The sequence below is a fragment of the Bradyrhizobium sp. 61 genome, from assembly GCF_023073075.1.
Lineage (GTDB): Bacteria > Pseudomonadota > Alphaproteobacteria > Rhizobiales > Xanthobacteraceae > Bradyrhizobium > Bradyrhizobium barranii.
The window spans coordinates 1-55844 of record NZ_JADPIU010000074.1 but is presented as its reverse complement, the minus strand read 5'-3'; the positions used below and the strand labels follow the sequence as shown (position 1 = coordinate 55844).

At 64.8% G+C, this 55844-nt stretch carries 54 protein-coding genes, 1 tRNA gene and 2 pseudogenes (1 of these 57 running past the window's edge); 32 read left to right on the top strand and 25 right to left on the bottom strand.

Features of this window, described 5'->3' with window-relative positions:
- The 4 genes and pseudogenes from IVB46_RS28095 to IVB46_RS28080 all read left to right on the top strand — a co-directional run.
- A protein-coding gene (locus IVB46_RS28095) for a helicase-related protein (RefSeq protein ID WP_247316433.1) crosses the window boundary here: on the top strand, positions 1-2328 show its 3' portion. It extends 1059 nt beyond the left edge of the window; 2328 of the gene's 3387 nt are visible here — the last part of the coding sequence; the start codon falls outside the window, past its left edge; its stop codon occupies positions 2326-2328.
- Positions 2329-2338: 10 nt separating this feature from the next.
- A pseudogene (locus IVB46_RS28090) lies at positions 2339-2608 on the top strand (RNA-binding S4 domain-containing protein); the annotation flags it as partial.
- 131 nt (positions 2609-2739) lie between these two features.
- Positions 2740-3078, top strand: a complete 339-nt coding sequence (gene fdxA / locus IVB46_RS28085; protein WP_063980643.1) for a ferredoxin FdxA — start codon at positions 2740-2742, stop codon at positions 3076-3078.
- Between the two features lie 344 nt (positions 3079-3422).
- Positions 3423-4220, top strand: coding sequence for a CarD family transcriptional regulator (locus IVB46_RS28080; RefSeq protein WP_208083467.1), 798 nt, complete (start codon positions 3423-3425; stop codon positions 4218-4220).
- A gap of 195 nt (positions 4221-4415) precedes the next feature.
- Here the strand turns inward: IVB46_RS28080 and IVB46_RS28075 are convergent, their stop codons facing one another.
- Genes IVB46_RS28075 through cyoA form a run of 7 tightly spaced genes read right to left on the bottom strand, consistent with a single transcriptional unit; the run spans position 4416 to position 11359 of the window.
- On the bottom strand, positions 4416-4949 hold the full coding sequence (locus tag IVB46_RS28075) for a response regulator transcription factor (protein WP_014490373.1): 534 nt from the start codon (positions 4947-4949) through the stop codon (positions 4416-4418).
- Positions 4939-6318 (bottom strand): ATP-binding protein, encoded by a 1380-nt coding sequence (locus IVB46_RS28070; RefSeq protein WP_247316432.1) that lies wholly within the window; start codon positions 6316-6318, stop codon positions 4939-4941. The genes IVB46_RS28075 and IVB46_RS28070 overlap by 11 nt, the downstream gene beginning before the upstream one ends.
- The gene (locus IVB46_RS28065) at positions 6290-7138 is read right to left on the bottom strand and encodes an SURF1 family protein (RefSeq protein ID WP_247316431.1); all 849 of its coding nucleotides are present in this window, start codon (positions 7136-7138) and stop codon (positions 6290-6292) included. The genes IVB46_RS28070 and IVB46_RS28065 overlap by 29 nt, the downstream gene beginning before the upstream one ends.
- Before the next feature lie 30 nt (positions 7139-7168).
- Positions 7169-7549, bottom strand: coding sequence for a cytochrome o ubiquinol oxidase subunit IV (gene cyoD, locus IVB46_RS28060; protein ID WP_247343899.1), 381 nt, complete (start codon positions 7547-7549; stop codon positions 7169-7171).
- Complete coding sequence (gene cyoC / locus IVB46_RS28055) at positions 7546-8175, bottom strand: cytochrome o ubiquinol oxidase subunit III (protein WP_247316429.1); 630 nt, start codon at positions 8173-8175, stop codon at positions 7546-7548. Before cyoC ends, cyoD begins: the two co-directional genes overlap by 4 nt.
- The gene (gene cyoB / locus IVB46_RS28050) at positions 8176-10173 is read right to left on the bottom strand and encodes a cytochrome o ubiquinol oxidase subunit I (protein ID WP_247316427.1); all 1998 of its coding nucleotides are present in this window, start codon (positions 10171-10173) and stop codon (positions 8176-8178) included.
- A 25-nt stretch (positions 10174-10198) separates the two neighbouring features.
- Entirely contained in the window at positions 10199-11359 is a 1161-nt protein-coding gene (gene cyoA, locus IVB46_RS28045; protein ID WP_071908450.1) for a ubiquinol oxidase subunit II, read from the bottom strand.
- Positions 11360-11541: 182 nt separating this feature from the next.
- On the opposite strand from cyoA, the gene IVB46_RS28040 reads away from it, so the two are divergent.
- Both IVB46_RS28040 and IVB46_RS28035 read left to right on the top strand, forming a co-directional pair.
- Positions 11542-12870 carry an MFS transporter gene (locus IVB46_RS28040; RefSeq protein WP_135216452.1) on the top strand — a complete coding sequence of 443 codons (1329 nt, stop codon included), beginning with the start codon at positions 11542-11544 and terminating at the stop codon, positions 12868-12870.
- 72 nt (positions 12871-12942) lie between these two features.
- On the top strand, positions 12943-13356 hold the full coding sequence (locus IVB46_RS28035) for a cytochrome c family protein (RefSeq protein ID WP_247316425.1): 414 nt from the start codon (positions 12943-12945) through the stop codon (positions 13354-13356).
- Positions 13357-13536: 180 nt separating this feature from the next.
- On the opposite strand, the gene IVB46_RS28030 is transcribed toward IVB46_RS28035, so the two are convergent.
- Positions 13537-14928, bottom strand: coding sequence for a M48 family metalloprotease (locus IVB46_RS28030; protein ID WP_247316509.1), 1392 nt, complete (start codon positions 14926-14928; stop codon positions 13537-13539).
- 134 nt (positions 14929-15062) lie between these two features.
- Entirely contained in the window at positions 15063-15833 is a 771-nt protein-coding gene (locus IVB46_RS28025) for a thermonuclease family protein (RefSeq protein WP_247343896.1), read from the bottom strand.
- A 414-nt stretch (positions 15834-16247) separates the two neighbouring features.
- Between IVB46_RS28025 and IVB46_RS28020 the strand changes: the two genes are divergently transcribed.
- The 3 genes from IVB46_RS28020 (at position 16248) to IVB46_RS28010 (ending at position 19136) form a co-directional block, all read left to right on the top strand.
- Positions 16248-17456, top strand: coding sequence for an ABC transporter substrate-binding protein (locus IVB46_RS28020; protein WP_247343892.1), 1209 nt, complete (start codon positions 16248-16250; stop codon positions 17454-17456).
- Between the two features lie 136 nt (positions 17457-17592).
- Positions 17593-18381 carry an enoyl-CoA hydratase gene (locus IVB46_RS28015; protein ID WP_247343889.1) on the top strand — a complete coding sequence of 263 codons (789 nt, stop codon included), beginning with the start codon at positions 17593-17595 and terminating at the stop codon, positions 18379-18381.
- A gap of 2 nt (positions 18382-18383) precedes the next feature.
- Complete coding sequence (locus IVB46_RS28010) at positions 18384-19136, top strand: hypothetical protein (protein WP_247316508.1); 753 nt, start codon at positions 18384-18386, stop codon at positions 19134-19136.
- A gap of 201 nt (positions 19137-19337) precedes the next feature.
- Here the strand turns inward: IVB46_RS28010 and IVB46_RS28005 are convergent, their stop codons facing one another.
- From IVB46_RS28005 to IVB46_RS27995, 3 genes are read right to left on the bottom strand one after another with little or no spacing between them, the layout of a single operon-like run.
- Positions 19338-20150, bottom strand: a complete 813-nt coding sequence (locus tag IVB46_RS28005; protein WP_247316419.1) for an enoyl-CoA hydratase/isomerase family protein — start codon at positions 20148-20150, stop codon at positions 19338-19340.
- A 41-nt stretch (positions 20151-20191) separates the two neighbouring features.
- Positions 20192-21352 carry an acyl-CoA dehydrogenase family protein gene (locus IVB46_RS28000; RefSeq protein ID WP_008133127.1) on the bottom strand — a complete coding sequence of 387 codons (1161 nt, stop codon included), beginning with the start codon at positions 21350-21352 and terminating at the stop codon, positions 20192-20194.
- Positions 21353-21370: 18 nt separating this feature from the next.
- Positions 21371-22432 carry an acyl-CoA dehydrogenase family protein gene (locus IVB46_RS27995; protein ID WP_247316418.1) on the bottom strand — a complete coding sequence of 354 codons (1062 nt, stop codon included), beginning with the start codon at positions 22430-22432 and terminating at the stop codon, positions 21371-21373.
- A 260-nt stretch (positions 22433-22692) separates the two neighbouring features.
- On the opposite strand from IVB46_RS27995, the gene IVB46_RS27990 reads away from it, so the two are divergent.
- Positions 22693-23478: an SDR family oxidoreductase gene (locus IVB46_RS27990; protein WP_038934418.1), complete on the top strand. Its 786-nt coding sequence runs from the start codon at positions 22693-22695 to the stop codon at positions 23476-23478.
- A 127-nt stretch (positions 23479-23605) separates the two neighbouring features.
- On the opposite strand, the gene IVB46_RS27985 is transcribed toward IVB46_RS27990, so the two are convergent.
- Together IVB46_RS27985 and IVB46_RS27980 are read right to left on the bottom strand one after the other, a co-directional pair.
- Positions 23606-23878, bottom strand: coding sequence for a GlsB/YeaQ/YmgE family stress response membrane protein (locus IVB46_RS27985; RefSeq protein WP_080586664.1), 273 nt, complete (start codon positions 23876-23878; stop codon positions 23606-23608).
- 42 nt (positions 23879-23920) lie between these two features.
- On the bottom strand, positions 23921-24529 hold the full coding sequence (locus IVB46_RS27980) for a YidB family protein (protein ID WP_247316417.1): 609 nt from the start codon (positions 24527-24529) through the stop codon (positions 23921-23923).
- 167 nt (positions 24530-24696) lie between these two features.
- On the opposite strand from IVB46_RS27980, the gene IVB46_RS27975 reads away from it, so the two are divergent.
- Together IVB46_RS27975 and IVB46_RS27970 are read left to right on the top strand one after the other, a co-directional pair.
- Positions 24697-25704 (top strand): 2-dehydropantoate 2-reductase, encoded by a 1008-nt coding sequence (locus IVB46_RS27975; RefSeq protein ID WP_247316416.1) that lies wholly within the window; start codon positions 24697-24699, stop codon positions 25702-25704.
- A gap of 29 nt (positions 25705-25733) precedes the next feature.
- Complete coding sequence (locus tag IVB46_RS27970; RefSeq protein ID WP_247316415.1) at positions 25734-25949, top strand: hypothetical protein; 216 nt, start codon at positions 25734-25736, stop codon at positions 25947-25949.
- 86 nt (positions 25950-26035) lie between these two features.
- Here IVB46_RS27970 and IVB46_RS27965 read toward each other — a convergent pair whose 3' ends face one another.
- The gene (locus IVB46_RS27965; RefSeq protein ID WP_247316414.1) at positions 26036-26671 is read right to left on the bottom strand and encodes a hypothetical protein; all 636 of its coding nucleotides are present in this window, start codon (positions 26669-26671) and stop codon (positions 26036-26038) included.
- A 208-nt stretch (positions 26672-26879) separates the two neighbouring features.
- On the opposite strand from IVB46_RS27965, the gene IVB46_RS27960 reads away from it, so the two are divergent.
- From IVB46_RS27960 to IVB46_RS27940, 5 genes are all read left to right on the top strand, one after another.
- Positions 26880-27908, top strand: a complete 1029-nt coding sequence (locus tag IVB46_RS27960) for an alpha/beta hydrolase (protein ID WP_247316413.1) — start codon at positions 26880-26882, stop codon at positions 27906-27908.
- Between the two features lie 170 nt (positions 27909-28078).
- Positions 28079-29596, top strand: a complete 1518-nt coding sequence (locus IVB46_RS27955; protein WP_247343886.1) for an AMP-binding protein — start codon at positions 28079-28081, stop codon at positions 29594-29596.
- 23 nt (positions 29597-29619) lie between these two features.
- Positions 29620-30258 (top strand): RraA family protein, encoded by a 639-nt coding sequence (locus IVB46_RS27950; RefSeq protein WP_247316411.1) that lies wholly within the window; start codon positions 29620-29622, stop codon positions 30256-30258.
- Positions 30259-30285: 27 nt separating this feature from the next.
- Positions 30286-30657, top strand: coding sequence for a cupin domain-containing protein (locus tag IVB46_RS27945; protein ID WP_247316410.1), 372 nt, complete (start codon positions 30286-30288; stop codon positions 30655-30657).
- Positions 30658-30703: 46 nt separating this feature from the next.
- Positions 30704-31660, top strand: a complete 957-nt coding sequence (locus tag IVB46_RS27940) for a tripartite tricarboxylate transporter substrate-binding protein (protein WP_247316409.1) — start codon at positions 30704-30706, stop codon at positions 31658-31660.
- A 57-nt stretch (positions 31661-31717) separates the two neighbouring features.
- On the opposite strand, the gene IVB46_RS27935 is transcribed toward IVB46_RS27940, so the two are convergent.
- On the bottom strand, positions 31718-32011 hold the full coding sequence (locus tag IVB46_RS27935; protein ID WP_063980665.1) for a GYD domain-containing protein: 294 nt from the start codon (positions 32009-32011) through the stop codon (positions 31718-31720).
- A 124-nt stretch (positions 32012-32135) separates the two neighbouring features.
- Positions 32136-32489, bottom strand: coding sequence for a VOC family protein (locus IVB46_RS27930; protein WP_208083452.1), 354 nt, complete (start codon positions 32487-32489; stop codon positions 32136-32138).
- 142 nt (positions 32490-32631) lie between these two features.
- Between IVB46_RS27930 and IVB46_RS27925 the strand changes: the two genes are divergently transcribed.
- Both IVB46_RS27925 and IVB46_RS27920 read left to right on the top strand, forming a co-directional pair.
- Positions 32632-32708: transfer RNA gene (locus tag IVB46_RS27925), tRNA-Arg, on the top strand.
- 108 nt (positions 32709-32816) lie between these two features.
- Positions 32817-33539, top strand: a complete 723-nt coding sequence (locus IVB46_RS27920; RefSeq protein ID WP_247316408.1) for a DUF2569 family protein — start codon at positions 32817-32819, stop codon at positions 33537-33539.
- Between the two features lie 178 nt (positions 33540-33717).
- Here IVB46_RS27920 and IVB46_RS27915 read toward each other — a convergent pair whose 3' ends face one another.
- The gene (locus tag IVB46_RS27915; RefSeq protein WP_247316407.1) at positions 33718-34254 is read right to left on the bottom strand and encodes a BA14K family protein; all 537 of its coding nucleotides are present in this window, start codon (positions 34252-34254) and stop codon (positions 33718-33720) included.
- 367 nt (positions 34255-34621) lie between these two features.
- Between IVB46_RS27915 and IVB46_RS27910 the strand changes: the two genes are divergently transcribed.
- Positions 34622-35761, top strand: a complete 1140-nt coding sequence (locus tag IVB46_RS27910; RefSeq protein ID WP_247343883.1) for an amidohydrolase/deacetylase family metallohydrolase — start codon at positions 34622-34624, stop codon at positions 35759-35761.
- Between the two features lie 165 nt (positions 35762-35926).
- On the opposite strand, the gene IVB46_RS27905 is transcribed toward IVB46_RS27910, so the two are convergent.
- Positions 35927-37537: an ABC transporter substrate-binding protein gene (locus tag IVB46_RS27905; protein WP_247316405.1), complete on the bottom strand. Its 1611-nt coding sequence runs from the start codon at positions 37535-37537 to the stop codon at positions 35927-35929.
- A gap of 198 nt (positions 37538-37735) precedes the next feature.
- Positions 37736-38461: an alpha/beta hydrolase gene (locus IVB46_RS27900; RefSeq protein WP_135215897.1), complete on the bottom strand. Its 726-nt coding sequence runs from the start codon at positions 38459-38461 to the stop codon at positions 37736-37738.
- Between the two features lie 158 nt (positions 38462-38619).
- Between IVB46_RS27900 and IVB46_RS27895 the strand changes: the two genes are divergently transcribed.
- Complete coding sequence (locus IVB46_RS27895; protein WP_247316404.1) at positions 38620-39594, top strand: helix-turn-helix domain-containing protein; 975 nt, start codon at positions 38620-38622, stop codon at positions 39592-39594.
- 6 nt (positions 39595-39600) lie between these two features.
- On the opposite strand, the pseudogene IVB46_RS27890 reads toward IVB46_RS27895, so the two are convergent.
- Positions 39601-40744: pseudogene (locus IVB46_RS27890) on the bottom strand (acyl-CoA dehydrogenase family protein).
- 127 nt (positions 40745-40871) lie between these two features.
- Here IVB46_RS27890 and IVB46_RS27885 point away from each other — a divergent pair.
- Entirely contained in the window at positions 40872-41549 is a 678-nt protein-coding gene (locus tag IVB46_RS27885; protein ID WP_247316403.1) for an alpha/beta family hydrolase, read from the top strand.
- Positions 41550-41552: 3 nt separating this feature from the next.
- Here IVB46_RS27885 and IVB46_RS27880 read toward each other — a convergent pair whose 3' ends face one another.
- Positions 41553-42527: a ketopantoate reductase family protein gene (locus IVB46_RS27880; RefSeq protein ID WP_346016145.1), complete on the bottom strand. Its 975-nt coding sequence runs from the start codon at positions 42525-42527 to the stop codon at positions 41553-41555.
- 159 nt (positions 42528-42686) lie between these two features.
- Here IVB46_RS27880 and IVB46_RS27875 point away from each other — a divergent pair, with 159 nt between their 5' ends.
- Both IVB46_RS27875 and IVB46_RS27870 read left to right on the top strand, forming a co-directional pair.
- Positions 42687-43487: an enoyl-CoA hydratase-related protein gene (locus IVB46_RS27875; protein WP_247343879.1), complete on the top strand. Its 801-nt coding sequence runs from the start codon at positions 42687-42689 to the stop codon at positions 43485-43487.
- 61 nt (positions 43488-43548) lie between these two features.
- Positions 43549-44469, top strand: coding sequence for a TonB family protein (locus IVB46_RS27870; protein ID WP_247343876.1), 921 nt, complete (start codon positions 43549-43551; stop codon positions 44467-44469).
- A gap of 23 nt (positions 44470-44492) precedes the next feature.
- On the opposite strand, the gene IVB46_RS27865 is transcribed toward IVB46_RS27870, so the two are convergent.
- Complete coding sequence (locus tag IVB46_RS27865; protein WP_247316399.1) at positions 44493-44732, bottom strand: hypothetical protein; 240 nt, start codon at positions 44730-44732, stop codon at positions 44493-44495.
- Between the two features lie 199 nt (positions 44733-44931).
- On the opposite strand from IVB46_RS27865, the gene IVB46_RS27860 reads away from it, so the two are divergent.
- Together IVB46_RS27860 and IVB46_RS27855 are read left to right on the top strand one after the other, a co-directional pair.
- A complete protein-coding gene (locus IVB46_RS27860) occupies positions 44932-45921 on the top strand; it encodes a TRAP transporter substrate-binding protein (protein ID WP_247316506.1) in 990 nt (329 codons plus the stop codon).
- Positions 45922-45938: 17 nt separating this feature from the next.
- Entirely contained in the window at positions 45939-47975 is a 2037-nt protein-coding gene (locus IVB46_RS27855) for a HAMP domain-containing methyl-accepting chemotaxis protein (protein WP_247316398.1), read from the top strand.
- 38 nt (positions 47976-48013) lie between these two features.
- On the opposite strand, the gene IVB46_RS27850 is transcribed toward IVB46_RS27855, so the two are convergent.
- Entirely contained in the window at positions 48014-48898 is an 885-nt protein-coding gene (locus IVB46_RS27850; protein WP_247316397.1) for a LysR family transcriptional regulator, read from the bottom strand.
- Positions 48899-49008: 110 nt separating this feature from the next.
- On the opposite strand from IVB46_RS27850, the gene IVB46_RS27845 reads away from it, so the two are divergent.
- The 4 genes from IVB46_RS27845 (at position 49009) to IVB46_RS27830 (ending at position 53186) form a co-directional block, all read left to right on the top strand.
- A complete protein-coding gene (locus IVB46_RS27845) occupies positions 49009-50376 on the top strand; it encodes an FAD-dependent oxidoreductase (RefSeq protein WP_247316396.1) in 1368 nt (455 codons plus the stop codon).
- A 45-nt stretch (positions 50377-50421) separates the two neighbouring features.
- Positions 50422-51426 (top strand): ABC transporter substrate-binding protein, encoded by a 1005-nt coding sequence (locus IVB46_RS27840; RefSeq protein ID WP_247316394.1) that lies wholly within the window; start codon positions 50422-50424, stop codon positions 51424-51426.
- Between the two features lie 175 nt (positions 51427-51601).
- On the top strand, positions 51602-52375 hold the full coding sequence (locus IVB46_RS27835; RefSeq protein ID WP_071908427.1) for an ABC transporter ATP-binding protein: 774 nt from the start codon (positions 51602-51604) through the stop codon (positions 52373-52375).
- Positions 52368-53186 (top strand): ABC transporter permease, encoded by an 819-nt coding sequence (locus tag IVB46_RS27830; protein ID WP_208089153.1) that lies wholly within the window; start codon positions 52368-52370, stop codon positions 53184-53186. The genes IVB46_RS27835 and IVB46_RS27830 overlap by 8 nt, the downstream gene beginning before the upstream one ends.
- A 122-nt stretch (positions 53187-53308) precedes the next feature.
- On the opposite strand, the gene gtdA is transcribed toward IVB46_RS27830, so the two are convergent.
- Complete coding sequence (gene gtdA, locus IVB46_RS27825) at positions 53309-54349, bottom strand: gentisate 1,2-dioxygenase (protein ID WP_247316392.1); 1041 nt, start codon at positions 54347-54349, stop codon at positions 53309-53311.
- Positions 54350-54495: 146 nt separating this feature from the next.
- Between gtdA and maiA the strand changes: the two genes are divergently transcribed.
- Both maiA and IVB46_RS27815 read left to right on the top strand, forming a co-directional pair.
- Complete coding sequence (gene maiA, locus IVB46_RS27820; RefSeq protein WP_247316391.1) at positions 54496-55128, top strand: maleylacetoacetate isomerase; 633 nt, start codon at positions 54496-54498, stop codon at positions 55126-55128.
- Positions 55118-55630, top strand: a complete 513-nt coding sequence (locus IVB46_RS27815; RefSeq protein ID WP_247316390.1) for a MarR family transcriptional regulator — start codon at positions 55118-55120, stop codon at positions 55628-55630. The genes maiA and IVB46_RS27815 overlap by 11 nt, the downstream gene beginning before the upstream one ends.
- Positions 55631-55844 lie beyond the last annotated feature (214 nt).

Here is a 55844-nt window from a genome sequence, read left to right as displayed (position 1 = left end):
GCCCGCGACGTCGAGGTGCGCGATATCGCGCATGGCAAGGCGGCGGTGGAACGGCTGTGGGAGGCCTGCCAGGTCCCTGATTACCGAAAACTGTCGCCGGCCGCCCATGCCGAGCTCGTCACCACGCTGTACGGCTTCCTGATGCAGAAGGGCTGCATCCCCGATTCCTGGTTCGCGGCCCAGGTCGACCAGGCCGACCGCATCGACGGCGACATCGACACGCTGTCGGCCCGGATCGCCCAGATCCGCACCTGGACCTTCGTCGCCAACCGCCCGGACTGGCTGAAAGACCCCGAACGCTGGCAGGGGATCGCCCGCGAGGTCGAAAATAAATTATCGGATGCGCTCCATGAACGCTTGACTGAGCGTTTCGTTGATCGCCGGACCAGTGTATTGATGCGCCGCCTGCGGGAGAACACGAGCTTGAATACTGAAATCGGCAAGACCGGCGAAGTCATCGTCGAAGGCCATGTCATCGGCCGCCTCGATGGCTTCACCTTTGCACCGGATGCGGCGGAAGCAGGCTCCGATGCGAAAGCCTTGCAGGCTGCAGCGCAAGCGGTGCTCGCCGGCGAGATCAACGCGCGCGCCGAAAAACTGGGCAATGCGCCGGACGATCAGTTCGTGCTGACCTCGGAAGGCACGATCCGTTGGACCGGCGATGCCGTGGCGCGCCTGTCTGCCGCAGAGGAGGCGCTGCATCCGCGCATCCGCATCATCTCCGACGAGCGCCTCACCGGTGCACCGCGTGAGAAGGTGCAGGCCCGGCTCGAGCTCTGGCTCAAGACCCATATCGAAAAGCTGCTCGGGCCGATGTTCGAGCTGTCGAAGGCCGAGGACGTCACCGGCATTGCCCGCGGCATCGCCTATCAGCTGGTCGAGGCGCTCGGCGTGCTCGAGCGTCCCAAGATCGCCAACGAGCTGAAGGATCTCGACCAGCCCTCGCGCGCCGTGTTGCGCAAATACGGCGTGCGTTTCGGCGCCTATCACATCTATTTCCCCGGCCTCTTGAAGCCCGCCGGACGCGCGCTGGCCGCACTGCTGTGGGCGCTGAAGCAGGACAATGTCGATCTGTCCTCGCTCTCGGGCGCGCAGCATCTGGCATCTTCGGGCCGCACCTCGTTCCCGGTCGACAAGCAGCTGCCGCGCGATGCCTATCGCGTGCTCGGCTACAAGCAGGCCGGCGAGCGCGCCGTGCGTGTCGACATTCTGGAGCGCCTTGCCGATCTGATCCGCCCGGCGCTGGCCTGGCGCGAGAACTCGCCCGGCGAAAAGCCCGCCGGCGCGTTCGACGGCCGCAGCTTTGTGGTGACGCAGGCGATGACCTCGCTCACTGGTTCGGCCGGCGAGGATTTCGCCTCGGTGCTGCGCGCGCTCGGCTATCGCATGGAGAAGCGTGCGCCGCTGCCGCCGAAGCCGGTGGCTGCCGCTGCGGAGACGCCGGCTGCCGAAGCAAGCGCAGAGGCTCCGACTGAACCGGCTGCGACCGATGATGCCGCCGCGAGCGCGGACACCGCGATCGAAGCCGCCGCCGAGCCCGTCACCGTCGAGGACGCGCCCGGTATGGAGCAGCACGACGAGCCCGCGCATGAAGAGCCGGCGCTCGAAGCATCGCCGGATGCCCCCGTCACGCCCGAGGATGCCCCCGGCATCGCGCCGCCGGCGGAAGAGGCTGCTGCGCCCACCGAGGCTGCGGAAGCCGCTCCTGCCGAGGCCGCTGCAACGGAAGCTGCCGCATCGGCCGATGCGGCCGCGCCAGTCGAGGCTGCCGCCGCGCCTGCCGAGCCCGAGCTCGTCGAGGTCTGGCGTCCCGGCGGCCGCCACGAGGATCGCAAGCCGCGCCACGAGCGCCATCGCCACCAGCGTCACCACAATCAGCGCCCGCAGGCAGGTGCTGAAGCTGGCGCCGCCCCTGCCGAGGGCGAGGCCGCGCCGTCAGCCGACGGCGAGAAGCGCAATGAGCGCCATCGTCACGGCGGCGGTCATCGCAGGGATGGGGCCAGGGATTTCCGCAAGCCCCGCGAAGGTGGTGCCGAAGGCGCGCCGCGCCAGGAAGGGCGCGACGACAAGAACCGCCGCTTCGAGGGCAAGGATCGCGACAACAAGGATCGCGATCGCAACAAGGGCAAGTTCGGTGGAGATCGCGACAAGGGCCGCGACAATCGCGGTCGTGACCGCGACAAGGGCCGTGACCGTCAGGGCGGACCCTCGCTGCGCCCCTACGCCTCGAGCGCGAACCCGCGCGAGCGCGATCGTCCGGCCGATCCGAACTCGCCCTTCGCAAAGCTTGCTGCGCTGAAAGAGCAGCTGTCCGGTCGCAAGGAGTGATCCCACGACCGAGCGGCAGCGCCTCGACAAATGGCTGTGGCACGCGCGGGTGGTGAAGGCGCGCACCTCCGCGGCCGAGCTTGTTGAGTCCGGCCACGTTCGCATCAACGGCACACGCGAGAAGTCGCCGGGCCATGCGATCAAGATTGGCGACGTGATCACCATCGCGCTCGATCGCACCGTGCGCGTGCTGAAAGTAACCGCTTTCAACGAGCGCCGCGGCGATGCCGCCTCGGCCCGCGTGCTCTACGAGGAGCTGAGCGAAGCGAAGCGCAATTAATTGCGCTTTGAGTTCATTTCTTGGCCGATCAAAGCGCAAAGCCGTCATGATCGGCCGTTCCCGACCTTGCGGCGCCGGGCCATCCGCGCTACGCAAGCCGCGACTTTTAAAAGAGCTTTTCGGAGCGTTGGATGACTTACGTCGTCACTGAAGCCTGCATCAAGTGCAAGTATACCGACTGCGTCGAGGTCTGCCCGGTCGACTGTTTCTACGAGGGCGAGAACATGCTCGTCATCCATCCTGACGAATGCATCGACTGCGGCGTGTGCGAGCCGGAATGCCCCGCCGACGCGATCAAGCCGGACACGGAACCGGGCCTCGAAAAGTGGCTCCAGGTCAATGCCGACTACGCCAAAAGCTGGCCGAACATCACCCAGAAGAAAGAATCACCCCCCGACGCGAAGGAATTCGACGGCCAGGAAGGAAAGTTCGAGAAATATTTTTCTCCGAACCCGGGCTCGGGAGACTAATTCTCGCCCAAACTTAACCCTAATACCTTCGTCAGTGCCGAAAACCAGCCCTCAAGACCCCTAAATCATTGATTTTTGCGGGAAATGTGCTATATTGAGCACATTAAGCTGAACCCCGTCAGCCCAGTTGGCCCCGTTGGGTTCCCGTGAAACCAAATGTCGAACAGGGGCGTGGCAGTTTCCGCGCGCAGGCTGTGTCACAGAAAACGCGTAAAAAGAGTACTTCAGCGAGGGCTTCCCATAAGGAGGCCAAAAAAGTCGCCGCGGCCAGCCGTAGCGCATCCAAGGGTCGGACCGCGACTAAGGCACCGGCTGCAAAGTCCTCGAAGAACAAAAGAAGCGCAATGCCTCACAAGACTGCCAAACCGGCCGCGAAAGCGACCGTTGCCAAGCCTGCTGCTGCCAAGGCTTCCGCTGCCAAGCCCGTTGCTCCGAAGGCTCCTGTTGCTGCTGCCGCCCCTGCCAAAGCCCCCGTTGCTGCTGCGAAGCCGGCCGTGAAGGCTGCTGCACCCGCGCCGAAGGTCGAGGAAAAGAAGGTCGTGACCCAGCGCCAGGGCTTCAAGGCCAACGAATTCGTCGTCTATCCCGCTCACGGCGTTGGCCAGATCCTGGCCATCGAGGAGCAGGAGATCGCCGGTGCGAAGCTCGAGCTGTTCGTCATCAATTTCATCAAGGACAAGATGACGCTGCGCGTGCCGACGGCCAAGGTTGCGAACGTCGGCATGCGCAAGCTGTCCGACCCCGCGCTGGTGAAGAAGGCGCTGGAGACGTTGAAGGGCCGTGCTCGCGTCAAGCGCACCATGTGGTCGCGCCGCGCCCAGGAATACGAAGCAAAGATCAATTCGGGCGACATCGTCGCGATCGCGGAAGTCGTGCGCGACCTCTACCGTTCCGAGTCGCAGCCCGAGCAGTCGTACTCTGAACGTCAGCTCTATGAAGCGGCGCTCGATCGTCTCTCCCGGGAGATCGCGGTTGTGCAGCACTCGACCGAGACCGAAGCGGTCAAGGAGATCGAGGCCCAGCTCGCCAAGAGCCCGCGCCGCACCAACGCCAAGGCGGAAGCCGCCGACGGCGAGGGCGAGGCGGATGCCGACGGCGATACCGATGGCGACGACACCGCCGTCGCCGACGAGGCCGCGTAAGCGTCTCGCAGCGTCGATCGCAAGCAATCAAAAGCCCGGCCGGCTGGCCGGGCTTTTTTGTTTTGAGTTTCGTACTTCGTAGGGTGGGTCAGCGAAGCGTAACCCACCCTTCTGTCTCCGCGGAAATTAAAGCGGTGGGTTACGCCGAGCGACTACGCTTCGCGCAGCCGCACGGCTAACCCACCCTATGTTGGCTCACTTCACCGGCCGCTTCTCGAGCTTTCTTGCCAGCGTGCGCCGGTGCATGCCCAATCGTCGCGCCGCTTCCGAGATGTTGAAATCGGTCTCGATCAGCGTCTGGTGGATGCGCTCCCATTCCAGCGTCTTGATCGAGGTCGGCCGTGCATCGAGTGCGACTTCGGCGTTGCCTTCGGCCTTGTTGAAGGCGGCTTCGATATCGTCGGTGTTCGACGGCTTTGCCAGGTAGTGGCAGGCGCCGAGCTTGATCGCCTCGACGGCGGTAGAGATGCTGGCAAAGCCGGTCAGCACCACGATCAGCATCTCCGGATCATGCGTGTGCAGCAGCTCGACGCAGGCGAGGCCCGAGGCGCCGCCGAGCTTGAGATCGACCACCGCGTGTCCAAAGGATCGCTCCTCCAGCACCTTCCGCACCTCTTCGATCGAAGCTGCGAGGACGACGTCGTAGCCGCGGCGCTCGAACGAGCGTTTCAGCGTGCGCGCGAAGCCGGCATCGTCCTCGACGACGATGAGCGAACGGTCAGGCGTCAAAATTTCCTCCGATCGCGAGCGTTGCGAGCGGCAGCGTCAGGCGGACGGTGGCGCCACGCTTCCTGTGGTTCTCGGCGGTCACGCTGCCGCCGAGCTTGCGCACGACGTTCACCACCAGGAACAGGCCGAGCCCGCCGCCGGCGCGGCCCTTGCTCGAGTGATAGGGTTTTCCGAGCTGCGCCAGCATCTCCGGCGCAAAGCCCGGGCCGCGATCGCTGATCGACAGCACGAGATTGTCGCCCTCGCGCTCGGCCAGCAGCTCCACCCATTCGCGCGAGACCTCATAGGCATTGTCGAGCACGTTGAAGATCACTTGCTTCAGCGCGATGTCAGAGACGATCGCGACGTCCTCGCCGAACGTGTTGACGAAATAGAGCGTGCGGGCCGAGCGTGCGTCGCGCCACTCGTTCACCAGCGCGGTAACGAAGGCCGTCACCGTCGTCGGCGAGGAACCTTCGCCGCGCGCTTCGCCCGCCGACACCAGGATGCCCGTCACGATGGTCTTGCAGCGTTGCAGAGAGGTTTCCATCTCCGCGAGATCCTCGGCAAGTTCCTGATCGGCGGCGAGATCGGGCATGCGGCGCCAGTCGCTGAGGATGACCGACAGCGAGGCGAGCGGTGTGCCGAGCTCATGCGCCGCGCCGGAGGCGAGCAGGCCCATGCGGACGATGTGGTCCTGCTCGGCCGCATGCTGGCGCAGTGCCGCCAGATGCGCATCGCGCTCGCGCAAATTCCTGTTGATCCGGGTGACGAACACGACCAGCAGCACGGCGTTGAGGACGAAGCCCAGCAGCATGCCGGTCACGGTGAGACTGTAGGCCTCGCTGATCGGGTTCGGCGGCAGGTCGAGCGGCCGGTAGGCCATGGTCAGCCAGATGAAACTCGCGCAGGTCAGTGCGACCAGCGACCAGGTCGAACGGGCATTAAGCAGCACCGCGCCCAGCGTGACCTGGAGCAGGAACAGCGAGGTGAAGGGATTGGTGGCGCCGCCGCTGAGGTAGAGCTGCGCCGTCAGCGCCGCGACATCGAGCATCAAGGCGACCAGCAGCTCGTTGTTGGTGATCGCGGCGCGATGGCGCACCCAGACGAGGCTGGAGACGTTGAGCAGCAGCAGCGCGCCGATCACCGCGCCCATCCGTTCCAATGGCAGGGGAATACCCAGGCCAAAATGCACGCCGCCGATGGTCACGATCTGGCCGACCACCGCGGTCCAGCGCAGCTGGATCAGCAGCGCCATGTTCTTGCGGTTGGTCTCGTCGTCGGTCGGCGCAACGCCGATCAGCTCGCTGCGCGCGTCCGCCGGCGATTGCAGCGTGACGGCGTCATGCGTCATTCCGTCGTCAGGTAGATTCGACGATCGTTCCAGCATCTGATCCCGTCCTGCGGGCGGTGGCATCGGAGCCGCCGGCCGGTTCGTGGACGAAGCGCTTGCGGCGGAACAGCCCGCCGCCGAATGTGACGAAAAGTTTACCCGCCAGCATGAAAGCCAGGGCAAACCACGTCAGCGCGTAGATCAGGTGGTTATTGGGAAAGCGGATCACGGTCAATCCGCCGATCGGCGCGCCGGTGGTTTGTGATCCGGCGTCAGCATCGATGAAGAACGGCGCGACATCGTGGAGGCCGCGCGCTGCCGCAATCGCGGCGACATCCCGCGAGTACCAGCGGTTGTGCTGGGGCACGTTGTTCCGCAAGAATCCGCCCTTCGGCTCCGTCATGCGGAGCAGGCCCGTGATCTCGACCTGGCCGTCCGGATTGCCGTTCTGGCGCGTCGATGCGTCGCGCCGCTCGGACGGCACGAAGCCGCGATTGACCAGCACCAGCGTGCCGTCGCCGCGCTGAAGCGGCGTCAGCACCCAATAGCCGGGGCCTTCCTCGGTGACGGCCTGAACCAGCGTCTCGCGGTCATGCAGGAAGCGGCCGGTGAGGCTGACGTGCCTGTATTCGTCGTTTGCGGTGGAGACGGCCGGCCAGGCCGCGGGCGACGGGATCGGCTGGGCCGGGGCATGGACGCGCTGCTCGACGCGGTCGATCAGCGCCAGCTTCCAGGCGCGCCGTTCGATCTGCCAGACGCCGAGTGCGATCAGAAGTGCAAAGGCCGTGAGCGAGAGGACCGTGAGCCACAGGCGCGGACGCGCAGCCTTGCGGCGCGCGCCCTTGTCCCTGCCTGTCACGGTCCAAGCCTTGCTCACTTCCAAGCCTTGCTCACTTCGGAGTCTCGCTCACTTCATTCCCGTCATCTGGTGCATCGGCATCATGTTGCTGTTGAGGTGGTTCATCACCCACAGCGAACCGGACAGCGCGATCACCACCATGACGATGGTGAAGATCAGCGCCATCATGCTCCAGCCGTTCTCGGACTTGGTGTTCATGTGCAGGAAGTAGATCATGTGCACGACGATCTGCACGACCGCGAAGGCCATGATGACCAGTGCGGTGATCTGCTTGCTCGGCAGCGCGCCGCTCGTCACCAGCCAGAACGGGATCGCGGTCAGCACGACCGAGAGCACGAAGCCGAGCATGTAGGTCGAGAACGTGCCGTGGGCGTGGTCGTCGCCGTGGTGATGGCCGTCCGCGTGGGCGGCGTGGGTATCGGTGTTCATCGCAGAACTCCCAGGAGATAGACGAAGGTGAAGACGCCGATCCAGACCACGTCCAGGAAGTGCCAGAACATCGACAGGCACATCAGGCGGCGGCGGTTGGCTTCGATCAGGCCGAACTTCCAGACCTGCACCATCAGGGTCACTAGCCAGATCAGGCCGCAGGAGACGTGCAGGCCGTGGGTGCCGACCAGCGTGAAGAAGGCGGACAGGAAGGCGCTGCGCTGCGGGGTCGCGCCTTCATGGATCATGTGGGCGAACTCGGAGAGCTCGATACCGATGAAGGCGAGGCCGAACAGGCCGGTGATCGCCAGCCACATCTGGGTCAGGGCGATCTTGTTCTGCTGCATCGTCAGCATGGCAAAGCCATAGGTGATCGACGACAGCAGCAGCATCGAGGTGTTCACCGCGACCAGCGGCAGCTCGAACAGGTCCTTCGGGGCCGGGCCGGCGGCGTAGTTACCGCCGAGCACGCCGAAGGCGGCGAACAGCATCGCGAAGATGAGACAGTCGCTCATCAGGTAGATCCAGAAGCCGAGCGAGGTGCTGTAGCCTTCCGGATGCGGGTGTTCGTCGGCGAGATAGAAGAGCGGCTCGCCGGTTTGGGTAGGATTGACAGCGACAGTCATTTACTTGGCTCCGGCGAGCAGTTTGGTGCGCGCGTCCTCGGTCCGGATGACGTCGTCGGCCGGGATGTCGAAGTCGCGGTGATAGTTGAAGGTGTGACCGATGCCGACGGCGAGCATCGCGATGAAGCTCACGGCGGCAAGCCACCAGATGTACCAGATCAGGCCGAATCCCATCGCGGTGGCGAGGCCGGCGAGGATGATGCCGGTGCCGGTGCTGCTGGGCATGTGGATCGGCTTGAACCCCAAGAGCGGACGCTGATAGCCGCGCTTCTTCATGTCCCACCACGCGTCATTGTCGTGAACGACGGGGGTGAAGGCGAAGTTGTAGTCCGGCGGCGGCGAGGAGGTCGCCCATTCCAGCGTGCGTGCATCCCAGGGATCGCCGGTGACGTCCTTGAGCTGCTCGCGCTTGAGGAAGCTGACTGCGAACTGCATCAGCATGCAGAGGATGCCGAGGAAGACCAGGCCGGCGCCGATCGCGGCGATGACGAACCAGATCTGCAAGGACGGATCGTCGAACACGCGCAGGCGGCGGGTCACGCCCATCAGGCCGAGCACATAGAGCGGCATGAAGGCCATGTAGAAGCCGGTGACCCAGAACCAGAACGACAGCTTGCCCCAGAACGGATCGAGCTTGAAGCCGAACGCCTTCGGGAACCAGTAGTTGATGCCGGCGAACGCGCCGAACACCACGCCGCCGATGATCACGTTGTGAAAGTGCGCGATCAGGAACAGGCTGTTGTGCAGGACGAAGTCGGCCGGCGGCACTGCGAGCAGCACGCCGGTCATGCCGCCGAGCACGAAGGTCAGCATGAAGGCGATCGTCCACAGCATCGGCAGCTCGAAGCGGATGCGGCCGCGATACATCGTGAACAACCAGTTGAACATCTTCGCGCCCGTCGGGATCGAGATGATCATCGTGGTGATGCCGAAGAACGAGTTGACGCTGGCGCCCGAGCCCATCGTGAAGAAGTGGTGCAGCCAGACCAGGTACGACAGGATGGTGATGACCACCGTGGCGTAGACCATCGAGGTGTAGCCGAACAGCCGCTTGCCGGAGAAGGTCGAGGTGACTTCCGAGAAGATGCCGAAGGCGGGGAGAACCAGAATGTAGACCTCGGGATGACCCCAGATCCAGATCAGGTTCACGTACATCATCGGGCTGCCGCCGAAATCGTTCGTGAAGAAGTTGGTGCCGACGTAGCGGTCAAGCGAGAGCATCGCGAGCACGACGGTCAGGACGGGGAAGGAGGCGACGATCAGGATGTTGGTGCAGAGCGCGGTCCAGGTGAACACCGGCATCTTCATCATGGTCATGCCGGGACAGCGCAGCTTGACGATGGTGCAGATCAGGTTGATGCCGGATAAGGTCGTGCCGACGCCTGCGACCTGCAGCGCCCAGATGTAATAGTCGACGCCGACGTCAGGACTGTAGCCGATGTTCGACAGCGGCGGATAGGCCAGCCAGCCGGTGCGGGCGAATTCGCCGATGAACAGCGAAGCCATCACCAGCACTGCGCCGCCGACCGTCATCCAGAAGCTGAAATTGTTCAGGAACGGGAACGACACGTCGCGCGCGCCGATCTGCAGCGGCACCACGTAGTTCATCAGGCCGGTGACCAGCGGCATCGCCACGAAGAAGATCATGATCACGCCGTGGGCGGTGAAGACCTGGTCGTAGTGATGGGCGGGAAGGAAGCCTTCGGAGCCGCCGAACGCGAGTGCTTGTTGTGCGCGCATCATCAGCGCGTCTGCGAAGCCGCGCAGCAGCATCACGATGCCGAGGATCATGTACATGATGCCGATGCGCTTGTGGTCCACGGTGGTGAACCACTCGCGCCACAGATAGCCCCAGAGGCGGAAATAGGTGATGCCGGCGAACAGTGCGCCGCCGCCGAGCGCCACCATCACGAAGGTGCCGACCAGGATCGGCTCGTGCAGCGGCAGCGAATCGAGGCCGAGACGGCCGAAGATGAGCTTGAGAAGATCAGGAGACATGCGAGCTCTCTTTAGGAGTCTGACTTCAGGAGTCTGACTTGGGACGTTGTCCGAGGAAGAAGGACGAGGACTTCAGCGGCGTGAAGATCGGCCGCTTCAGGCCGGCACCGAGCAGCGGCGCGGTGTCGGCGGGTGCCGTGATGGAGGCGGTGGTCCTGCCCTGCGGCGCATCGGGCGTGCAGGTGCCGGCGACGAAGGTCGGCTCCGGCCCGAGCGGGCTGCCGCGGCGGGCGTACTTGTCGTAGGCCAGCGGCAGGGTGTTGTTCAGGCCCTCATGGCCGTTGCCGCCCTTGGCGTCGATCGCCATCATCTCGCTCTGGCACATCTTGCCGGTCTCGACGCACATGTTGAGGATCAGGCGGTAGAGGTCGGAATCGACGGTGCCCCAGCGGCGCACCGGCTCGTTCTCGCTCGGCTTTTCGAGCTGGAGATATTCGGCGCGGCCGAGCGAGCCGCCGGCTGATTTGGCCTGCGCGATCCAGGCGTCAAAGCCCTTGTCGTCGAGGCCCTTGAAGTTGAAGTGCATGCCAGAGAAGCCGGCGCCGCTGTAGTTCGCCGAAAAACCCTTGTAGGTACCGGCGTGGTTGATCACGGCGTGGAGCGACGTCTCCATGCCCGGCATCGCGTAGATCTGACCGGCGAGTGCGGGGATGTAGAACGAGTTCATCACCGAGGAGGCGGTGATGTGGAAGTTGATCGGGCGGTCGACCGGCGCGGCGAGCTCGTTGACGGTGGCGATGCCGTAATCGGGGTAGATAAAGAGCCACTTCCAGTCGAGCGCGACGACATCGACGTCGAGCGGAGCCTTGGACTGGTCCACGGCGCGTTCCGCATGGATGCGGCCGATGTTGCGATAGGGGTCGAGCAGATGCGTGCCCATCCAGGTCAGCGCGCCCAGGCAGATGATGATCAGCAGCGGCGCCGACCAGATCACCAGCTCGAGCTTGGTCGAGTGGTCCCAATCCGGCTCGTAGCGGGCCGAGGTGTTGGACTGGCGGTAGCGCCAGGCAAACAGCACCGTCAGCGCCATCACGGGGACGACGATCAGGAGCATCAGGACGGTGGAGATGATGACGAGGTCGCGCTGTTGCGCTGCGATATCGCCGGCAGGCGCCAGCACGACATAGTTGCAGCCGCTGAGCGCAGCTGCCAGGGGTAGCAGCGCCAGGATCTTGAGACGGGACACGGGCCGAGCCTTATGAGAATGAGTTTCCTTTGCGGGCCCAAGGGGTAGCTGCGGCGCAGCAATCCGGACATTGGACAATTTGTCCAATGTTGCACTGCGGAATGTTGGGTCAAACAGGGGCAGATTGCCTGGCGCCCCGCCGGGCGGTCGGCTTTGGTTTTCAGGACGTTAAGGGCGCACGAATGGCGACGGCACAGACCCCTGCAATGGCAGACCTCCACTCGGGCGAGCACGGCCACGACCAGGCCAGTCCCGGCGAGATCGCCATCGGCGTCATCATCGGCCGCACCTCGGAATTCTTCGACTTCTTCGTCTACGCGATCGCCTCGGTGATCGTATTCCCGCGCCTGGTGTTCCCGTTCACCAGCGAGCTGACCGGCACCCTCTATTCCTTCATGATCTTCGCGCTGGCCTTCGTGGCCCGGCCGATCGGGACCGTCATTTTCATGACGGTCGATCGCGAGTACGGCAAAACCGCCAAGCTGGTCTCGGCGCTGTTTCTGCTCGGCACCGCCACCGTCGCGCTCGCGTTCCTGCCCGGCTATCACGACATCGGCGTTGCCGCGATCTGGCTGCTGGCGCTGGCGCGTATCGCGCAGGGTCTGGCCTGGGGCGGCGCCTGGGACGGCATGGCTTCGCTCCTGGCGCTGAACGCGCCGCCCTCCAAGCGCGGCTGGTACGCGATGGTGCCGCAGCTCGGCGCGCCGCTCGGCCTGATCGTGGCAAGCGCGCTGTTCGCCTATTTCGCCGGCAATCTCTCGGCCGACGACTTCTTCGACTGGGGCTGGCGCTATCCGTTCTTCGTCGCCTTCGCCATCAACGTCGTGGCGCTGTTCGCGCGCCTGCGCATGGTGACGACGGAAGAATATGCTTCGTTGTTCGAGACCCGCGAATTGCAGCCCGCGCGAATCTCCGAGACCGTCGCGCGCGAAGGCCAGAACATCATGCTCGGTGCATTCGCGCCGCTCGCGAGCTTCGCGCTGTTCCACATGGTCACGGTGTTTCCGCTGTCCTGGGTGTTCCTGTTCACCCGCGAAAGCCCGGTGCGCTTCCTGATCATCGAGATCGTCGCCGCCGTGTTCGGCGTCGCGGCGATCGTGGCCTCCGGCATCATCGCCGACCGCGTCGGCCGCAAATCGCTGCTGATGGGATCGGCCATTGCGATCGCGATCTACAGCGGTTTTGCTCCGCAGCTGCTCGATGCCGGCGCGTTCGGTGAGACCATCTACATGGTGATCGGTTTCATCCTGCTGGGTCTCTCCTTCGGCCAGTCCTCGGGCGCGATCGCCTCGAACTTCCGGCAGGCGTACCGCTACACGGCTTCCGCGCTGACCTCGGATATGGCCTGGCTGTTCGGTGCCGGCTTCGCGCCGCTGGTGGCGCTTCTGCTCGCCACCAATCTCGGCGTCATCGCGTCGGGTGCGTATCTGCTGTCAGGCGCGTTCTGGACCCTGCTCGCACTCTGGCTCAGCGGCCAGCGTGAGGCGGGCGACATGGACGCGGGCGCTTAAGCCGCGTCCAGCGGACGGGAATAAAATTCAGGCCGGGCGATCCTGTTTGCGGCGACGCAAGCAGGAGATTCCATGAACGTCCGGTCCAATCCCGTCCACCCGCAAAGTTTTGCAAGCCTAGTCCTTACCGTAAGCCTGGTCCTCACCATCGTCGCGATCGTTTTCTCGACCGGGCTTGCCCATGCCACCGGCAACGTCGCGCGCGGCCAAACGCTCTACAAGGGCTGCGCAGATTGTCACTCCATCAATGAGAACGCAGTCGGCCCGATGCACAAGGGCGTGGTCGGTCGCAAGGCGGGCAGCGTGCCCGGCTATGACTATTCGGCCGATCTGAAGAACTCAGGGATCGTCTGGACCGAGGACAATCTCGACAAATGGCTGGCCGGACCGCAGGCCATGGTGCCGGAAACCAAGATGTTTTTCGACGTCCCGGACGCGCGGGATCGTGCTGATATCATCGCGTTTCTGAAGGAAAAGGCGCGGTAGGTCGGCAGAGCAGGTCTCGTAGGGTGGGCAAAGCGAAGCGTGCCCACCATCTGTCGCTATCATTGACGGATCGTGGGCACGGCGCTACGCGCCTTTGCCCACCCTACGGCACTGTCTTTGTGGCTCGAGATCCCGGGTTCGCGCTAAGCGCGCCCCGCGATGACGCGCGCTTAGCGCGCGTCAATCCGCCACGACCTTCACGCGATCCCGCACCTTCACCTGCGCGTTGCGATCGAGCCCGTTCAGCACGCGGAAGCGTTCGGCGGGATGATCGACGCCGGCCATGCGATGGGAGAGCGATTCCACGGTGTCGCCGGGCTGCACGGTGATGACCTTGATGCGCAGGGGGCGCGCGGCCTGGATCTCGTCGAGCGTCAGGCGGCGGAATGAATTGACGGTCTCGCGCGCGTTGCGCTCGCTCTCGGTCGATTTCTGCCGTGTCGCGAAGATGAAGCGATAGACGTCGCTGCCGAAGCGCAACGCATAGACCTTGAACTGCCACTGATCGCCCTTGGCGGTGGCGGACGCAGCCGGAAAACCGTTGATGGTGATGTCTTCGGTGGAGGCCTTCTCGACGCCCTCCATCCAGCCGGAATTCAGGTAATCGCCCAGCGACTGCTCGGCCGGCACCCTCACGACGTCGAAGCGCATCGCCTGCGAGCCGCCGTCGCGCACGCCGATCACCGCCTGCGCGGTGTTGTCGAGCGTGAAATTGTCCGGCGCCTGGAAGGTGAAGCCGAGTTTCGGATGCAGGAAGCGCCGGCCGCGGACAAAACCTTCGCTGGGATCTTCGCCATAGACGAGGTTGTCGATCGCGGCGAGGTAGGTCTCGCGGTCGCGCTCGGCGCCCTCGGGCGCCGCATATTGCCGTGCGATGGTCTGCGCATTCTGCACGCGCTCGGGGGTGGCCGGATGCGACGAGGTGAAATCCTGCGCGCGCGGATCGAGCGAGGTCTTGCCGACCTTGAGCTCGGCATTGCGCTCCATCGCCGACAGGAAGCGGGCGGCGCCATAGGGGTCGAAATGTGCCTTGGCGGAAAGGCCGACGCCGATGCCGTCGGCCTCGAACTCCTGGTTGCGCGAAAAGCTCGCCATGGTGAGCTTGGTCTTGGCCAGCGCAAGCGCGGTGAGATCGGGATCGTTGCTCATGTCGGTGACGACGCGGGTGACGATCGCGGCCTGGCGCGCCTGGTCCTCGCGCATCGCGGCGTGCTTGGACAGCACATGCGCCATCTCGTGGCTGAGCACGGAGGACAATTCCGAGGTGTCGCTGGCGAGCGCAAGCAGGCCGCGGGTGACGTAGAGCTGGCCGTTCGGCAGCGCGAACGCATTCACCGCGCCGGAATTGAGGATGGTGACCTTATAGCCCTGGTCGGGGCGGTCGGACGCCGCGACGAGCCGGTCGACGGTCTTGCTGACCAGCGATTCGAGCCTGGGGTCGTCATAGGTGCCGCCATAGCTCGCCAGGATGCGCTCGTGCTCTTTTTCGGTGGCGGGGGTCTGCGCGACCGCCGGTTTCGGCTTGGGTATCGCCACGGTCGGCGGGGCCGCCGCGGTCTGGAACCGGTTCATGTCGCCGCAACCGGCAAGGGCTGAGCCCAGCACGAGGCACAGCGCCGCCGGCGCAGCCCGCAGGCGGCGGCGTTCACTCGATACGTGCCGTTCTAGCACCCCATCCACGTCGCTTAACCCGTGCCTGGCCCTCTTTAGGGCCTTACCCCTGTCGGCTCGTTTGCACCCAGCAACTCGACCTGCCCCGCAAGGCGCACATCGATGCGCGGCCCTGAATTCCCCTCGACCCAGCCCCGGACGCGAATCCGTCTATTTTCCAGGGACTTAAGAGTGATCCCGGCGTTTTCGAGCGCGGGTTGCGTACGCTTTGAAATAGTCACGGCAAAGCCGCGTGTCCAGTTTCGTCCGAAGTTGAGGTAGGTCATTGCCCCAGCTTGCCGGACCGACAGGACTTTGCCCTCGACCACCATAAAGCGCCCGATCCCCGCCAAAATATCGTCCGGACTTTCCGCGTTTTTTATGGCCGACGGGTCAGCCCAGTTGCCCTTTTTTTGGCGCCGTGCCTCGGTCTCCGCCGCCATCAGGGCCGCCGCGCAGTCCTTGTCCGCGATCTCGGCGGAGACGAGGGCGTCGCCCTGGGCGAGCAGCATGGCTTGGATGGGGGCCTCGCTTTCGCCGACGAAGATGAGTGCGCCCTGACGGCCGTAGCGGTCGGGCGTGTCGTCGGTGCCGCGCAGCGTGACGTCGCGTCCGGTGAGCAGCGATGTCAGCGCCTGCCTCGTCGTTGCGGTTGGCTCGATCCCGGCGAGGCGCACCTCGCGGCCGTCGTCGAGACGCACGCCACGCGCATCGACGATTGCGGCGACGCGGCCGTCGCCTTGGGACTCGAACTGGCACGGTGCGGCGAACGCGGTGTGACCGGCGACGAGAGGAAGTGCGACGATGAGATGAAGCAGTCGCGTCACGGTGCCCGGAAAGGTTGCGTTGTGCTCTAGTTCTAACGCAAACGTGGCGAACCGCGAAGGCTATCGTAGGGTGGGCAAAGCGAAGCGTGCCCACGTCTTTGATTTGTCGCGCGGGCTCGTGGGCACGGCGCGAAGAGCGCGCCTTTGCCCACCCTACGGCAGTTCGCGTGACGCGTCGCCATTGCCTCACACTCGATCAGCGAATTAATGAACTTGCACAGCAATGACGGTGGAAACATTTCGCCGCAACATGCCATTCCGCTTTGCGGAAAACATGTGCGGCAATCATGCGCCCGCAACGCCCTCGCGCTTGCTGCGCACTTGCGCATGCGGCATGATTGCGGCAACAGCAATAACCAAGAGCAATAACCAAGCCGCCATCAGAGTACGGCGCGATAAGGGAGGTCTTTTTCGATGAAGCATATTTTGTCGGGCATTTTTGCCGCAGCGTTTGCGCTGAGTGCGAGCGCCGCCGCGCAGGCCCAGGACAAGCCGCCGCTGAAGATCGGTGGCATCCTCGACATGTCGAGCCTCTATGCCGACATCACCGGTCCCGGCAGCGAGACTGCGGCCAAGATGGCCGTCGAAGATTTTGGCGGCGAGGTGCTGGGACGCAAGATCCAGGTGCTGGCGGCCGACCATCTCAACAAGGCTGACCTGTCCGCCAACATCGCCCGCGACATGCTCGACAACCAGGGCGTCGAGATGATCTACGACGTCGCGGCCTCGGCCACTGCGCTCGCCGCCGGCGAGATCGCGAAAGCACGCAACAAGATCATCATGTTCAACGGCCCGGGCTCGATCCGTCTCACCAACGAGGCCTGCGGTCCCTACACCATTCACTACGCGTTCGACACTTACGGCCAGGCCAACGTGACCGGACTTGCCGCCGTGAAGTCTGGCCTCGACAGCTGGTTCTTCCTCACCGCCGACTACGCCTTCGGCCAGGACCTGGAGAAGGACACCAGCGCCGTCGTCACCAAGACCGGCGGCAAGGTGCTCGGCGCCGTGCGCCATCCGCTCAACACCTCGGATTTCTCGTCCTTCCTGCTCCAGGCTCAAGCGTCCAAAGCCAAGGTGATTGGCCTTGCCAACGCCGGCGGCGACACCGTCAACGCCATCAAGCAGGCGGCCGAGTTCGGCATCACCAAGGGCGGCCAGAAGGTCTCGCCGCTGCTCGCCTTTGTCACCGACATCGACTCGATCGGGCTGGAGACAGCGCAGGGCCTGCTGCTGGCGGAAGCCTTCTACTGGGACCTCAACGATGACACGCGCGCATTTTCGAAGCGATTCGCCGAACGCATGAAGCGGCCGCCGACCTCGGCGCAGGCCGGCGTTTATTCGTCCGTCACGCATTACCTGAAGGCCGTGAAGGCGGCGGGCACGACCGACTCGGCCGCGGTCATCAAGGTGATGAAGGAGACACCGATCAACGACTTCTTCGCCAAGAACGGCAAGATCCGCGAGGACGGCCGCATGATCCACGATATGTACCTGTTTGAGGTCAAGAAGCCGTCGGAGTCCAAGGGCCGCTGGGACGACTACAAGCTGCTCGCCACCGTGTCCGGCAACGAGGCGTTCCAGTCGCTGGAGCAGTCGCGCTGCCCCCTGGTGAAGAAATAGAGATCGTCATTGCGAGCGAAGCGAAGCAATCCAGAGATGTTTCCGCAGAGACGGTCTGGATTGCTTCGTCGCTTCGCTCCTCGCAATGACGGGTGTGGCTGAGGCCCGAGCAAAACAACAACAAGGGAGACGTCCCATGAACGACATGGTCCTGCAAAAGCTCGAAGGCGGGCTGCTCACCATCACGATGAACCGCCCGGAGCGGAAGAACGCGCTCAACCCCGACATGGTCGCGGGGCTGGTCGAGGCCGCGCGGCGCGCGGCTGACGATCCCGAGGTGCGCGCGGTGCTGTTCAAAGGCGCGGGCGGCTCGTTGTGCGTCGGCGGCGACGTCAAGTCGATGGCGGCAGGCCGTGCGCCGCTGCCGTTCGAGGTGAAAATGGCGAACCTGCGCCGCGGCATGGAGGTCTCGCGCATCCTGCACCAGATGCCGAAGCCCGTGGTGGCGCAGCTCGACGGCGCGGCAGCCGGCGCCGGCCTTTCCATGGCGCTGTCCTGCGACCTGCGCATTGCGAGCGAATCCTGCAAGATCACGACCGCCTTCGCCAAGGTCGGCTTCTCCGGCGATTATGGCGGCACCTATTTCCTGACGCAGCTGCTCGGCAGCGCGCGGGCGCGCGAGCTCTATCTGATGTCGCCGGTGCTCACGGCGAAGGAGGCGCATGCGATCGGGATGGTGACGAAAGTCGTTCCCGACGCCGAGATCGATGTCGCCGCGCACGAGCTCGCGCTGTCGTTGGCGCAGGGCCCATCGATCGCGCTCGGCTTCATCAAGCGCAACATCAACAACGCCGAGCATCTGGCGCTGGAGGATTGCTTCGACGGCGAGGCGATCCATCACACCCGTTGCAGCGACACCGAGGATCACAAGGAAGCCGCGAAGGCCTTTGTCGAGAAGCGCAAGCCGACCTTCAAGGGCGCATGACGATGGCGCCCTATATGCGGCTCCGGCAGATCTGCCTCGTCGCGCCGCAGCTCGCGCCTGTGGTCTCCGACATCGCCGGGATCATGGGCCTCGACGTCTGCTACCGCGATGGCAATGTCGCCAAATACGGCCTGGAGAACGCGCTGCTCCCGGTCGACACGATCTTGCTGGAGGTGGTAGCGCCGTTCAAGGGTGGCACCACCGCCGGCCGCTTCATCGAGAAGACCGGCGGCCGCGGCGGCTATATGGCGATCTTCTGCTGCAACGATCCGGACGAACGCGGCAGCAACGCCAATGCGATGGGCGTGCGCACCGCCAACGTGATCGACCACGCGCCCTATCACGGCGTGCAGCTCCACCCCCGCGACTGCCGCGCCGCCTTCATCGAATTCAACCATACCAAAGGCAGCGACGATATTCTGGGGTCGTATCCGCCGGCAGGGCCGGACTGGCAAAAGTTCATCCGCAAGGATGTGACGCAGGCGCTGACGGGCGTGGAGATGCAGAGCCCGGATCCTCAGGCGCTCGCTGAACATTGGGGGAAGATCATCGGGGTCGCGCCGAGTGGCGGTGCCGAATTGAAACTGCCCAATGCCACCTTCCGCTTCGTGAAGGGCGCCAGCGAGATCATGAGCGCGCTGGAGTTTCAGGTGGCGGATGTCGCGAGCGTGCTGCATGCCGCGAAGGCGAAAGGGCTCGCGATTGCGGGGAGCGAGTTTCTGCTCGGCGGGGTGACGTTCCGGCTTGAGGCGTAAGCGGTTGCCACACATACCGCCGTCGTCCCGGACAAGCGAAGCGCAGATCCGGGACCCATAACCACAGGGAGTGGTTATGATGCGGGATGATAACTCCGCGTCTCCGCCAAACCCGTTCCTGTGGTTATGGGTCCCTGCTTTCGCAGGGACGACAGGGAGATTATGGCGACGCTGGTGTGATACGGCGAGACGTCGCCGCAATCACCTTCCCCTAAAATTCGCCGCGCGGCGCTCTTCGGTGGCCTTGACGCCTTCCTTGAAGTCTTCCGTCGCCCGCAAGCGCGTCTGCTCGGCGAGCTCGTGATTGGTCGCGGCCATCACGCGGTCGGCGAGGTTGGCGCGCATCGTGGCGCGGGTGGAGAGGAGGCCGAGCGGGGAGCATTCGGCGATCTCGGCGGCGAGCTTCATCGCGCCTGCCTTCACCTGGTCCTGCGGCACCAGCTCGTTGGCGAGGCCCCACTTCACCGCCTCTTCACCGGTGACGCGGCGGCTGGTGTAGAACATCAGCTCGGCATTGTTCTTGCCGATCAGCTCGGGCAGCGTCACGGTCAGGCCGAAGCCCGGATGGAAACCGAGCTTCGTGAAGTTGGCGGAGAAGCGCGCTTCCGGGCAGGTGACGCGGAAGTCGGCCGATACTGCGAGACCGAGCCCGCCGCCGATGGCCGCGCCCTGCACGGCCGCGACGATCGGCTTCTTGGCGCGGAAGATACGCACGGCCTGGATGTAGAGATGGTTGATCGGGCCGAGGTTGTCAGCCGGGTCGCCCTTCTTCTCGGCCTCGCGCGCTTCCTGCGCCTGGCGTGCCGGATCGCCAAAATTGGCGCCGGCGCAGAATGCCTTGCCTTGTGCCGACAGCACGGATGCGCGGATCTCGATGTCGCGATCGAACTCGTCGAGCGCATCCGCGATCTGGTTGATCAGCGAGATGTCGAAGAAGTTCAGCGGCGGGCGGCGGATCTCGATGGTGCCGACGTGGCCAACTTTTTCGACGCCGATATCTTGATAGGTGCTCATGACGATCCTCGATTGAATTAGCGCAAACCAAGTCCGCGCGACTAGCGCAGGCCAAGCCCGCGCGCGATGATGCCGCGCAGCACCTCGGTGGTGCCGCCCTGGATGGTGAGTTTCGGTGCGGTCTTGATGGCGAAGTCGAGCTGCCGCTCCAGCGTCTCGCGGTTGGTCGCGGTCTCCTCGACGAAGGCGGCAAGATCGCGCACGCGGTGCGGAAGCTGCTGCTCCCAGACGGTGCCGATGTCCTTGACGATGGACGCTTCTACCACCGGCTCCTTGCCGGCCTGCAGCATGCCCGCAACCGAGACCGACATGCGCCGCATGGTGTGGAGCTGCGCCACGAGCCGGCCGATGCCTTCGGCGCTGCGGGTATCCGGATTGGGGCCAACCGCGCGCACCAGCTCGGTCAGCACGTAATAGGTCTCCAGAAAACGCTCGGGGCCGGAACGCTCATAGGCGAGCTCGCTCGTCGCCTGCTTCCAGGCGCCGTCGACTTCGCCGAGCACGTGATCATCGGGCACGAAGAAATCGGTGAAGACGACCTCGTTGAACTCGTACTGGCCGGTGATCTGGCCGATCGGGTTCACCTGGATGCCCGGCTGCTTCATCTTGACCAGAAACTGCGTCAGGCCGTGACGGCGGTTTTCCTTGGTCGGCTGCGAGGTCCGGAAGATCGCGATCATGTAGTCGGCGATGTGCGCCGACGAGGTCCAGATCTTGGTGCCGTTGATGAGGTAGCCGCCGTCGGTCTTGGTCGCGCGCGTCTTGGCCGCGAACAGGTCGGAGCCGGAGTTCGGCTCGCTCATGCCGATCGCAAAGCAGATCTCGCCGCGGCAGATGCGCGGCAGGATATCCATCTTGATGTGCTCGGGCGCGTATTTGATCAGCACCGGCCCGCTCTGGCGGTCGGCGACGAAGAAACGCCGCGTCGGCGCGTTGGCGACGCGCATTTCCTCGGTCACCACGTAACGCTCGAGGAACGAGCGCTCCTGGCCGCCATATTTCTTCGGCCAGGTCATGCCCAGCCAGCCCTTGGCGCCGACCCGGCGAGAAAATTCCGGCGCGTCGGTGTCCTCGCGGTTGGGCTTGTGCGGATCGAAGGTGCCGGCGGCGATTTCCTCGGCGAGGAAGGCGCGCACTTCCTTGCGCAGTTGCTCGCACTTCTCGGGCAGGCGGATCGGATCGAAACGAAGGGCAGCGGTCATTGTTGTCTCGTCCCCTGATCAGCGCGAAGCCACGAGCGGCCACAATTCGTCGGCGCCGCGGTTTGCCACCAGCTTGCCGAGCTCGACGGCCCAGTGACTCTCAGAACCGAAATCGTCGCGCCAGGCCAGCGCCCGCAGCGAAAAGCGGTGCAGGATGTGCTCGCTGGTGAAGCCGATGGCGCCGTGCACCTGATGCGCGATGGCGCCGCCTTTTTCCGCGGCTTCCGCGCAGCGGATCTTTGCCGAGGCAGCCTCGAGATAGACCTCGTCGTCGAATGACTTTGCGTTCGCGATGGCGTCGGCCGCCGACGTCGCGGCCGCAAGCGCCGCGGCGGATTCGCCGGCGAGACGGGCGAGGTTGTGCTGCACGGCCTGAAACTTCGAGATCTTCTTCTCGAACGCGACGCGCTCGTTGGAATAGCGCACGGAGATGTCGAGCATCGCTTCCAGCGCGCCCGCGATCTGAAGGCTGCGCGCGACGCCGCCCATCAGCATGAGCGTGGTCTGGTCAAAGCCCTTCGCGGGCTTGACGGTGACGGGCTGGACCTTGTCAAGCGTCACGGTATCGCTGTGGTCGTAGCCGACATTGAGTCCGGATTCGATCCGGCCCTTGCTCGCATCGACCAAGGCAATCGAGATACCATCCTTGCCGTGCGCCAGCACCGCAAAGTGCTTCGCCGCCTTGGCAAAGGGCACGCCGCGGGCGCGGCCGGAGAGCGCGCCGTCGGCATCGAGGGTAATGCGATCCTTCGGCGAGGCCGGCAGCACCGTCATCTCACCTTCCGGTGAAGCGATTTTCACCTGCGCAAGCAGCCAGCCCGCCAGCATGGTCTCGGCCAGAGGAACCGCGACTGCGAAGCGGCCGGCGGCGTTCAGCAGCGCAAAACCGTCGGCAAGGCTGGCGCCGGAGCCGCCGAGATCGTCAGGCACCCAGGACAATGGCAAGCCGGCTTCGCTCAGCGCCTGCCACAGCGGCGCCTGCCACGAACCCTTCTTGTCGTTGTTGATGGTCTGCGGATCGGCGAGATCGGCGAAGATTTTCTCCGCGGTCTCGACGACGATATTGTCACTCTCCGCCACAGCGTTCCCCGTGTTTTGCCATTGGCGCGTTCCGTCCGGTCGGCGCGGCGCGCGGTCTCTTCTTGCGCCCGATGATCCGAAAAAGCCATGGCCCTGACAAGCGTTGACCGCAGGCCCATCTGCGGCTCCGGCATGGGCGCAAGAGCTGCTATGGACTAATTCCGCTTAGCGGAGTTTGGTCGATTTGCAGGGCGCGGCAAACTCGCTAAACAGGGCCAGCTGCTTAAGGCTTGCATTCAATCAAGGGGAAGGAAATCCGGATGGCAAAAGACGGCTTGTGCGCAATCGTGACGGGGTCCGCATCCGGACTTGGTGCAGCGACCGCGGAAATTCTCGCGCGGAGCGGGGCGCGGCTCGTCATCAACTATTCCTCGAGCCAGAAGGAAGCCGAGGCCACGGCCGAACTCTGCCGCAAGGCGGGGGCGGCGGAAGTACTGGTCGCGCAGGGCGACGTCTCGCGCGACGAGGATTGCCGCAAGATCGTCGCGGCGGCCAGCGGCTGGGGCCGGCTCGACGTGCTCGTCAACAATGCCGGCATCACCAAGCATGTTGCGCATGCCGATCTCGATGGATTGTCGGCTGAAGATTTCCAGCGCTTGTACGGCGTCAACACGATCGGCCCGTTCCAGATGGTGCGCGCAGCACGCAGCCTGCTCGAGGCCGGCGCGAAGGCTTCGGAGCGGCCGTCCGCCGTGGTCAACGTGTCCTCGGTTGCCGGCATCAGCGGCGTCGGCTCGTCGATCGCCTATGCCGCGAGCAAGGGCGCGCTCAACACGATGACGTTGTCGCTGTCACGCGCGCTGGCGCCGCTGATCCGCGTCAACACGGTGTGTCCCGGCTATATCGACACGCCCTGGTTCACCAAGGGCCGCGGCGAGGCCGGCGCCAAGCAGGTGCGCGACAGCGTGGTGGCGAAGGTGCCGCTGAAGGTCGCTTCATCCGCGAATGATATCGCGCAGCTCGTCTGCTTCCTGGCAACGCCGGCGTCGAGCAACATGACCGGCGAGGTCGTGCGGATGGATGCGGGGATGCATCTGATTACTTAATTCGTCATTGCGAGCGAAGCGAAGCAATCCAGAGAGCGTCCGCGCGGACAGTCTGGATTGCTTCGTCGCAAGGGCTCCTCGCAATGACGGAGTGCGAGGGCGGCGTCGTGCCCGACGTCCCGCACCGCTACCCTTTGATCACGCCGCTCGCGACCAGCCGGTGCCAGATGAACAGCACCACCACCGCGCCGATCGTGGCCATGATGAAGCCGGCGCCCTGGTCTGGGCTGTAGTGCCCGATCGCCTGTCCGATGAAGGTCGCAAGAAACGCACCGGCGATGCCGAGGATGGTGGTGAGGATAAAGCCGCTCGGGTTGTTCGGTCCCGGCGCCAGCCAGCGCGCGATGAGGCCGGCGATGAAGCCGACGACGATGATCCACAACAGGCCGCCCATGCTCATGTCAGTGCTCCCCTTCCCGAGAACGCGTAGATCAAGGTTCGATTAAAGTCTGCCCGAGAGCTCGTTCTCGGTCGGCAGCCGGCCGTCCGGCGTCAGGTGGTCGATCACCTGTGGCAGATACTGGCTGAGGCCGGAGAGCAGCTCGTCGCGCGACAGGCCGCTCTGGGCGGACAGGCTTTGGATCTGGTCGGCGCCGAGGGCGCTGGCGAGATCGCCGGGCGCGATCGCCTTGTTCTCGCCCTTGCCGACCCAGGTGCTCGCTGTCTCGCCGTGGCCACCCTGCTGGAGTTGGTTGAGGAGATCGCCGAGGCCGCCGCTGAGCACGCTGCCGGCCGCGCCGCCCGCGAGCAGGCCGCCGAGGCCACCCTTGAGCAGATCGCTGAGGCCGCCGCTACCACCGGGGCCGCCGGGAACAGCGCTGCTGCCCGTATTGACAGGCGTCGGAGGCGGCAGCGGCGAGCGCTGCTGCGGCGCCGGCGCCGGCGCCGCGTCGGGCTGGCCAGCCGTCAGATGCTTGAAGGCCTTCCAGGCGATCAGGCCGAGCAGCGCCATGGTCATTGGCGACATGCCGCCGGAGGATTGCTCAGAGCTGGGCGTGCTCGGGCCGCGGGGGCCGTTCTGCATGCCGTTGAGGACGTCGAGTAGACCCATGGTGCTCTCCTTTGGCGTTCTCGTCGGCGAGTTCTCGCCGGTGACAGCCCCCGGGGCAAAAACATATGAGGCTCTCATGACGGTTACAAGGCGAATGCACCGCAACCAATGGGCAGCCGGCGTTGCCTCTGCTATCGAGGGCGGGTCATTCAAGGGAGCAAGGTCAGGTGGTTGCGGATCGACCGATCGTGGTGGCCGGCGCGGGCGCCATCGGCTGTTTCGTCGGAGGCCAGCTGGCGGCCGGAGGGCGCCGCGTCGCGCTGCTGGTGCGGCCGCGGGTCAAAACCGAGATCGAGCGGTTCGGCCTGCGGCTGACCGATTTCGACGGCTCCGAGCAGAAGCTCGGCGCGGGCCAGCTCGCGTTGTCGGAGGATCCTGCGATTTTCCACAACGCCGGCATCGTGCTGGTCACGGTGAAGAGCGCCGACACCGCCGATGTCGCGGACCAGATTGCCCGGCACGCGCCGCAGGACGCCGTCATCGTCTCCCTGCAGAACGGCGTCGGCAATGTCGCGGTTCTGCGCGAGCGGCTCGGCGGCCGGCACGTGCTCGCCGGCATGGTGCCGTTCAACGTGATCGCGATGGGCGAGGGGCGCTTTCACCGCTCGACGTCCGGCGACATCCATGTCGGCGAGGATGAGGCGAATACGGCCGCAGCGCTGTCGGTGCCCGGCCTCGCCGTGCGCGCAAGCCGTGACATCACCGGTGTGCAATGGGGCAAGCTGATCATCAATTTGAACAATGCGCTCAGCGCGCTGTCCGACATGCCGCTCGCCGCGCAACTGGCGAACCGCGACTGGCGAAGACTGTTCGCCGACCAGATGGCCGAAGGCGTGACTGCGATGAAGGCCGCCGGCATCGCGCCGGTCTCGGCGACGCCGATCCCGCTGGGATGGACGCCGACCCTGCTCAGGCTGCCTGATGTGATCTTCAATGCGATCCTGGGGCGCACGATGAAGATCGATCCCGAGGCACGCTCCTCGATGTGGCAGGACCTGAAGCAGGGCCGCAAGACCGAGATCGACTATCTCCAGGGCGCAGTCATCGCACTCGCCGAGCAGAACAACGTCGACGTGCCGCTGATGCGCCGTATTGTTGCGCTGATCAAGCAGGCCGAGACGGCAGGCAATGGTCCGCCGCGGCTGACGCCGCAGCAGATCCGCGGCGTGGCCTGAGGGCGAGCCGGGCGGCGGGAGGAGCAACGATGCGGCGTTGTCTGATGATTGGGCTCGCGCTGGCCGCGCTCTGCGCCGCGTCGACGCTCGCCTACGCAAGGCCGCCAACGGTCGTGAGCTCGCCCGGCTATGACAGGCGGTTGCAGGAGAGCAGGTCGCAGTTGGGCAATTCGCCGACGACAACAGAGCCCACGCGTGCGCCGGTGGTCAAACCGAAGCGCAGCAAGAAGAAGCAGCCGAACTAACGCCACACTCTCGCTGTCGTCCCGGATCAGCGCTCCGCTTCGCTGCGCTTGTCCGGGACGACAGCGGAGTTTGCTGCGCGAGGAGCTTACCCCTTCTTCGCCGGCTTGCTTGGCGCCGGGGTGAACAGCTTCTTCAGATCGCTCAAGCTTTCCGATAGCCGCGGCCATTCGCAGGAGAACGAGCCCTTGGTGCAGGGTGCGCCCTTCGGTCGCGGGCTGACGGACTGCTGCACCTTCGGCCGCTCGACCGGGACAGGCACGCGCGCGACCGGGACGGACACGCGCTCGACCTCGGTTCGCAGAGCGACCTGCTGTTGCCGCGCTTGTTCCTGCTGCTCGCGCTGCTGACGCGCGGCGGCTTGGGCGGCTTCATTGCTGCGGCGCTGATTGGCGAGGTAGGAGGTGTAGGATTCGTCGATCCTCTTCTGCTCCTCCGGCGTCGGGTTGGGACCTGCGATGTCGAAGGTGCGGTCCTGGAGGAAATCGTAATAGGAATAGCCGCCGCCTGGCTTGCGGCGGCCGGCGAACTTGGCGTTGCAATCGGCAAGCGCAGCCGTCTTCTCGGTCTTGTTCGCGGCCTTCTCGGCGGCGTCGGCGCATTCCTCGAAATCGACGGGCGCGCGCTTCCACCATTGGGCGTGGGCATGCAACGGCATCAGCAGAAAAAATCCTGCTGCGGCAACGACTAGCGCCGCACGACGCGATGCAACTACGTCCGACATTCTACGAGAGCATTCCTTGCAAAACTCAACCCGAACTGAGTCGGGTCCGATTTTTGCCCCTTTATCGCCGGCTTGTCACCCGTGGAACTCGGGAATTTCATGGCTGGAATGCTGACATTTTTTGTTTGACGTGGCGCGGGAGTCACAGCCGCGCGGCACATGATCGGCTTAGACTTTATTGGTTTGAATTCGAAGGGGAATATCCGTCATGAGAGCGTTGGCCCGTCTCGCCGCAATCACATTGGCGTTCATTTCCAGCCATGCGTTCGCAGCGGACGAGGAGGCGCCCAACCGCAGGCCGGTGAGGGCGATCGCCGACGCGCGGCTCTCGGTCGGCGGTCAGGGAATGCTGCCGCTCTACCTTTCCAGCGACTGGTCGCTGCCGCTGCCGGCGATCTCGCGCGCCATCATCGTGCTGCACGGACGCCTGCGCAATGCCGACGAATATTACATGTCGGCCCATACTGCGCAGGTTGCGGCGGGCGACGACGGCAAGAGCGCGCTGATGATCGTCCCGCAGTTTCTGGCGGAGATCGATATCGACGCGCACAGGCTGCCCGCGGATACGCTGCGCTGGTCGCTGGAGGGATGGGAGGGCGGCGACGCCGCGCTGGCGCCGAATCCGGTGTCGTCCTTCGATGCGCTCGATGCGATCCTCGTAAAACTCTCGGACCGGCGCATCTTCCCGAATCTGAAGCAGGTTGTCGTCGCCGGCCATTCCGGCGGTGGCCAGGTCGCGCAACGCTATGCCATCGCCGGCAAAGGCGAGGCGGCGCTGTCGCGCCAGCATATCGATGTCCGCTACGTCGTCGCCAATCCGTCCTCCTACGCTTATTTCAGCAACACGCGGCCCGTGCCGGCGATCGCCGCATCCTGCCCGGGCTACAACAACTGGAAATACGGCATGGACGGGCGTCCGCCCTATCTTGCGAACGCAACGCCGGTAGCGCTGGAGCAGCGCTATGTCGAGCGCGAGGTGATCTATCTGCTGGGCACGCTCGACACCAATCCGAAGCACTCCGCGCTGGACAAGAGCTGTATGGCCGAGGCGCAAGGTCCCACGCGCTACGCCCGCGGCCACGCCTATGCGGATGCGATGGCCAAGCGCGACCGCGGCACGCCCAATCACCGGGTCTGGGACGTCGCCGGCGTCGGCCATGACGGCGACAAGATGCTGACCTCGAAATGCGGCCTCGCGGCGCTGTTCGATATTCCGGGCTGCGGGGCGGAGCGCTGATGCGGACGTCTTGAAGGCAGATCCCTTGAAGGCAGATGCCTTGAAGCCATATCCCTTGAAGCCATATCCCTCGAAGCCAGATCCCTTGAAGGCTTGGCTCCGGCTGTTACACTTCGTCTCGCGACGTCTCATCCTGAGACGACGCCAAGAAGACGAAGTGGAAACACCTGATGCTGCTGCCCCTGTCCGACGTGCCTCGCTGGTACGCTCAACGCAAACCGCAAGGCACGATCGCCGTCCGTCACGGGCAGGATACGCTGACATGGGACGAGCTCGAACGTGGCGCCAACCGGCGCGCGCGAGCGTTCATGGCCAAGGGCGTCAAGCCCGGCGACTTTGTCGCAATCGGTTTGCCTAACGGCAACGCGTTCTTCGAGACCTCGTTTGCAGTATGGAAGTGCGGAGCGACGCCGACGTCACTGTCGTGGCGGCTGCCGCGCGGCGAGGCCGCCGCGGTGCTCGACATCCTGAAGCCCGCGCTGGTGGTCGGCGGCGAGGCCGACTGGAACGCGCCGAACCGCCTGCCGGCGGATTTCGTGCCGGAAGGTTTTTCGGACGAGCCGCTCGATCCGCCGGTGGCCCGCTACTGGAAGGCCATGACCAGCGGCGGCTCGACCGGCCGGCCAAAAGTGATCCTCGATCATCAGCCGGCCGTGACCGACACGGTCGCTGCGCCGCCGCTCAACATTCCCTTCGGCGTCTCGTTGCTCAATCCCGGTCCGCTCTATCACAACGCCCCGTTCATCGTGTCGCACTACGCGCTCTTCACCGGCGGCCAGCTCACCGGCCTCGTCAAGTTCGACGCCGAGGAGGCGCTGCGGCAGATCGCGCGCGAGCGCGTGCAATGGGTCAATTTCGTGCCGACCATGATGCACCGGATCTGGGCGCTGCCGGAGAGCGTGCGCAACTCTTACGACGTGTCGAGCCTCCAGACGGTGTTTCACATGGCAGCTCCGATGCCGCCCTGGCTGAAGGAGAACTGGATCGCCTGGCTCGGGCCTGAGCGGGTCTGGGAGCTCTATGGCGGCACCGAGCGGCAGGGCTCGTGCATCATTTCAGGCACGGAATGGCTGACCCACAAAGGTTCGGTCGGCAGGATCGGCGAGATGGCGCGCTTGCGCATCGTCGGCGAGGACGGCAACGACGTCGCGTCCGGCGAGACCGGCGAGATCTATTTCCTCAACAATGACGGCAGGGATGCCACCTATCATTATCTCGGTGCCGAGCCGAAGCGCCGCGCGGACGGCTGGGAGTCGCTCGGCGACATCGGCCGGCTGGACGCCGAAGGGTATCTTTATCTCGGCGACCGTCTCGCCGACATGGTGCTGCGCGGCGGCGCCAACATCTATCCAGCCGAGGTCGAGGCTGCGGTCTCTGGGAGCCCCGGCGTGCGCTCCTGCGTGGTGGTGGGATTGCCCGATCCGGAATTGGGTCAGCGCGTGCACGCCATTATCGAGCGGGAGCCGGACGCGGACGGCCAGGCCATCGCCGACGGCATGGCGGACTTCTTGAAAGACCGTCTCAGCCGTTACAAGCACCCCGAGAGCTTCGAGATCGTCAGCGCCCCGCCGCGCGATGATTCCGGAAAAGTTCGCCGCACACTGTTGCGCGACGAGCGCGCAGCATGGATGAAGGAAGGGCGCGCCTTCCGGATTCGGCCGGCGAAGGCGCAGGCGCACGCCGAATAAGAAGAATACAGAAGGATTGAGACATGACGATCACCATCGCAGCGAACAGCGTGCCGAAGCCGCCGGCCGAGATCATCGAGGGGTTTCGCGGCGCGCCGACCTCGGTCATTTCAGACAATCTCGCCCGGTTGCCCGGCGCGGTGGGGCTGAAACCCTATCATCGCAGCGGCAAGCTGGTGGGGACGGCCTTCACCGTGCGCACCCGTCCCGGCGACAATCTCGCCATCCACCGCGCACTCGAGCTGGTCGGTCCCGGCGACGTCATCGTGGTCGATGGCGGTGGCGACGAGACCCGCGCGCTGGTCGGCGAGATCATGAAGAACATCGCGCAGTGGCGCAAAGCCGAGGGCTATGTCATCGACGGCGCGATCCGCGACGTCGCGGCGTTCGCCGCTGACGACTTTCCCTGCTACGCCCGCGCGGTGATCCATCGCGGCCCCTACAAGAACGGCCCCGGCGAGATCAACGTGCCCGTGACGATCGGCGGCAGCGTCATCTCGCCCGGCGACATCGTGGTCGGCGATGAGGACGGCGTGGTGTCGTTCCCCGCCGCCGGCGCCGCGGTGCTACTGGAAGCCGTCCGCGCCCAGGTCGCGCGCGAGGAGGAAACCATGAAGGCGATCCGCGAGGGCCGCTACCAGGGTTCTTATGGCAAATCCTGATCAGATCAGAATGAAGGGGAGGGCGGCGTGAGCCAGAAGGACGAATTTCACAACATCGACGATCCCAGCGACGGGCTGTTTCGCGAGCTCGCGGCGGGGGTGACCACGCGCATCTTCTCCGGCGAGCAGGCGATGCTGTCGGTGGTGACGCTGGCCCCGCATGCGCAAGGCACGCTGCATCATCATCCCGAGGAGCAATGGGGCGTGCTGCTCGACGGCTCCGCCATCCGCGTCCAGGGTGATGAGGAAATTCCGGTAAAGAAGGGCGATTTCTGGCGCACGCCCGGCAATGTGCCGCACACCATGCGCGCCGGCCCCGATGGGGCCCGCGTGCTGGACATTTTCAGTCCACCACGGCGAGAATACAAAAAAGCGGGGTCGGGCTTCGGCACGACCTAGGCGCCAAAGAGCAAAAGCCAGGCGCAAAACCAAAGGGGAGGGGACCATGACGATCACACGACGCACGCTGCTGGCAGCGCCCGCTATTCTCGCAATCGCGCCAGCGGTGGCGCAGGCCGGCAAGATTACTCTGGTGGTGCCGTTTCCGCCGGGCGGATCGACCGATGCGATGGCGCGGCTGTTGCAGGCCAATCTGCAGACAAAGCTCAACCGCATCGTCGTGGTCGAGAACAAGTCGGGCGCCGCCGGCGCGCTCGGCGCGGCGCAGGTTGCCAAGAGCCCGCCGGACGGCGCGACGTTCCTGGTCACCTTCGATTCCCACGCGGTGATCCCGTCCATCCTCGACAAGCCGCCGGTCGATGTCGAGCGCGAGCTGATGCCGGTGCTGCTGGTGGGCACCGCACCCTACGTGATCGCTGCCGGCGCCGGCCGTCCCTACAAGAGCTTTGCCGACGTGGTCGCCGCCTGCAAGGCGACGCCCGGCGCGGTGAAATATGCCTCCGTCGGCATCGGCACGCTCGGCCATCTCGCCATGACCGTGCTCGGCACCAAGGCCGGCGTCGAGATCATGCACGTGCCCTATCGCGGCGGCGGCCCGGCGATGAACGACGTGCTCGGCGGCCATGTCGATCTGATTGCGGGATCGGCGGCGCTGGTCTCGGCCCAGCTCGGCACCAACATGCTGCGGCCGATCCTGCAACTCGGCCGCGAGCGCCTGCCGGCGCTGCCGGATACGCCGACTGCGATCGAGGCGGGCTTTCCGGACTTCGAGACGCTCGCCTGGTGGGGCATCTTCGCGCCCGCGGGCACGCCTCCGGATGTCGTCGCGGCCATGGCGACGGCGTCCAGGGAGATCCTGAGCGAGCCCGCGACCGCCGCCCAGCTCAAGGAGACCCAGCAGATGACGCTGCTGCTCCAGGACGGCGCCGCCTTCAAGAGCTTCTTCGACAAGCAGGTCGCCTATTGGGGCAAGGTGGTGCGCGAGAACAATATCAGGGCATGAGAGGCCTATTCCCGGGATTGCCATCCCGGGTCCAGTGCGCTCGCGCGGGCTTGAGCGTCAGAGCATCTTGCCGACGATCTTTGTCATATCTGCCGCCGAAAACGCGCGCAGCGTTTCGGTGCGGACATTGCCGAGTGCGCTGAGACTAAGGCTGAGCGACATCGCGGCAGCCTCATCTGGAGCCTCGAGAACGGTTACAACGTCATATCGTCCCTGCGTCCAGACGATCTCTTTCACGGTCACGCCGAACGTTTTGGCCATCTCCTTGAAGGCGTCGGCCCGCTTCGGCGAGTCCTTGACGTTGCGGACTCCCTGATCAGTGAAGCTTCCCAGCACGACATAGGTTACCATGGTCGTCCTCCCTGGTTAGAACCCAGATACAATTCTCGCTTGAGGCAACCGCGCCGAGCTTGCCACGGCGGCTGAGACAGCGCTACTTGCGCGTTGCGAACGTCAGCGGATGTGACTTATGCGGTCAGGACAACGGTCGCGCGAAACTGAGCTCATGGCCGTCGGGGTCGGTGAGATGGAAGTAGCGCTCACCCCATTCCGCATTGCGCGGCGTGGTCGACGGCTGCCATCCGGCGGCGCGTGCGCGCTCGTAGGTCCCGTCGACATCGGCGACGTAGAAGATGATGCGGCCCCACCAGGACCAGCGCTTGTCGTCCGGCTGCGCCGTCAGGTTGAGATAGCCGGTGCCGGCGCGAAAGCTGGTGAATGCAGCGGCTTCGCCGCCATACAGGAGCTCGAACCCCAGCGAACGGTAGAAGTGCACGGCGCGCCCCATGTCATGCGTGCCGAGCGTGATGGCGCTGATGCTTTCGATCATGTGAGCTGCTCCGCCGAGAGGGGCCTGGAAGCGATTGTATAGCCGCCCCGTTCAGGTTGACGATGGTCTGGCCCGCCTGACGGCTGGCGAACCGCATTTTGCTCTGCTATGACGGGATCGAACCCGTACCAGCGGGTTCCGCGGTCCCGTAGCTCAGCCGGATAGAGCGGCGGTTTCCTAAACCGTAGGTCGCATGTTCGAGTCATGCCGGGATCGCCATTTGCCGCGCGTCGCCATGGACGTGTAGTGCCAATACCCCACTAATCGTTTTTCTATCGTGACGTGTACCTGCGTCGGGTAGAATACGGCGGGTGCGGGGGCGTTGGCATGACGGATTTATGGTACTACGCGGACGGCGGGCAGCAGCGCGGCCCGATCTCGATTTCGGAACTCCTTACGCTCCTCGCTCGTATCGCCGATCCTCGGCGTGTGATGGTCCGGCGGCACGGCTTCGAGGATTGGAAGCCGGCCGCGGAGGTGCACGAGATCGCGCAGCAGCTTCTTCAATCGCCGCCGCAAGAGCCGGCATCGCCACCGGCGGCCGCCGTTCGGGAGCCCGCCGTTCTCGCCGAGGACGCTACTGCCTTCAAAGATGTCCAGCGCGAGATGACCGGCATCAGCGGTTGGCTCGCGCTTCTCGCGTTCGGCCAGGTGATGGGCATCCTGCGCCTGATCTTCAACGTCGGACAATATGTGCAATCGATCGACGACAAAGTCTGGACTTACTTTCCCACGGTGATCTGGAGTGAAATGCTGATAAACGCCGCCATGATCGGCTTCGCGATCTGGACAACGGTGCTCCTGTTCAGACACTCCCACAGGTTTCCAGCCTTCTTCATCGTACAAATGATCTGCGCGGTGCTGATGCCGCTCGTCGATCTCCTCTGCGTCGCATCTTTTTTTTCCGCCGCCCTCAATCGCCCGTTCAGCGATTTTTTCATCATCGAACCTCGACAGGTCGGACAAGCGGTTGTCGGTGTAATCAGTGCCACGATTTGGATAACGTACGTCCTTCGCTCCCGCAGGGTCGCGAATACGTTCACGAAGTAGACCCGCCTTATGACGCGCGTGGCGGAGGGGCCGTTCTCCTGGTTTTCCTGCCCGTCAAGTCCCCAATAAAAAAGGACCAGGCTGCCCAGTTGCGAATTGTTCGGGCCGTGCGTCGTCAGCGATCTCAGGGACTCCCGAAGTGCCGGCGAGCACGGCTCGAAGATGTCACCACATCGAGCTATGGGCAGGGGTGTCGCTTGCCATCGTAGCCGAGATACGTTCCCGAAGCCGGGTCGTACGAGCGATATTTTTGTTCGCAATAGGACGAGCCATCAGCAGCGTCGTCGTAATCGCCGTAGTAGCCGTCGTCGTAGCCGCCATAGTAAGGCCAGCCCGAATAGGCGCCCAGCGCGAAGGCGCCGCCAAGGCCAAGACCCCCGCCGTAAGCCCATGCGTGGCGGTAGCGATGCCGGAACCCGGCATGATGGAATTGACCGCCATGGAAGCCGGCGCCGGCCGAGACGGGACGTCCGGCCTGATGGAAACCGCCGGGCGCATGGAAGCCGCCAGCGGCCCGGAAATGACCAGCTCCGCCGTGGAAGCCTCCGCCGCCTCCGAAGTGCCCACCACCGTGAAATCCGCCGCCTCCGAAATGTCCGCCACCGCCCCCGAAATGTCCACCGCCCCCATGTCCGCCGCCGCGCGCAGAGGCAGCCGCTCCCGGCGCCAAGGTTGCGCAAAGAGCGATCACGCCAAGCAATTTCAGTCGTTCCATCTTTTTTCTCCAGCTACATGGTGTCGGCCACGTCTCAACCTTTGCCGGACACTCATTGGCCCGAGACCTGCCGACGCCTCCATGTTTGCCGGATGCGCGCTCGCCGTCTTTTCAATAGGCCGCGGATGTTTCAGCTTCGCACGTGAAGCCGGAATCCGAGCGAGCAGGCCGCTGGTATCGTTGACCTGAGAGCGGTTTCGTCAAACATGGGTTGAAAGTTCGAGTCGTCCCGGGATCGCCATTTTGTCATGGGCAATCGTCGCAGTTTGCCACGCTCGTCGGCGTAAAATTTGCTAGAAGCGAACGACTTCCTTCCTGGCCTTGCCGACGTGCCGGCCACGCCTCGCTGCCCTATCCGGAGATAACAATGCCGTTCGACTTGATCCTGCGCGGCGGCCGTGTGGTCGACCCGTCCCAGAAGCTCGATGCCCTGACCGATGTCGCCTTTGCGGGCGGCAAGGTCGCCGCCATCGGCACCGGGCTCAAGGCCGATCCGGGCACCGATGTGCGCGACGTCTCGCAGTTCATCGTGACGCCGGGGCTGATCGATCTGCACACCCATGTCTATTGGGGCGGCACCTCGCTCGGCATCGACGCCGAGGAATTCTGCCGCCTCTCCGGCGTCACCACGGCGGTCGATACCGGCAGCGCCGGTCCCGGCAATTTCGCGGGCTTCCGCAAGCATGTGATCGAGCCGAGCCAGGTCCGCATCCTCGCCTATCTGCACGTCTCGCATGCCGGCATCTTCGGCTTCTCGCACCGGATCATGGTCGGCGAGAGCGAGGAGTTGCGGCTGATGAATCCGATCGAGGCGGCCAAGGTGGCCGATGCCAACCGCGACCTCATCGTCGGCATCAAGGTGCGCGTGGGGCTGCACTCCTCGGGCACGTCGGGGATCGTGCCGCTCGACATCGCGCTCGAGGTCGCGAACGAGGTCGGCATGCCCCTGATGGCGCATATCGACCATCCGCCGCCGAGCTACGAGGAGGTGCTGGGCCGCCTGCGTCCGGGCGACGTGCTGACCCATGCGTTCCGCCCCTTCCCCAACACGCCGGCGACCGCGCAAGGCACAGTGAAGAGGGCGGTGCTGGACGCGCGCGAGCGCGGCGTGCTGTTCGATATCGGCCACGGCAAGGGCTCGTTCGCCTTCAAGACCGCGCGCGCGATGCTCGCCAACGGCTTCTATCCCGACACCATCTCTTCCGACATCCATCAGCTCTGCATCGACGGCCCGGCCTTCGACCAGGTCACGACCATGTCGAAATTCCTGTGCATGGGCATGGAGCTGTCGGACGTGATCGCGGCCTCGACGGAGAATGCCGCGATGGCACTGCGCCGGCCCGAACTCGGCAGCCTCAAGCCGGGCAGCGTCGGCGACGCCACGCTTGTTACGGTCAGGCAGGGCCAGTTCGACTACGAGGACGTCGTCGGCGAGCACCTGATCGGGGATCGCAAGATCGTCTCCGAAGGCGTCGTGATCGGCGGCCGCTGGTGGCATCCGAATTAGCTGGAGCGCAAGGCGTCGCGGAGTTTCGCCTCTCTCCGCCTGCGGGGAGAGGCCGGAATTTGCGAGAGCAAATTCCGGGTGAGGGGGACTCTCCGCGAGTCTAACTCTCACCGTGTTTGCGGAGGCAGCCCCTCTCCCCGTAAGAACGGGGAGAGGGAGAGCTGGCTACTCGTTCTTGTCCACATTCCAGAACATCGGCGTCGCCGGGCCGTCGATCACGCCGGTGAGCGATTTGCGCCAGGCGCTCGGCGCCTGGAACTGGCCGAGCGGGACGTAGATCACTTGGTCGTAGGCTTCCTTCTGCACCTCAAGCGCGATCTTCTTGCGCTCCTCGGGCGAGGTCGCGCGGGCAAAGGAATCGCGCAACTCCTCGAGCTTGGGGTCCTCGGACCAGCCGTACCAGCCGCCACTCGTGCCCTTGCCGACCATCGGGACGTTGACCAGCGGGTTCAAGGAGTCGGCGGCGCCCTGGTAGGTAAAGAACATGCTCCAGCCACCTTCCTTCGGCGGCTTCTGGATTGCCCGGCGGGTGACCACGGTCTGCCAGTCCATCGCCTGCAGATCGACCTTGAAGCCGGCGTCGCGCAACAGCTGTGCGACCACGACCGGCTGCGCCTTCAGCAGGATCTGATCGGTCGGCGCCAGGATCACCACGGGCGTGCCGTCATAACCGGCCTCGGCCAACGCCTTCCTGGCGTCCGCCATGCCGTTGCCCTTGATCAGAGTCTCGCCGCCGGCGTCGCTGGCGAGCGGCGTGTCGCAGATGAAGAACGCGCCGCACAGCTTGTAGTATTTGGGATTGCCAATTTGCGCGTCGAGTACGTCCTTCTGGTTGATCGCCAGCATCGCGGCGCGGCGGATCTTCACATTGTCGAATGGCGGATGCAGAAAATTCATCCGGCCGAACGACTGGAAGCCGAACTTGTTCAGGATGGATACGTTGATGTCCGGATTGGACTCGAGCGCGGGCAGCATGTCGAACGGCGGCGTCTCGACGAAATCGACATCGCCTGACTGCAGCGCGTTGAGCGCGGTCTGCGCGTCCGGCATCGTGATCCACTCGACCCGGTCGACCTTGGCCACCTTGCCGCCCGAGGTCCATTCGGCCGGCTCCTTGCGCGGCACATAGTCGGTGTTCTTTTCGTAGACGGCCTTTACGCCGGGCTGGAATTCGGCCGCGACGAATTTGAACGGGCCGGAGCCGATCTGCTCGGGAATCTGCTTGGTGATCGGGGTCTCCGCAAGCCGCTTGGGCATCATGAAGGCGCAGACCGACGATGGCTTGGCGATCGTCTCCAGCACCAGGCCATAGGGCTCCTTCAGCTTGAGGACGATTGTTTTGGTGTCCGCGGCTTCGATACCGGCCGTGAAGTCCATCAGCTTGCGCGCCATGCCGTCGACGCTCGTACCCCAGCGCTTCAGCGAGGCCACGCAATCCTCGGCCGTCACCGCTGCACCGTCATGCCACTTCAGGCCGTCGCGCAAGGTGAAGGTGTAGGTCAGCTTGTCCGCGGACACCGTCCAGTCGGCCATCTGCGGCTGCACCTTGAAGCTGGAATCGATGCCGAGCAGCGTATCGTAGACCATGTAGCCATGGTCGCGGGTGATGATGGCTGTCGTGAAGCCAGGGTCGGTGACGCGAAGGTCCGATTGCATCACCGCGCTCAGGGTCTTCTTTCCGGTCGCCGCAGATACAACCGACGTCCAGGCCAGAGGAAGTGCCGATGGCGCAACAGCCGCAAGCTGAAGCAGTTTCCGTCGCGAGACGTGAACCATTCGCTTCTCCTGACTTGACGCAAAACGAAACCAGATGGCGGTTGCCGAACACGGGCAGCGTATGGCGGGGAGCCACACGTGACAAGCAGGGGTTGCTTCTACCGATCTGGATTCGTTAGCGGACAAGCAAGGGCTGTGCCGCCGAAGCCGGCGGTAGGAGCAATCGTCGAAAGTCGTCGCGCTCTTGACGGACGCGCGTCAGTCGCGCCCCGCCTCCATGATCGCCTTGGCCAGCCGCGCCGGATCGGAGAAGCACAGCTCGTGGCTTCCCGGCACCTGCACCAGACGGAACAGGCCGAGCTTCTCCGAGAGCCGCGGATGCCAGGGATGGCTGTGCGGCATCGCGACGTCCTCGGTGCAGTTGATATAGGACTTTGCCAGCGGCATCTCCGCCGGATTGGTCTTGAGCGCGATCTTGTCGGTAAAAGTCGCGAACGGATGCGGGTTGAGCACGTCATAGGCGCGCTGCGCGGTCTCGAGATCAGCATCGTTGATGAAGGCTTCGCGCCAGATCGGGAAGGGCAACACCACAGAGCTGTCGCCGCGTTCGGCCGCGATGGCATCGAACAGCCCGATAAAGTGCGGCGGCACCATGTCGTTGAGGCATTCGCCGTTGTTCGGCACGAAGGCATTCCAATACACCAGGCGGCGAATGCGTTCGGGCGCGAGGTCGGCGACGCCGGTGATGATCATGCCGCCATAGGAATGGCCGAGCAGGACGATGTCCTTCAGATTGTTTTCGGCGAGATAGTCGGCGATCGACTGGATCGCGTCCTTCAGCCCGGTCGTCTTGGCATCGCCGGGGCGATTGCCCTTGATTGTCGGCGTATAGACCTTGTGGCCGGCGGCGCGGATCGGGGCCGCGACGGGTTCGAACTCGGCACCGGTGTGCCAGGCGCCATGGACGAGAACGTAGGTCGACATGTTGTAGCTGCTCCCGAGGGTGTGGTTAGATCGGCATGACGTGGGTCCTTTGCGGCGCTCGCGAGGCGCGGCGGACAATTCTTGTTGTGCGAAGTGTGAACCGGCCGGCCATTTTCCGCTTGGCTGGCGCTGAACCGGATTGGTCTCGGAGCGAACTGATGGAGCAGGTCACAAGCCGGCCGCGGCACGTCGTCTGGAACACCGCAGTGACCCGGCCGGACGAGCAGTTTTCCTATTACCGCGAGGCGATCTGCCAGGCATTCATGAACCTGACGCCGGAATCGGCGACGACGTCGCGCTTCCCGGCCAAGGTCGAGGCCATCAAGATCGGCACCGGCGCCATCAATCGCGTGGTCTTTCCCGAGCATACCGTGCATCGCTCGCGCGCCGATATCGCGGCGTCGACCGAGAGCTGCTTCTATCTCAACTTCAAGCTGGCCGGCCGCTGCCGCATGCTCCAGGGCGACAGCGAGGTCAGCCTGTCCCGCGGCCAGGTCGGCATCGTCGACAGCGACCGCGAGGTGACGCTGCTGCACGATCGCGGTCCGATGCTGGAGGTCGCTTCGTTCTGGGTGCCATCGCGCGCCTTGCGTGACCGGCTGCCGCCGTCGTTCGATTTCAGGGCCGAGCGCGTCTCCGACGATCCCCATGTCGGTCACCTCATCGTCGAGACCGCGCGCTCCCTCAACGCCGGCGCATTGCGGATGGCGGAAGAGGACAGCATTCGGCTGTTCGACGTGCTGCTCGATCTCGTTGCGCTCAGCCTGTCGCGTCGCTCGCGGGCGCAGACGGCGGAAGCCGCAAGCTTTGCGGACGCGACCGTGCTGGCGCTGCGCCGCGCCATTCACGAGCGGCTGCGCGAGCCGGGACTGACAGTCGCGGCGGTCGCCGGCTCCGTCGGCATCAGCGAGCGTTATGTCCACAAGCTGTTCGAACGCTCCGGCACGACATTTTCGGACTATTTGATCGATCGCCGCCTCGTGGGCGCGGCGGCCGATCTGAAGGATCCGGCATCGGGCGGCCGCGCGATCGGCGCCATCGCGTTCGACTGGGGCTTCTCCGATCTCTCCCACTTCACCCGTCGTTTCAAGCAGCGCTTCGGCTGCCGCCCACGCGATTGGCGTGCGCGATGAACAGAGCTACAGCGACCTCGCGATCAGCAGCTTCATGATCTCGTTGGTGCCGCCATAGATCTTCTGGATGCGGGAATCGATGAAGATGCGGGAGATCGGGTATTCCTGCATGTAGCCGTAGCCGCCGAACAGCTGGAGGCATTCGTCGGCGGTCTGGGCCTGCTTGTCCGAGCACCAGTATTTCGCCATCGACGCCGTGACGGTGTCGAGATCCTTGGCGACGAGCCGCTCGATGCACCAGTCGACGAAGACGCGCGCAATCATCGCTTCGGTCTTGCGCTCGGCGAGCGTGAAGGCGGTGTTCTGGAAGTCCATCAGCGGCTTGCCGAACGCCTTCCGCTCCTTGGTGTACTCGGTGGTGAGCTTGACCGCGCGCTCCATCGAGGCGACCGCGCCGACCGCAAGCGCGAGGCGCTCCTGCGGCAATTGCTGCATCAGCTGCACAAAGCCCTGGCCTTCCTCCTTGCCGAGCAGGTTCTCCGGCGGCACCGTGACGTTGTCGAAGAACAGTTCTGACGTGTCGGAGGCATGCAGGCCGATCTTGTCGAGGTTGCGCCCGCTTGTAGCCGTCGGCGCCCGCGGTCTCGACCACGATCAGCGAAATGCCCTTGGCGCCGGCTTCACCCGTGCGTGCCACGACGACGACGAGATCGGCGGCCTGGCCGTTGGTAATAAAAGTCTTCTGGCCGTTGATGACGTAGGAATTGCCCTGCTTCTTGGCGGTGGTCTTGACGGCCTGCAGGTCCGAGCCGGTGCCGGGCTCGGTCATGGCGATGGCACCGACCATCTCGCCGGAAGCCATCTTCGGCAGCCAGCGCTTCCTCTGCTCCTCCGAGCCGTAATTGAGGATGTAGTGCGCGACGATGGCGCTGTGCACGGAGACGCCGGTCGTGAGCTCCGGCACCGTGCTTTCGAGGTCGTCGAGCACGGCGGCGTCATAGGCGAAGGTGGCGCCGAGGCCGCCATATTCCTCCGGCACGCTCGCCAGCAGCGCGCCCATCTCGCCGAGCCCACGCCAGGCGAAGCGGTCGACCATCTTCTGCTCGCGCCATTTCTCGGCATGCGGCGCCAGATCCTTGGCCAGATATTTCCGGAACTGGTCGCGGAAGATTTCGAGCTCTTCGGTCATCCAGGAGGAGCGGTAGGACATGGTCACCTCGGTCAATGCGGCTTTCCGGCTTGGTAGGCTGGTCGGCGGCGGCAATTATTGTGTTTTCAGGCTGCGCCGGTGACGCTACCAAGGCGGCCGGAAAACGCGTCTGTCGGGATGGCTGATTGTGGCGACCAAAACTCAAGAGCTCAAGCTCGACATCGAGCGCATCGGCACGGTCTCCGCGATCTTGGTGCAGCCGGCCAATGCGCGCGCCTGCTACGTCCTCGCGCACGGCGCCGGCGCAGGGATGCGGCATGCATCGATGGACAAGATTGCGGAGGGGCTCGCCGATCGTGGCATCGCAACGTTCCGCTTCAATTTTCCCTACATAGAAAACAAGCAAGGCCGTCCTGACCAGCCGGCGGTCGCCCACGCCACCATCCGCGCGGCAGTCGAGGACGCAGCGCGGCTCTGCCCTGGCTTGAAGCTCGTTGCCGGTGGAAAGTCGTTTGGCGGGCGCATGACCTCGCAGGCGCAGTCCAAGGCGCCGCTGCCTGACGTCAAAGGGCTCGCCTTCCTCGGCTTCCCCCTGCACGCCGACAAAAAGCCGTCGACGGAGCGGGCCGAGCACCTGGCCCATGTCGAGATCCCGATGCTGTTCCTGCAAGGCACGCGCGACGGGCTTGCCGATCTCGGCCTCCTCAAGCCCGTGATCGCGCAGCTCGGCCCGAAGGCGACGCTGCACGAGGTCGCCGGCGGCGATCATTCCTTCGCGGTGCTGAAGAAGTCCGGCCGGACGAATGAAGAGGCCCTCACAGAGGTGCTCGATACGCTCGCGGCCTGGATCGATGAGCTCGTTTAAGGCTCAAGCGGAATAAAGCCCCTTGTCCCGCGCCTTCTGGACCGCGAGCGCGGCGATCAGGTCGAGCGTCGGCGTCGACAGGCCGGCGGTGCGGGCGAAGGCGGCGGGCGCCTTCACCAGCACGTCGATCTCCATGGCGCGGCCGAGCTCGTAATCCTGGAGCAGCGACGGCTTGTGGTTGGGGGCGGGGCCGCTGCGCGTCACGCGCTTGACCTCGGGGATGAAGTGCTGCGCGATGTCGTTGGCCTCGTTCAGCATGCGCGGAATGACCTCGGCAAAGGCCGGGTCGTCACGCACGCCGCGCGCGGTCTGGCCGGTGAGCAGGCACAGCACCGACAGTGACATGTTGGTCAGGAGCTTTGACCAGATCGCCTCGCGGATCTCCGCCACCGGCGGCGATTCCAGCCGTGCGTCGTTGAGAACGCCGCGAAGCCTGGTGATGCGCTCACAGTTGCGGTCGTCGCATTCGCCGATCAGCAGGCGGTTGCGGTCCGGCGTCAGGTTCTGCACCACACCGGGCGCGGTCACCTCGTTGGAGGAGAAGACGACGCCGCCGACGATCCGCTCTTTCGGGATGCATGCGCGCAAGCGCCCGCCGGGGTCGAGGAAGGAAATGTCGGGCGGAGTCGGATGCCGCGGCGGCAGGCCGATGCCGTACCACCAGGGAATACCGTTCTGCGCAAAGACGATCGCGGTGTCGTCCTGGAGCAGCGGTTTTATGCTGGCGACCAGCCCCGTCAGCGCGGTCGCTTTGAGCGTGCTGATCACGACGTCCTGCGGGCCGAGCTGGGCCGCATCGCCGGAGGCGTTCACCTTGGCGGTGACCTCGGAATCGCCGACGCGCAGCTTCAGGCCATTGGCGCGGACCGCCTCCAGATGGGCGCCGCGCATCACGCACGAGACCTCATGGCCGGCGCGGGCCAGCCTGACCGCGATATGGCTGCCGACGGCGCCCGCGCCGAAAATGCAGATGCGCATGGTGTGATGTCCCGTCCCTGATCCCGTGATGTCGCCCGGCAGCAGCATGACACAACCCGCCATGCGATGGACGCGGCCGCCCTACGCCGGAAAGATATGGATCGGGATGAGTTGCCTCAGCCATAGTGGGCGGCAAACAAGATGACCGGAGGATCGCCGATGACTGCCAACCCCGTCCTGTGGACCCTCGATGAGCGTGGGGTTGCGACCGTCACGTTGAACCGGCCTGAAGTGAACAATGCCTATGACGGCGCATTGATCGCAGGCGTGCTCGCCGCCATGGACGATCTCGGCAGGAAGTCCAACCTGCGTGTCGTCGTGCTCCGGGGCAATGGCAAGCATTTCCAGGCCGGCGCCGACCTCAAATGGATCAACGGCGTGCGGCCGCAATCGCCTGAGGCGAACGAGGCGGCGTCGCGGGCGACCTTCGAGGCCGTGCAGCGGCTCAATACCTTGCCAATCCCGACCGTCGCGCTGGTGCAGGGCGGCTGTTTTGGCGGTGGCACCGGCGTGATTGCCGCCTGCGACGTCGTGATCGCGGCGGACGATGCGCTGTTCTCGATCACGGAGGTACGCTGGGGCCTGACCGCCGCCATCATCATCCCGCAGCTTTGCGATGCCATTAGTGTACGGCAAGTCCGCCGCTACGCGCTGACCGGCGAATGCTTCGGCGCCGAAGATGCCCGCCGCATCGGCCTCGTCCACGAGGTCGTCCCACTCGCCGAGCTGGAGGCTGCCGGCGCCAAGGTGGTCGAGCAGCTCCTTGCCAACGGACCGGAGGCGATGGCCGAGACCAAGCGGCTCGCGCTGGAGAGCTCGTTTGGCGGGATGGCGGTGGACGATGCCGCCTACAAGCGGCTGGTGCGCCTGCATTCAGTCAAGCGCCAGAGCGCGGAGGCGGCGGAAGGACTGGCGTCGTTTGCCGAAAAGCGCGCGGGGCGTTGGAGCAACCAAGGGTAGATTTTGCTCCGGCGATGTGCTGGATGGCCACCACTATCGAGAGTGTGGGGGCTGAGAGGTCATGCGTCGGAAGTTCATTCTTGCACTGCCGTTGCTCGTCGCAATCTGGCCCGGTCATGCAAGCTCCGATGACAGCGTCGCCTGCAACGACGAGAAGGTTGCCTCCAACATACGCATCGAGGTCTGCACAAGACTGCTCGATCAGGAGAAGAACAAGGAGAGCCGATCCCGACTGCTGGCCCGCCGCGCCGATGCCTATTTTGACAAGGACGACTTCGCACATGCCTTGACCGATTTCGACGAAGCGATTGCAAGTCATCCGGGGAATGCTGACGCCTTCATGCATCGCGGTTTCCTGCACTGGTACCGTCTCGAAGATGACGCCGCGTTCAAGGATTTCGATGCGGCGCTCCGGCTTGATCCGGCGCCATCGCGCCTGTTGTCCCGGGGGCGGAGATACGTTTTGCTGCGACAGTTCGATGCTGGGATCGCCGACATGACACGGGCGATCAAGCTCGATCCTCGTTCCGGGGGCGCCTATGCGGATCGCGCATGGGCTTACAGCCGGAAAAAGGCATTCGATCTCGCGATCGCGGACTATGACCGGTTGCTCAAGCGTGACCCGAGCGACGGCCGCAGCACGCTGGCGCGTGACAATGTGCGTGCGGCGAAGGGCGCAGGTGTGAAATCCATCGATGAATACGGCCGCATGTTGGTTGCGCGGCTGCAAATCGAAAAGTTCTACCCGCGGCAGGCCGTCAGCGACAGGGTCGAAGGGGTGGCGGAGCTTGCATTCAGCATCACCCGCTGGGGATTGCTCGCGGCGAGCAGCGTGAAAACCAGCTCAGGCTCGGCCATGCTGGATGAGGCGGCGCTCAATACCCTCAGGCAGGCACAACCGTTCCCGCCATTGCCTCCCGGCAGCAGGTCGATCGAGGCCTTCGTGATCTCACTGATCTATCGAAATCAGTCGGAACGTTAGGCGCCTTGAGCTCGGTTGCGAGCTCAGCAGCCGCGGCAGATGTTGTTGATGCTGCGATAGACGGCATCGTCGTCCTGCCGCATCGATTCGAGCGTCTTGCTTTCCGCGCGCGGCTCCGGCTTGCGCTTGGCGGCCAGCGCGGCTTCCTGACGTTGGTAACACGCTTCGCGCTCCGGCTTGGCCTGGATGAACCGGCATTGCGCGACCTCGGCGCGGGCCGGGGCCGTACCGCCCATGATGCCGATCGCGATGGCGGCAGCCACGCATATTCTTGATCCCATCGTCATTCCCTCGAACCACACATTATCCCACAGCAACCCGATACCATCTGCATCGGACCTCCGTTCCAATTCTCGTCGGCGGCGGTTCGAAGCGAATCTCCGTAATTCCGCGGGGCCTTCCTTAAGGGTTCAATCATTCCCCGCCATTAGGGTTACGACAATTGTCACGCCATGGTGTCGAATGCACAGACAAGTTTTGGGACTTTGGAAAGCCGGATCGATCGTCGCCGCGGCGGCGGGGCTGCTGGTTCTGCAACCGGCTGCCGCTTCACCGCGATTGATCTCTCTGGCGTTCAATTCCCAGCTGGGGAGCCCGCAGCAAATCGGGGCCGATGAGTTTCGCCAGAAGCTGGTGGCATCGGCCGGCAAGCGCATCGTGATCGACGAGCGGGCCACCAACGCGCTCGGCAGCGAGAACGCCATCCTGGCGGCGACCCGGGCCGGCTCGGTTGATATGGCGGTGCTGTCGGGGTCTGTGGTCAGTTCTGTCGTCCCCGAACTTGGCGTGTTCGACATTCCCTTCCTGTTCCGCGACACAGCCCACGCGAAGGCCGTGGCGCAAGGTCCGGCCGGCGCGGCGATCGCCACTAAATTCGCCGACAAGGGGCTGACGCTGCTGGCGATCGGCCGACAGGGATTTCGCAACGTCACGAATTCCAAACGGCCGGTTCGCTCGCCCGAGGATATCAAAGGTCTCAGGATTCGCGTCATTCCGAACGAGATCTACCAGATGACGTTCAAGGCGCTCGGCGCCGAAGTGGTCCCGATGGAATTTCCGCTGGTCTACACCGCGCTGAAGGACGGCCGGCTCGATGGGCAGGAAAATCCGGTGCCGACCATCGCCGGCTCCCGGCTCTACGAAGTCCAGAAATACCTCACGCTGACCGGTCACTTCTTCGCGCCGATCGCATTCGTCGCCAACCGTGCCATGTTCGAACAGCTTCCGCCGGCCGATCAGGCCATGCTGATCGCGCTGGCGAAGGAGGGAGCAGAGGCGACCTGGCAGGCGAAGCTCGATGCCGCGTCGCTCGAGCAAGTGCGTAGCGGCGGCATGGACGTCATCGAGACATTCGATCGCCAGCCCTTCGTCGACGCGGTCAAGCCGCTCGATCAGGAATTCGAGAAGCGGTTTGGCAAGGATCTGCTCGCCGCCATCCGCTCCACCCGTTGAAGAATTTCGGATTTGCCATGAAATTATCGCACATGATGTCCCGCGTCGGCGTTCGTCCGCGCGTGTTCGGTGGCTTCGCGCTGGTTCTCAGCTTTCTGGTCCTGCTCGCGGGCTTCGCCATGGTCCAGGTCGAGCGGATCGGCGGAACGGTCAATGAGCTCGTGACCAGCGCTGCCGGCGACGCCGGCATGTCGCAGGCACGGGCCGCGCTTCTGGAGGCGAACTCAGCGGTCGAGAAATTCATCCGAACCTGGAATGTCGGCGACAAGGATGCCGCGGCCAAGGCCATCGACGGCGTCGGCAAACTGGCCGATCAGGTCGACCGGCAGTTCGGCAAGCTGCAAGCGATCGCGGAAGGCATCGGCCCGGTCAAGACCGCGCTGGAAACCTATCGCTCGTCGTTCACCGCGGCAGCGGAGGCGGCGGATCGGCTGCGCGCCGCGACCACGAAGACTGACGCGCAAGGTGCAGCCGCCGGCCTCAATGTCAGCGGCATCCAGGTTGCGCTCGCCAACCGGTCCGAGGACGCGGAACGGCTGGTCAACCCGATGCGCCTGGCCGGCGTCGTTGACGCACTGCGGATCACCGTGATGCGCTATGGCTCCACTTTGTCGACGGGCGATGCCGACGACGCCAAGCAGGCGTTGTCCTATGCCCAGCTGGCGATCGCAGACACCGAGGCTGAGCTGGCGGGGGCGAACGACGCCAAACTGAAGGCACTGGTCGCAGCGCTCAAGACTGCGATCACTGCCGACGCGGCCGCGCTGGACGAGGTCATCAAGGTGGCCGCCGATCTGCGCGCCAGGCAGGCCGAATTGAAGAAGGCCAGTGCGGCAATCGACGACCACGTCAACAAGATCAACGCGAAGCTCGGCACTGTGCGCGCCGAGCAGGGCGACAAGACCGCGGCAGCGGTCGATCAGACCAAGCAGACCGTCATCGCGACCGCGGCCGGCGCACTGCTGCTGGGAGCGGTGCTGGCGTGGTTGATCGGCGCCAGCGTGTCCGGTCCGATTCGCAGCATGACCGACCGGATGCAATCGCTGGCGGCGGGCGAGCTCGATGAGCCGATCCCCGGCGGCGACTCGCGCGACGAAATCGGCCGCATGGCACGCGCCGTCGAGGTGTTCCGCGAAAACGCGCTGGCGGTTCGCCGCATGGAAGGCGAGGCGACGGCACAGCGCGAAGCCAGCGAGGCTGACCGCGCCCGCATGATGTCGGATCTTGCTGGCCGCTTCGAGCAGGGCATGCAGGGAGTCATTTCCGGTGTCGGCGGCCGGGCCGACGACATGGGGCGCAGCGCCGAGGAGTTGGCAAAGGTCGCCGAACGCGGACGCGGGCTCGCCGAAGCGGTCGCGACCCGCGCCGAGCAGGCATCGATGAATGTGCAGACCGTCGCCTCCGCCACCCAGCAACTCGCGGCCTCGATCCGTGAAATCTCGAGCCAGGTGCACCGCTCCGTCGCGGTCTCGAACAGGGCGACCGACGAGACCAACCGCACCTCCGAATTGATGCATGGGCTGTCGGATGCAGCTGAAAAGATCGGCACCATCATTCAGCTGATTCAGGCCATCGCCAGCCAGACCAATTTGCTGGCGCTGAACGCGACCATCGAAGCGGCGCGCGCCGGCGACGCCGGCCGGGGCTTCGCGATCGTCGCCAGCGAGGTCAAGAGTCTCGCCACCCAGACGGCGCAGGCGACCGAGCAGATCGCCAGCCAGATCGCGACGATCCAGAGTGCGACCGGCCAATCGGTTCAGGCGATCAAGCAGTTCGGCTCCACCGTCAAGGAAATGGCCGACATCGCCACCGCGATTGCCGCGGCGGTCGAAGAGCAGGGCGCGGCCACGGGCGAAATCGCGCGCAACGTCGAAGAGGCGGCCAACGGCACCACGGCGGTGACGCAGGAAATCGGTCAGGTGCGCGCCGTGGCGGGCGAGACCGACGCCGGCGCCGAAGCCGCCCTGACGGTCGCAGCCGCCTTGAAGCAGCAGGCGGATTCGATGAGGTCGAACGTCGACGATTTCCTCCACACCATCCGCTCGGCCGCCTGAACGCGGAGAAGCCGGCGACGTCGGGGGCGAACCAGGCCTTACAGCACCGGTAGCAGCGCGCTCTTCAATTCGCGCAAGAGAGCCTGCACCGCGGCGGCGTTGCGCCGCCGCTCGGGGATCGCGGCCTTGACCCACAGCTCGGGAATTGGAAAGTCGCGCAGCACCGGCTTGAGCGTACCGTCGCGCAGGGCATCCGCCACGAGATAATGGGAGATCAGCGCGATGCCGTTGCCGGCCATCGCGCTGCGCGCCAGCACATGGCCCTCGTTGGAGGAGAGCAGCGGGCTGACCTGGACGCTGATGCGCCCGCGCGGGCCGTCAAAGACCCACTCCGGTCCCGTCGGCAGGAAGCTGAGGCAGCGATGGTCGACAAGGTCGCGCGGGTGCTTTGGCGCGCCGTGCTTCTTCAAATAGGCCGGTGAGGCGCAGAGCAGCCGCTTCAGCGGACACAGCGGCTCGTCGACCACACCGCCGAAGGAATGAGGGAAGGCGCCGATGGCGATGTCAAAGCCTTCGGTGACGGGATCGACCGGGCGGTCGATCAGCACGATCTCGAGTTTCAATCGCGGGTTCTGCGTCTGGAAGGCGCTGAAGGCGTCGGCAAGGCGCGCCACGGTGAGCGAGGTCGGCGCCTTGATGCGGAGGTGATCGACGAGATCGTGTCCCTTCTCGCCCATGCGCGAGAGCAGGTCGGTGGCATCGGCGACGACACTGCGGGCGCGATGCACATAGCGCTGGCCGGCCTCCGTCAGGCGCAATTGCCGGGTCGAGCGATGGAACAGCGGCGCGCCGATCCGCGCCTCCAGTTGCGTGACGCGCTTGGCGACGACCGAGGTCGAGACATTGAGTTTGCGTGCGGCGGCAGAGAATCCGGCCGTATCCGCCGTGGCGAGGAAGGCCTGAAGATTTACCAGGATGTCCATGTCGACCTTTCTCGATTCGAGAAAGCTGATCGCGTATTTTGATGGATTGTAGCCCGCCTTGCGTTAATTCATAGTCGGCTTCAAGCAAGAGATTTTGGGAGCGGACGCGCATGCGGGCCATGATGATCGAAGAACCGGCACGCCAAGTGCCGCTCTACGGCGAATATGAAGTCGTCGTTCTCGGCGGCGGCCCTGCCGGCATCGTGGCGGCGGCGTCAGCGGCGCGCGCGGGACGAAAGACGCTGCTGATCGAGCGCTACGGCTTCCTTGGCGGCATGGGCACGGCTGCCGGCGTCACCAATTTCTGCGGCCTGCATGGCAATGTCTACGGCCAGGCCCATCGGCTGGTGCAGGGCATGGCGTCCGATCTGCTGGCGCGGATCGATCATTTGAACGGCCTCAACGCGCCGCATCTGATCCTCGGCAAGGTCTTCGCCCAGGCCTATGACACCGCGGCCTACAAGATCGCGGCCGACGAACTGCTCGCCAGCCACAAGGTGCACATCCTCTTCCATGCGCTCGGTGCCGGCGTCGTGATGGGCGATAACAGCCGCATCGATGCGCTGATGGTCGAGACCAAGGCCGGACGGCAGGCGGTCCGCGCCGAGATCTTCATCGATTGCTCCGGCGACGGCGACCTCGCGGTCTGGGCCGGGGCGCCGTTCGAGGTCGGCGATGAGCACGGCCATCCGATGTACCCCTCGATGATGCTCCGCCTCAACGGCATCGATCCCGAGAAGGCTGGCGATGCCTGGCGGACCATCCCGCAATTGATGGAGAAGGCGATCGCCGCCGGCACCCACACATTCCCGCGCAAGAGCGCGATCGTGCGACCGCAGAAATCAGGCATCGAATGGCGGGTGAATTTCACCCAAGTGGCGCGCGAGGACGGCCATGCCATCAACGGCATCGAGCCCGACGACCTCACCCGCGGCGAGATCGAGGGCCGCAAGCAGGCGCTGGCCGCATTCGAGTTCCTGCGCAGCACCGTGCCGGGCTTCGAAAAGTGCTACATCGTCGATTTGCCGCCGCAGCTCGGCATCCGCGAGACCCGCCGCATCAAGGGCGGCTACCAGCTCAGCGGCGAGGATGTGCTCGGCTGTGCCTCGTTCGCGGATTCGATCGGCGTCAATGGCTGGCCGATCGAGGCCCATGTTCCCGGCGACGTCGTCTTCACGTTCCCGCCAATCCCGGAATCGCGCGGCTATAACGAGCTGCCCTACCGCATGCTGGTGCCCGAGGGCGTCGACAATCTCCTCGTCGCCGGCCGCTGCGCCTCGATGACCCATGAGGGCCAGTCGGCGGCGCGGGTTTCCGGTGCCTGTTTCGTGATGGGGGAGGCCGCCGGTTCCGCCGCGGCGCTCGCGCTCTCAGGAAACCGCATCCCGCGCGACATCCCCATTGAAAAATTGCAGGAAACGTTGAAACAACAGGGCGCCTTCATCGGGCGGGACCAGCCCGTGCCTGAAGGTTTGTGACGGTTGTAACAGAACGACCGAGAGAACGACGACGGAGGACACGGGATGATCGGGATTGCGCGGCTCGCACTGGCTGGCCTGATGGCGATCACAGCGATGGGCACGGCCCGGGCCGAAGACGCGCTGAAGGCCAGGGTCGGCGTGCTCCGCCTGTCGTCGTCCGCGCCCGTCTTCATTGCGCAGGACAAGGGCTATTTCCGCGAGGCCGGTCTCGACGTCGAGCTGAAGTTCTTCGATGCGGCGCAGCCGATCGCGGTCGCGACCACATCGGGCGACGTCGATTTCGGTGTCACCGCCTTCACGGCGGGTCTCTACAATCTCGCCGGCAAAGGCACGCTGAAAGTGATCGGCGGCATGAGCCGCGAGAAGGCCGGTTATCCCCTGATCGGCTATTTCGCCAGCAACAACGCCTATGCCGCCGGGTTGAAGACGCCGAAGGACCTCGCGGGCAAGCGCGTAGCCGTGACGCAGGTTGGCTCGTCCTTTCACTATTCGCTGGGGCTGCTCGCCGACAAATACGGCTTCAAGCTCGCCGACGTGAAGATCGTGCCGCTGCAATCGCTGTCGAACGCGGCGGCCGCCCTGAAGGGCGAAACCGTGGATGCGGCGCTGCTGCCGATCTCCACCGCGCGAAAGCTGATGGACGAGGGCGGCGCGAAGTTTTTGGGTTGGGTTGGCGACGAGACGCCGTGGCAGCTGGGCGCGGTGTTCGCTTCGCCGAAGACGCTGACCAACAAGGTGCTGGTGACGAAATTTCTCGGCGTACTCGCGAAAGCCGATCGCGAATATCACGACGTCATCCTCGCCGCCATGAAGGACGGCGTCGCGCCCATCAACGACAAGACCAAGCCGCTGCTGGAGATCATCGCAAAATACACCAATTTGCCGGTCGAGCAGGTGGTCGGCAATTGCGCCTATATCGATCCCGACGGCAAGCTGGACGTCGAGAACGTCGACAACCAGATCAAATGGCTCCAGGAGCAGGGATTCGCGGACAAGGGCTTTGATGTGAACACGATCATTGCCAAGGATTTTGTGAAGGCGGATTGATGCTGCTGCTCGCGCCTCTTTCACTCCGTCATCCTGAGGTGCTCGCGAAGCGAGCCTCGAAGGATGCACGGCCCGGATGCAGCGGGGCCGCTCATCCTTCGAGGCTCCCATCGCGATGCGTTCGCATCGCAATGCTCGCACCTCAGGATGACGGGTTGAGGGTGGAGGGCTGCTTATGGACCTGATCGCCAACCACATCAGCCATCGCTTCGGTGACCTCGCCGTGCTCGACGACGTTTCCTTCACCGTCAGCGCCGGCGAAGTGGTGGCGATCGTTGGGCCTTCGGGATGTGGCAAAAGCACGCTGCTGTCGATTCTCGGCGGACTGTTGCAGCCGACCTCGGGCGCGCCCGAGCTGCGCGGATCGCCGCCGGCGGACAGCCTCAATCCGCTGACCTTCGTGTTCCAGGATTTCGCGCTGCTGCCCTGGGCGACGGTGGAGGAGAATGTCGAATTCCCGCTGCTGCATACCCAGCTCTCGGCCGTGCAGCGCCGCGCGCTGGTCGACGATGCCTTGCGTCGCACCGGCCTGACCGATTTTCGCACAACCTATCCGAAGCAGCTTTCCGGCGGCATGCGCCAGCGCGTCGGCATTTCGCGCGCGCTTGCGGTCAAGCCCGCTATCCTGCTGATGGACGAGCCGCTCTCGGCGCTGGATTCGCAAACCCGCGAATTGCTGATGGAAGACTTCGTCCGCCTGCTCGCCGATGGCGGCATGGGCGCGGTCTATGTCACCCACAATCTCGAGGAAGCCGCACGGCTCGCCGACCGCATCGTGGTGCTGTCGCGGCGGCCGGGCCGTATTCGCGAAGTCGTGACCGTACCGATGACGCGCACCGAGCGCGGCGAGATCGCTGCGCGTGAAAAGCTGCTGGCGCTTCAGAACCAGATCTGGTCGCTGATCCGCAACGAGGCGATCGACGCCGAGCGCGAGGTCCAGCATGCTTGATCGCGCGGGGATGTCTGCGAAGGACGACACGACGCGGCGCGTCCGCTTTCGCGGCGCCGGCTTCGTGCCCGCCAGCAGCCGCTTCGGCGGCTGGATCGCGCTCGCCCTCGTCATCGCGATCTGGCAGGCGGCCGGCAGCGCCGGGCTCGTCAATCCGCTGTTCCTGCCGGCGCCGGCTGCGATCGCGCGCGCGATCTACGAGCTCGCGATGTCAGGCGCGCTGTGGCAGCATCTGTCGGCCTCGATCCTGCGCATCGGCGTCGGCTGGGTGCTGGGAACGGCGGCCGGAGTCGCGGTCGGCTTCGCCATCGGCCTGTCGCGGCTTGCGCGCAGCGTCGGCATCACCTTCATCTCGGCGCTGTTCCCGATCCCGAAGATCGCACTGCTGCCATTGCTCATTCTCTGGCTCGGCATCGGCGAAGAGCCGAAGATCGCGACCATTGCGCTCGGCGTGTTCTTCTCGACTGCGATCTCGGTCTATAGCGGCGTCGATGCGGTGCCGCGCAACCTCATCCGCATGGCGCAGAGTTTCAACGTTCCCTTCGCCACCATCGTGCGCAAGGTGATCTGGCCCGGCGCGCTGCCCGCCATCCTCGCCGGCTTCCGCATCACCGCGTCCGTCGCACTGCTGCTTGTCGTTAGCGCCGAGATGATCGGCGCCCAATACGGCATCGGCGCCTTTGTGCTTCAGGCCGGCAATCTGATGCAGACGGACCAGCTGCTCGCGGGCGTGGTGATCCTGTCGGTGTTCGGGCTTGTGGTGGGGAAGGTGATTGGCTGGCTGGAGACGCGGCTGTTGCACTGGCGGTAGCCGCAATCAACGCAGCCGTAGGGTGGGCAAAGCGTAAGCGTGCCCACCATCTCTTCATCAGTCGCTGAAATGTGGTGGGCACGGCGCAAGGGCGCCTTTGCCCACCCTACGAAACCGGCGGCTCACGCGTTCCCGCGATCCTCGCGGAACAGATCCAGCTTCTGCTGCACCGGGCGATCCGAGAAGCTGAACAGCACGGCGTCGTCTTCTGCCTCGTGGGTCACCCACTGCCAGCTCGGCACCACGAACAGATCGCGCGGGCCCCATTCGAAAACGGCATCACCAATGCGGCTGCGTCCCTTGCCCTCGATCGGACAGAACACGGTCGCATCGGTCGCGCGATAGCGTGCCGTCTTGAAACCCTTCGGCAGCAACTGGATGAAGGTGCCGATGGTCGGCATTGCGAAATCGCCGGTCTCGGGGTTGCTGAATTTCAGCTTCAATCCGTGGCAGGCGTCCCACTCCTGGCTCGTGCGGGCTTTCTCCAGCGCTTCGCGGGTGTAGGCATAGGGATAGCTGAAGATCGGTGAGGTCTTGGACGATCGCTTCGCGTCGACCGGCAGCAGATTGTGGCCGTAGCGCGCAAAGCTGTCGCCGGCGGGCTTTGTGATCCTCTGCTGGTCTTCCTTGGAGCCTTCCGCAAAAGAGCAGTCGAGGAACTGCACCAGGGGGATGTCGAGACCGTCGAGCCAGAACATCGGCTCACTGGTCTCGTTGGAATGATCGTGCCAGGTCATCGACGGCGTGATGATGAAATCGCCGGGCTCCATCGCGGTGCGCTCGCCGTCGACCGCGGTGTGAGCGCCCTTGCCTTCGAGCACGAAGCGCAGCGCCGACTGGCTGTGGCGGTGTGCGGGCGCGACGTCGCCGGGCACCACCATCTGCACGCCGGCATAGAGCGAGGTCGTGATTTTCGACTGGCCGCGCAGGCCGGGGTTCTCCAGCACCAGCACGCGCCGTTCCGCTTCCTTGGCGGTGATCAGTCGGCCTGCTTCGGTCATGTAGTCGCGGATGACGTCGAATTTCCACAGATGCGGCCGGCAGGCGCTCCTCGGCTCCGGCGTGATCAAATCGCCCATCACCGTCCACAGCGCGGTGAGGTTTTCGCCGTCGATCTTCTTGTAGAACGCCTCGCGTTCCGGCGTCTTGGTCACGGCTTCCATGGTGCGGCTCCCGTTCGTTTTGTTGATTGACAGTATACTGACGATCTAGGTAGCGTCAATGTGATGGACGGCATACAAGGTCGTCGTCATTCCGGGCTCTCGCTTCGCGAGCCCCGGAATGACGGAAAATAAAAGGGAGGGTTCCGATGAAGCTGCACGGCTATTTCCGCTCCAGCGCCGCCTATCGGGTGCGGATCGCGCTGAACCTCAAGGGCCTCGGCGCCCAGCACCTGCCGCATCATCTTCGCAAGGGCGAGCAATGCGCGCCCGCCTATCTCGCCATCAATCCGCAAGGGCTGGTGCCGACGCTGGAGAACGATGCGGGAGCGGTACTGACCCAATCGGTCGCCATCATCGAATGGCTCGACGAGACGCATCCCAATCCGCCGCTGCTGCCGAAGGATCCGCTGCCACGCGCCAAGGTGAGGGCGTTCGCGCTGGCGATCGCCTGCGACACCCACCCGGTGCAGAATTTGAAGGTGCTGGCGCGGCTGCGCGAGCTTGGGCTCGCCGAGGAGAAGGTCCAGGACTGGGCGGCGTGGGTCAACCGCGAGGGGCTGTCGGCCTGCGAGACGCTGATCAAAGACGAGGCGGGGCCGTTCTGCTTCGGCGATGGGCCGACGCTCGCCGATCTCTGCCTGGTGCCGCAGCTCGCCAATGCCCGCCGCTTCGGCGTCGATGTGTCGGCCTATCCGCGGCTGCTGAAGGCGGAGGCTGCGGCAAAGGCACTGCCGGCCTTTGCAAGCGCCGCCCCGGAGAAGCAGCCCGATGCCGAGTAAGCCCGCCCCTCCGATCACGATCGACGCGGTCTATGCCGCGCCGGGCTATCTGTTCCGGCGCATGCAGCAGATCGCAGTCTCGATCTTCATGGAGGAGTGCAAGGCGTTCGATCTCACCCCGGTGCAATACGCCGCACTGATCGCGATCCACACCCATCCCGGCATCGACGCAACGCGGCTGTCGGCGGTGATCGCCTTCGACCGCTCAACCCTTGGAAGCGTGATCGAGCGGCTGCAGGCCAAGGATTTTATCGAGCGCAAGCCGGCACCCGAAGACAAGCGGATCAAGCTGCTCTATCTGACGAAATCAGGCGCCGCGATCCTGCGCGAGATCATCCCCGCCGTCGAGCGCGCCCAGGCGCGCATGCTGGAGCCGCTGAAACCCGCCGACCGCAAGGCGCTGATGGGGCTTTTGGTGCAGCTCGTCGACCTCAACAACGAGGCCTCGCGCGTGCCGCTGCGCGCGGAGGACGCGCTGGAGCATCTGGGGAAGGCGGGGTGAGGGGGGTGCTGCTCTTGCAGCACCAACGGTGTCATTCCCCGCGAAAGCGGGGAATCCAGTACGCCGCGGCTTCTCGGCTCAATCACAACCGCCTCTGGAATACTGGATCGCCCGGTCAAGTGTTCAGCCCGGGGACATGACCGACGGGTGTTCGGGGACATAGCCGACACATCATAGTGCAGGGATTTGGCAGCGTGGGAGGCCAAGTCCATGC

Excerpts from the sequence above, each read along its gene's own strand:
- IVB46_RS27835 (WP_071908427.1), top strand. The coding sequence starts at position 51,602 with ATGGACCTGATCGCCAACCACATCAGCCATCGCTTCGGTGACCTCGCC.
- IVB46_RS27965 (WP_247316414.1), bottom strand. The coding sequence starts at position 26,671 with ATGTCGGACGTAGTTGCATCGCGTCGTGCGGCGCTAGTCGTTGCCGCA.
- IVB46_RS27940 (WP_247316409.1), top strand. The coding sequence starts at position 30,704 with ATGACGATCACACGACGCACGCTGCTGGCAGCGCCCGCTATTCTCGCA.
- IVB46_RS27830 (WP_208089153.1), top strand. The coding sequence starts at position 52,368 with ATGCTTGATCGCGCGGGGATGTCTGCGAAGGACGACACGACGCGGCGC.
- IVB46_RS27910 (WP_247343883.1), top strand. The coding sequence starts at position 34,622 with ATGCCGTTCGACTTGATCCTGCGCGGCGGCCGTGTGGTCGACCCGTCC.
- cyoB (WP_247316427.1), bottom strand. The coding sequence starts at position 10,173 with ATGTCTCCTGATCTTCTCAAGCTCATCTTCGGCCGTCTCGGCCTCGAT.
- IVB46_RS27860 (WP_247316506.1), top strand. The coding sequence starts at position 44,932 with ATGCACAGACAAGTTTTGGGACTTTGGAAAGCCGGATCGATCGTCGCC.
- IVB46_RS27850 (WP_247316397.1), bottom strand. The coding sequence starts at position 48,898 with ATGGACATCCTGGTAAATCTTCAGGCCTTCCTCGCCACGGCGGATACG.
- IVB46_RS28035 (WP_247316425.1), top strand. The coding sequence starts at position 12,943 with ATGAACGTCCGGTCCAATCCCGTCCACCCGCAAAGTTTTGCAAGCCTA.
- IVB46_RS28000 (WP_008133127.1), bottom strand. The coding sequence starts at position 21,352 with ATGACCGCTGCCCTTCGTTTCGATCCGATCCGCCTGCCCGAGAAGTGC.
- cyoD (WP_247343899.1), bottom strand. The coding sequence starts at position 7,549 with ATGAACACCGATACCCACGCCGCCCACGCGGACGGCCATCACCACGGC.
- IVB46_RS27905 (WP_247316405.1), bottom strand. The coding sequence starts at position 37,537 with ATGGTTCACGTCTCGCGACGGAAACTGCTTCAGCTTGCGGCTGTTGCG.
- fdxA (WP_063980643.1), top strand. The coding sequence starts at position 2,740 with ATGACTTACGTCGTCACTGAAGCCTGCATCAAGTGCAAGTATACCGAC.
- IVB46_RS27930 (WP_208083452.1), bottom strand. The coding sequence starts at position 32,489 with ATGATCGAAAGCATCAGCGCCATCACGCTCGGCACGCATGACATGGGG.
- IVB46_RS27840 (WP_247316394.1), top strand. The coding sequence starts at position 50,422 with ATGATCGGGATTGCGCGGCTCGCACTGGCTGGCCTGATGGCGATCACA.
- IVB46_RS27970 (WP_247316415.1), top strand. The coding sequence starts at position 25,734 with ATGCGGCGTTGTCTGATGATTGGGCTCGCGCTGGCCGCGCTCTGCGCC.
- IVB46_RS28010 (WP_247316508.1), top strand. The coding sequence starts at position 18,384 with ATGGCGCCCTATATGCGGCTCCGGCAGATCTGCCTCGTCGCGCCGCAG.
- IVB46_RS27845 (WP_247316396.1), top strand. The coding sequence starts at position 49,009 with ATGCGGGCCATGATGATCGAAGAACCGGCACGCCAAGTGCCGCTCTAC.
- IVB46_RS27920 (WP_247316408.1), top strand. The coding sequence starts at position 32,817 with ATGACGGATTTATGGTACTACGCGGACGGCGGGCAGCAGCGCGGCCCG.
- IVB46_RS27915 (WP_247316407.1), bottom strand. The coding sequence starts at position 34,254 with ATGGAACGACTGAAATTGCTTGGCGTGATCGCTCTTTGCGCAACCTTG.
- IVB46_RS27935 (WP_063980665.1), bottom strand. The coding sequence starts at position 32,011 with ATGGTAACCTATGTCGTGCTGGGAAGCTTCACTGATCAGGGAGTCCGC.
- IVB46_RS27900 (WP_135215897.1), bottom strand. The coding sequence starts at position 38,461 with ATGTCGACCTACGTTCTCGTCCATGGCGCCTGGCACACCGGTGCCGAG.
- IVB46_RS27895 (WP_247316404.1), top strand. The coding sequence starts at position 38,620 with ATGGAGCAGGTCACAAGCCGGCCGCGGCACGTCGTCTGGAACACCGCA.
- IVB46_RS27815 (WP_247316390.1), top strand. The coding sequence starts at position 55,118 with ATGCCGAGTAAGCCCGCCCCTCCGATCACGATCGACGCGGTCTATGCC.
- IVB46_RS27955 (WP_247343886.1), top strand. The coding sequence starts at position 28,079 with ATGCTGCTGCCCCTGTCCGACGTGCCTCGCTGGTACGCTCAACGCAAA.
- IVB46_RS28080 (WP_208083467.1), top strand. The coding sequence starts at position 3,423 with ATGCCTCACAAGACTGCCAAACCGGCCGCGAAAGCGACCGTTGCCAAG.
- IVB46_RS27960 (WP_247316413.1), top strand. The coding sequence starts at position 26,880 with ATGAGAGCGTTGGCCCGTCTCGCCGCAATCACATTGGCGTTCATTTCC.
- IVB46_RS27985 (WP_080586664.1), bottom strand. The coding sequence starts at position 23,878 with ATGAGCATGGGCGGCCTGTTGTGGATCATCGTCGTCGGCTTCATCGCC.
- IVB46_RS28040 (WP_135216452.1), top strand. The coding sequence starts at position 11,542 with ATGGCGACGGCACAGACCCCTGCAATGGCAGACCTCCACTCGGGCGAG.
- IVB46_RS28005 (WP_247316419.1), bottom strand. The coding sequence starts at position 20,150 with ATGAGCACCTATCAAGATATCGGCGTCGAAAAAGTTGGCCACGTCGGC.
- IVB46_RS27990 (WP_038934418.1), top strand. The coding sequence starts at position 22,693 with ATGGCAAAAGACGGCTTGTGCGCAATCGTGACGGGGTCCGCATCCGGA.
- IVB46_RS28070 (WP_247316432.1), bottom strand. The coding sequence starts at position 6,318 with ATGCTGGAACGATCGTCGAATCTACCTGACGACGGAATGACGCATGAC.
- cyoC (WP_247316429.1), bottom strand. The coding sequence starts at position 8,175 with ATGACTGTCGCTGTCAATCCTACCCAAACCGGCGAGCCGCTCTTCTAT.
- IVB46_RS27980 (WP_247316417.1), bottom strand. The coding sequence starts at position 24,529 with ATGGGTCTACTCGACGTCCTCAACGGCATGCAGAACGGCCCCCGCGGC.
- IVB46_RS27855 (WP_247316398.1), top strand. The coding sequence starts at position 45,939 with ATGAAATTATCGCACATGATGTCCCGCGTCGGCGTTCGTCCGCGCGTG.
- IVB46_RS28020 (WP_247343892.1), top strand. The coding sequence starts at position 16,248 with ATGAAGCATATTTTGTCGGGCATTTTTGCCGCAGCGTTTGCGCTGAGT.
- IVB46_RS28015 (WP_247343889.1), top strand. The coding sequence starts at position 17,593 with ATGAACGACATGGTCCTGCAAAAGCTCGAAGGCGGGCTGCTCACCATC.
- IVB46_RS27875 (WP_247343879.1), top strand. The coding sequence starts at position 42,687 with ATGACTGCCAACCCCGTCCTGTGGACCCTCGATGAGCGTGGGGTTGCG.
- IVB46_RS27870 (WP_247343876.1), top strand. The coding sequence starts at position 43,549 with ATGCGTCGGAAGTTCATTCTTGCACTGCCGTTGCTCGTCGCAATCTGG.
- gtdA (WP_247316392.1), bottom strand. The coding sequence starts at position 54,349 with ATGGAAGCCGTGACCAAGACGCCGGAACGCGAGGCGTTCTACAAGAAG.
- IVB46_RS27950 (WP_247316411.1), top strand. The coding sequence starts at position 29,620 with ATGACGATCACCATCGCAGCGAACAGCGTGCCGAAGCCGCCGGCCGAG.
- maiA (WP_247316391.1), top strand. The coding sequence starts at position 54,496 with ATGAAGCTGCACGGCTATTTCCGCTCCAGCGCCGCCTATCGGGTGCGG.
- IVB46_RS28030 (WP_247316509.1), bottom strand. The coding sequence starts at position 14,928 with ATGAACCGGTTCCAGACCGCGGCGGCCCCGCCGACCGTGGCGATACCC.
- IVB46_RS27880 (WP_346016145.1), bottom strand. The coding sequence starts at position 42,527 with ATGCGCATCTGCATTTTCGGCGCGGGCGCCGTCGGCAGCCATATCGCG.